A 56,453-nucleotide genomic window follows, 5' to 3' on the forward strand; every position below is an offset into this window, starting at 1 on the left:
GGCTGGAGCCCGACGCACTGTCGGCATGCGGCAGGCCGACGGTCGTCACCGTGCATTGGGACGCGAACAAATTCGAGGGCGTGAAGGCCGTGGACATCGTCGCCATCAATCCTGAAGGCAAGGAGTCGGTGTTCGTTGCCGCCGGCCGCAGCGGCAGCCGGGAAACGGGCGCATGGGTCCGTGCCGGCAGCAAGATGAGCCTGCGCAACAAGGCGGATGCAACCGAGTTGGCCAGCGCTACCGTCGCCGCCGTGCCTTGCCAGTAATGCGACCGACTGCCCGTGGCTGCGGCCAGGGGGCAGCGCCGCGGATAGGACATCCCCCGCGCTGCAGACTAAACTGCGGCGCATGGGCAACGTTTCGCACGCTCTGGATCTGACGGCTTGACGACCATCGCACGCAACAACGGCTCCGCCTTCGCCAAGGCATTGCAGGACTGGAGACAGGCGATCCGGATGTGGCGGCTGTGGGCCGCGCTCGGTATGGAGGATCTCTCCGACCGTTACCGGAGGACGCTGTTCGGCATCTCCTGGGTCGTCACGTCCTTCGCCATTTTCGTCTTCGTCAAGATCCTGGTGTTCGGGCAGATGGCCGCGGTCCCGCTGGGCGAGTTCGCCATGTTCGTGACCATCGGCTTCGGCCTTTGGAGCTTCATCAACAGCATGGTGCTGGACTCCTGCGTCGCCTATACCGCATCGAGCGGCTGGCTGCTCGGCGCGGCGATTCCGTATCCCGTCTTCTTCCTGCAGAGCATCTTCCGCAACTGGCTCGTCTTCGCCTTGACCCTGGTGGTAATGGGCCTGGCCTTGGTCTGGAAGAAGGAGGCGTGGTCGCCGGTGATGCTGGCCGCGTTACCAGGCCTGCTGGTGTACGTGGTCACGCCGGTGTGGCTCGCAGCCATCCTCGCGCCTCTGTGTGCGCGGTACCGGGACGTGATGCACGCCATCCAGACGGTGATGCGGCTGCTGTTCTTCGTCACGCCGATCATCTGGGTGCCCACGCAGAGTCCATGGCTGGCGAAGATGGCGCAGTACAACGTCATCACGCACTTCATCGAGATCGTCCGGCAACCGCTCATCTACGACGCCATTCCCTACGACAGCTGGGCCATCGTCCTGGCCGTCAACATCGTCGGTCTGTTCGTCGGCTTCGCCAGCTATGCGCTGACTCGCCACCGGATCGCCTACTGGCTCTGAACATGTATTTGCGTGCCTCGAACATCTCCATCCGCTTCCCCGTGCACGGCAAGGCCGCCGGGATGGCCGATTACGCACCCGTAGCCGGCAAGCTTGGCGGCGCCGTCGAAACGCACGATGGTCACCGCTACGTGCACGCGCTGGAAGATGTGTCCATCGACCTGCGGCAGGGCGACCGTCTTGCGATCATCGGCCACAACGGCTCCGGCAAGTCGACCTTGCTGCGCGTGCTGGCCGGTATCTACATCCCGCACAGCGGCAGCGTCGAGTGCGACCGCCCGGTGTCCGGCTTGTTCAACATTTCGCTGGGTTTCCGCCTGGAGGCCACCGGCTACCGGAACATCGTCCTGAAGGGGCTGATCGCCGGCAAGTCGCGCGCCGAAATCGAGCGGGCCCTCCCGGAAATCGTGGCCTTCACCGAGCTCGGCCCGTACCTGCACATGCCGTTGCGCGCCTATTCGCAAGGCATGGCGATGCGCCTGGCGTTCGCGATCGCAACGGCTTTCTCGAGCGAGATCCTCCTGCTCGACGAGTGGATCGGCGCCGGCGATGCGCAGTTCCGCGAGAAGGTCGTTGCGCGCATGAACAGCTTCGTCGAGTCGGCGCACATCGTCGTCATCGCCTCGCACAGCGCGCAATTGTTGCGCCGAGTCGCGAACAAGGCGATCTGGCTCGAAAGCGGGCGCATCCGCGAAGCGGGCCCGGCGGCGGACCTGATCGATCGCTACGAAGCGGAGGCGAAACAGAAGGCACGCGAACAGGCGGCATTGCTCCGCGGGCCGATCCGCAAGGAAAACATTGTTTTCAGCGTGACCCAATCGCCGACCCCGGCCAGCAACGTGCGCTACGCGGGCGAGGTTTCCTGGGATGTCACCGGCAGTGGTGCGGAAGCGGTCGACGTGCTCCTGGTGCGTCCCGACGGAAGCCAGGCGATGTTCGCGCACGGCGAACAGGTCGGTAGTGCCAAGACCGGCGCCTGGTTGCGCCCCGGACTCGAGTTCCGGCTGTTGTTGCGGGACAGCGACGAGGTGCTCGCCTCGGTCGTGGTCGCCGGGCACGACGCCATGGCTGGCAAGGAGGCCGTTTGAGCATGCAGGTCGCACCGCAGCCCCCGCATGACGCCGCAGTGCCGGTGTCGGCACGCGAAGACGAGCCGCGCCTGGTGGAAGCGATCGCGCGCGCGCCGGAAGAAGTCGCGAGTGATCCATCAGCGGGTGGGGCGGGACAGATGCGTTTCGTTGTGTGCGGCATGCCGAGGGGCGGCACCACGTTCTTCGGGCAGTTGTTCAACGTCCACGAGGATGTCTACTGCTATTTCATGGAAACCAGCCTGTTCCGGCAGCTGTTTACGTTCGGACGCGACCGGCCTTTCCCCGCGGAAAACCTGCCCTTGCTGGAGCAATGGTTGCGCACCGAGTTCTGGGGATCGCTGGTCGAGGGTACCGAGCAGGCCCGGGTCAGGAAATTCAGACGCCTGGTGAAGTACGAGGATTTGCTCGCCCGCCATGGTCTGGCCGAACCCGGTGGGCCGGGCATCCGGGTGTGGAACCAGGAAAGCTTCGAGCCGTTCCTGCAGGAGCTCCTCGACCTGTTCCGGAACGGGGCATACGGCAAGGACCTGTTCCAGCAGGGCTTGCAGTTGCTCGCCAGGCATTTCGGCAACGTCACCGCCCGTCGCATCCTGGGCGAGAAAACCCCAGACAACCTGTTCTTCCTCGATGCCTTGCATGAGGCCGATCCGGCGCTGAAGGCGTTCTGCATCCTGCGCGAACCGTATTCCACGCTGGAATCGATGAAGCGCCGCGCGCTCCGGAACGAGCCGTTCTTCGATTCCGCGTTCTCCAAGGAAGTGCTTGGCGGCATCGTCGACTATTACCGGTTCATGCGCGCCGCGTACGTGTATTCGCTGCGTGCCGTCCCCGGTTCCTTCCATGTGTGCCGGTTCGAGGACCTCGTACACGATCCGCGCGCGGTCATGGAGCAGGTGTATTCGGCGATGGGCCTGGGAATGACCGACGCGGCAAGGGAGATCCTGCCGCAGCTGAGCATCCCGACCGACAAGAAGCACATCCAGGCCCTCGACCTGAGCGCCACCGAGCACCGGTTGATCGAGATGATCCTGGGTCCGATGCTCAGGCATTTCGGCTACGCCCACGAGCCAGGGGACGGGAACGGGTCCGCGGTCGACTTCAGCGAAGGCGTGATTGCGCTGGCCGGCCTGCACATGGGCAGTGAACTGAGCAACCAGGTCAACGACAAGTGGATGGCGGGGCAGGCGGAGCTGTTCCTCCTCTACGGCAGCGACCGCAGCAAGCTGGTGCTCAACCTGGGATGCGCTTTCCCCGCGGCCCTCGGGCTGCAGGATGTCGTGCTGACGATCAGCGCAGGCGATCGGGAGCTACTTGCCCTGAAGCTGCCTCCGGCGCTGCCGGATTTCAGCATCGAGATCCCGCTCGATGGCCTCGATGCGATGGCGGCAAGCGACACCGTCTCGGCGGTCGTGCTGACGATCGCATCGTCGGCGTCATATACCCCGATTACCGTGGCTGGGCTTGGCGCGGACATCCGCGAGTTCTCGTTCCTGATCAAGTCCTGCAGGTACGAATGATGCTGGGGGCGGCCATGCCAGGACGCACGGATGCGCGCAGTCGATCGCGCAATTGATGGCGGCAACATTGCCCACTTCGAAGAGGCGACGAGATGACGATTGAAGCGCGTGTCCTGCAGGATTTCTCCGCCCAGATCGGAGAGATGGCCCAGCATCACCTGTTGAGCGATCCGTCGATCCACGAGAACGGCGACTGGTACTACAAGCTGCTGACGGAACTGATCCAGCGGCACCCCCACGTGCTCGAGAAGCCGTCGCCGCGCTACCTCGAAATCGCGTGTTACCAGCACGTCATCGGATACAGGCTTTCCCAGGACCACGGCTTCGAGTCCACCCAGTTCGACATCTGCGATCGTGACCTCGAGGTCGGCCGCCAGTCGGCGTTGCGGATGGGCATCAACGGCAGCTCCGACCGCGTGGTCGGGGATTTCCATGACTTGCCGTTCGCCGACGGCTACTTCGATGTGGCGATGATTTCCGCGTCGATCCACCACACGCGCAAGCCGCACGTCATTATCGACGAGATGATGCGGGTGCTCGCCCATGGCGGCCTGTTCTACTGCCAGCGGGAACCGTGCGAACGGCTGTTCTGCTTCTACGAGTTCAATGCCAACCGCGCGGCGCAATACACCCCGTTCGAGAGCCACCTGCACCAGCGCGATGTGATGCGGTTGATTTCCTCACCGTTCCCCGGGGCAAGGAACGCGGAGTTGTTCGGCAGGGTGGAGAACGACAGGATCCCGCTGGAGATGTACTACGAGACCTTCGCCCGGCATGGCATCGTGAAGGAAGAGATCCTCTACCACGAGGGTCTGCTCACGCAGATGGACAAGCGCGTCCTCGAGCACGACTGGCTCAAGGAGGAAGCGCTCGCGAGCTACATCGCCTGGTCGATGCTGGCCGAGCTCGAACTGGCGGAACCCCTGATGTCCACCCAGGATCGCCTGCTCGGGTATTCACTTCCCACCGAAGAGCAGGTGTGGGAGCTGGCGAGGAAAGTCGCCGCGGCATTGAAGGCGCGGCCGGGCAACACCAAGACGCTGGCGTGGCGGAAGGCGATGGCGAAGATCTTCGGCGGCACGCTGCGGTTCGTCGTCGAACGCCAGCGCGACGACAAGTGCCGCGCCGCCGGCAAGTTCAGGCGCGACTGCCGAGAGATCGACCATGTCAGGTACGACGACATCGTCCACCAGAAGTCCGGACTGCTCCTGTGGACCAAGCTCCTGCCGGAAATGCAGACGGCCGGCGAGGATGAACTCCGTGCCGCCTCGTTCCCGGTGGACGACTGGCGCTACGACGTGGGCAAGGGCGACATCAGGCAGATGATCGCGACGGCCGCCATTCCGGTTGCGCACGCGAGGGTGCCGGAGAATGCGCTGTTCGCGATGCGCTATCGGGTGGTCGTGGACGACGAGGTCCCGGCCGCGAAACTTCGAGTGACCTACGGCGACCAGGAAGTGGCTTCGGAGCTCATCGCGCAGACCGAGGACCGCATGCTGCGGTTCGCGGTCGAGCCTGGCGAGTCCGCCATCACGTTCACGCTGACCGACCTGGATGGAAACCCGATCTCGGCGAAATCCCGGATCAGGATCAGCATTTTCCAGTGCATCCCGATCGCTACTGAAGAAGCCGCAATACCGGATGCCGCTGCACCCGCGCGGGGCGCGGTCACGCACCTGCGGGACTGGATCGCAGGCCGGCACTGAACCAATTCGAAGGGGCGGCCACATGTTGCAGAAGACGCACGACGAACGGATCAAGGAACAGATCCGGCAATACGCCAACACCGAGAACATGCACGGCCAGCTCGCGGACATCTTCCGCTACTGGCAGGAAAAGTATTTCAAGCCGCGGTTTGCGGATGTGTGCCGGGTCAACAACCATCTCGAGTTCTACGCCATGCCGATGGTCGAACGTATCCGGCGTACCGGCGTGCGTGATGTCATTAGCTTCGGTTGCGGGGATGCCCAGGTGGAAGTTGGGGTCGCCAACGTGCTCAAGCGCGAAGGCGTTACGGATTTCCGCTTCCATTGCGTGGAGCTATCGCCGTTGCAGATCGACCGCGCCCGCGCATTCGTCGAAACCGCCGGGTTCTCCAGCAACTTCAGCTTCGTCGAAGCCGATTTCAATACCTGGCGGCCGGGTGGCCAGGTGTTCGCTGGCGCCATGTGCCACCACGCGCTGCATCACGTCCTCGATCTGGAACACCTGATCGGGGCCATTCATGAGGCCCTGCATCCGGACGGCGTGTTCGTGTCGATCGACGTGGTCGGCCGCAATGGCCACATGCGCTGGCCGGAAGCCCTTGAAGTGGTCGACAAGATCTGGCGGTTCCTCCCCGACAGCAAGAAATACCACCACATCCTCAAGACGATCGACAGCGAGTATCAGAACCGGGACTGTTCCAACCAGGGGTTCGAGGGCATCCGGTCGCAGGACATCCTTCCCATCCTGACGCAGCACTTCGGTTTCGAGGCATTCCTTGGCTTCGGCAACCTGATCGACGTATTCACCAGTCGCGGTTTTGGGGCCAACTTCGACGCCGAAGACGACCACGACCGTGCATTCATCGACTTCGTCGAGTTCCTGAACGAAATGCTGATCGACCTGGGGCACATCAAGCCCACGCGCATGTGCGCGGTGATGGTGAAGCACGAGGCCGTGGAACCTCGTGTCTACAAACACTGGACGCCGGCGTTCTGCGTGCGTCCGCCCGGCGCTCTCGCTGCACGCCCCGGTTAAACTCGCCTGCCCAGGAATTCCAGTCACGGCACAGAAGTGAGTGCCCCGTCACTCACGGCCCGTCGGCGTGGCCCGGTCTGGCCTGTACGCTATCGGTATCCCGTTCTCCTCAAATGTAGTCGTAAGTGGTGAATGTCATGCGCACGCTGCTCGGTATCGCTTTGTTTGCCCTTCTGTTCGGCTGTTCCGCGGACCGAGACCCACTTCAGGAGCGCCAGCTTGGCCGGGCTCAGGTCGAGGGCGTGGATGCGCACCCGCTGAAATCGCGTCGGGCTTCAGCCAGCTTCGCGTCGCTTCCCGACAGGGGCGATTTGCTGGACTACGACCGCGTCCGCCTGGCCAGGCAGGTCGGGCCCAATACATGGCACCCGGTCGAGCTGAGCGAAACGCACGCATTGCGTGCCATCGTCGATGGCGAAATGACCGTGACTGCGCCCAACGGCACACCAGTGCGACTGCGCTACGAGCGTCACGTCGAGCATCCGGACGGCAACTGGACCTGGATCGGTCACGACGCCAACGGGCACGACGCCGTCATCACGTTTGGCGAAAAGGCCGTCTTTGGCAGCTTGCCGTATGGCCCGGGACGCGAGCTGCGCCTGGCGACCACGGGCAGCAATGCGTGGATGGTCGAAAACAACCTCTCCCTGCCGCAGTACAAGGACGGGCTGATTCGTCCCTCGGGAGAGCCCGATTACCTCGTGCCGCCCAAGCTCGCCGCCGCGTTTACCGCCGGCAAGCGCATGAGCGCCGCCGCGTCCATGCCGGCCGCATCCGACACTCCCGTTGTAGCCGCCACGATCGATGTCGCGCTTGGCTATTCAACCGGGTTCACCACGGAGATGGGCGGGCAGTCGCAGGCGGTGACCCGGCTGAACAATCTCGTCGATAAGACGAACCAGGCCTATGCCCGCAGCCTGATCGTTTCGCGCATTCGCCTGGTCAACACGATCCAGGTCAGCTATGCGGACAACACCACGAACGAATCCGCGCTGGAACAGTTGACCGGCGACGACGGCACTGGTCAATTCAACGTGCCCGTGCCAGCCAGCCTGAACCAGTTGCGTATCCTTGGCGAACAATCCGGGGCCGACCTGGTATCGCTGGTGCGCAACTTTCAGGCGCCAGAAAACGAGGGCTGCGGCATCGCCTGGCTGCTTGGTGGTGGTGGATTGCCAATCGAACCGACCGATGCGCCTTATGCGTATTCGATCGTCAGCGCCCACCAGGTCGGCGGCAGCGATTACGACGAAACGGATGGCAATAGCTACTTCTGCCGCGAAGAGACGCTGGCGCACGAACTGGGCCATAACGCCGGGCAAGCGCACAACAGCGATGACAGCAATGGACCAGGAACGCACCCGTATTCCTACGGATATCGTGAGGCTTCGGCCACGGGCTTCTACACGATCATGGCGTATGGCAGTGGCGGCAGTCAGTTCTCGATTCCGTATTTCGCGAACCCGAATGTCAGCTACGACCCGGACGGTGCCGGTGGCATGCCGCCGAGACCGACTGGTGTCGTCAACGCGTCGGACAATACCCGCAGCCTGAACCAGGTCATGTCGATCATTGCGGCATTCCGGACCGCGGTACGGGCCCGCAACGACGTGGACGGTGACGGCAAATCCGACCTGCTGTGGTTCCACCCGACCAACAGCGTGCTGGCGTACTGGGTGATGAACGGTGCAACCAGGGTGCGGTCCTCGAGCCAGGTGGTGGCCAGCGGTTATTCCCCATTGACCAGCGGCGACTACAACGGCGACGGCCGTGTTGACCTGGTCATGCGCAATGGGACGACGATGCAGATGTGGCTCGGCAATGGCAACGCGTTCGGCGTGCAGGCGTTCCGTGCCTATCCGGGCGGCTGGAACTTGGTCGCCAGCGCCGACATCGATGCAGACAAGCGCTCGGACCTGCTCTGGTTCAACCCCACCACCAGCCAACTGGCGTACTGGGTGCTCAATGGCACTACGCTGGTGCGCTCCTCGGCCCTGGCTGTTGCCAGCGGCTATTCGCCGCTCACCACCGGTGACTACAACGGCGACGGCCGGATCGACATCCTGTGGCGTCACACGAGCGGCGCCCTGCAACTCTGGACCGGCAACGGCAACAGCTTCACTACCGCAGCCGCTGGCACTTTCCCGGCGGGCTGGACGTCGATCGGCAGTGGTGATGTCAACGGCGATGGCAAGTCCGACCTGCTCTGGTACCACTCCACGCAGCAGAAGTTCGCGTACTGGCTGCGCAATGGCGCCACCACGACCGCCTCCGCGGCGCAAGTCGTACCTGCCGGCTACACGCCGTTGGCGAACGGCGATTTCAATGGTGACCGCCAGATCGACCTCGACTGGAAGCCTGCCAGCGGAGCGATGCTATTCTGGCTGCGCAGTGGCAGTACTTATGTCGCGCAGACGGGGCTGAGCTATCCCGCGGGCTGGTCGATCATCAACGGGGCGCAATAGCGATTCGGATCGCAACTTAGCGACTGGCACGAATACCGGCTGCTCCATGCAGCCGGCTTCGTTTTGTCTGGTTCAAAGGAATGGGGATCGAATGCGTTTTCTGCCAAGCGGACTGATCCTGTGCGGCCTGCTGGCCGCCTGCGCCCCGAACCGGGATGAAACGCAGCTGCATGTTGAACCTTCCCTGGCGGATTCTGGTAACGCCCGAACGGCGTCCAAGGCCGGCGCGACAGGCGGTGTCCAGGGGCGCCTGGCATCGTTGCCCGACCGGGGTGAATTGCTGGCATACGATCGCTCGCGCAGCGTGCGTAACGATGGCGCCTATGCCTGGCATCCGGTCGACCTGAGCGAAGAACACGCCTTGCGTGCGATCGCGAATGGCGAACTGGTCGTCAGGAATCCGCGCGGACAATCGCTCCGATTCCGGTATCAGCGGCATATCGAGCATGCCGACGGCAACTGGACGTGGGTGGGCAGGATCGCGGGCGAGGGTGGCGGGCGCGATGCCATCCTGACATTCGGAGAGCACGCCGTTTTCGGCATCATTCCCGATGGCGACCGGCTGCCGCTGCGGTTGACGATGTCGGGCGGCCGTACCTGGCTGGTCGCGACGGACCGAAGCAAGATCGCGGACATCGACAGTCCGATCACACGTCCGACGCGCCCCGACTATCTGGTTCCGCCACGCGCAGGACGCTTAGGCGCGGCAGCGGCGCAAATGCTGCAGGCACCGGTTACGGCTGCTGCTGCCACAGCTTCAGGTATGACGTACGTCGACCTGGTCATGGGTTACACCAGCGGATTCAAGAATCAGTGGGGCACGGGTTGTAACCTCGACCCTGCGGAATGCGAGCGGCGTCGGCAATCCATTGCCCGCTTGAGCCTGATCAGCAAAGTCGACATGGCGAACCAGAGCCTGATCGACAGTCAGGTTCCCGTGACCATACGGCTGGTCAAATCCGTCGAAGTCGGCTACCCCGACAAGACCAGCAATGACAGTGCATTGCGCGAACTGACGGGATCGGGCACCACCCCGGTGCCCGCTGCATTGCTTCCCTTGCGTAACGCTCGCGACCAGTACGGCGCCGACCTGGTTTCGCTGGTGCGCAAGTTCGAGACGCCCCAGAACGAGGGTTGCGGCATTGCATGGCTGCTGGGTGCAGGCGGACAGACGATCGATGCGGGCGATGCGCCCTATGGGTTCTCGGTGGTCAGCGATGGCAGCGACCTGGACGAAACCGACAACAAGTCCTACTTCTGCCGCGACACGACCCTCGCCCACGAACTCGGCCACAACCTGGGTTCGGCGCACGACCGCGCGACAGCCACCTACATCGACGAGGACAGCAACGGCGCCTGCGGCAACACGACTACGCCTTGCCTGCACTACGGACGTTACCCGTATTCCTTCGGCCAGAAGACCGACGTGTATGGCGGCAATTTCTTCACCATCATGGCCTACGGCGACAGCGGGCAGAACGAGACTCGCCTGTTCTCCAACCCGCGGATCTCGATTTGCGAGAATCTGCCATGCGGCGTGGAAAACCAGGCCGACAATGCCCGCAGCCTGACCCAGACAGCCCCTGTCATCGCCAGGTTCCGTTCGATGATAGTGCCGCTGCAGACGCGCAACGACGTCGATGGCAACGGCAAGTCCGATCTCCTATGGATCGACACAGCCAGGAATGAGCTGGCCCATTGGAATATGGATGGCGCGCAGGTCGTTGCATCTTCATCCTGGCCGCTCGACGCTCCAGTCGACTACGGGAACATGCAACTGCTTGCCGTGGGCGGGATGACGGGTTCCCCGATGGTCGATCTCGTCTGGTCGGCCGGTGGCGCGTTGCACATGTGGAAGAACGGCGGGACGTACTGGATCGTCGGTTATCCGACCCCGATTGTGATCCGGGCCTATCCCAATGGCTGGAATTACGCAGGGACTGGCGATATCGACGGCGATGGCAAGTTCGACCTGCTGTGGCGAGACCAGGCCAACACCCGGTTCGTCTACTGGATCATGGATGGCAAGACGCTGGTCCGGTCGTGGGCCGGCAGCATCGGTCCGACATGGCGGCTGGCCGCGAGTGGCGACTTCAATGGCGACGGCAAGCTCGATCTCGTCTGGGCCAGCAGTGCCAGCCTGGTGCTCTGGACCGGTACGGGAACCTCGTTCGTTGCTTCGACGATCCGTGCCTATCCGGCAGGCTGGACCCTGCAGGGCGCAGCCGACATCAATGCCGACGGCAAGTCAGACCTGCTGTGGCGGGACTCGGCGAAGACGAAACTGACCTGCTGGATCATGGATGGCCCAAGCCTGGTCCTGACCAGGACGTTCGCCGTGGGCAATACCTGGAACATCGGCACCTGGGGCGATTACAACGCCGATCTCAAGGCCGACATCGTGTGGAGCAACGGCGCGAAACTGGTGCTGTGGACCGGCAGTGGCATCGGGTTCGCGAGCACGGTGATCGCCGACATTCCCCCCGGCTGGAACCTGATCCGCTGAGCAAGGAGCGAGCGGTGCCAGCGCTCGCTCGCGTCAGGTCGAAATCCCTCAGAGCGCCTGTTCCAGCTCCGGCAGCAGCTTGAACAAATCGCCGACCAGGCCGATGTCGGCGATCTCGAAGATCGGCGCTTCGCCGTCCTTGTTGATGGCCACAATCGTGCCGGCATCCTTGATTCCGGTCAGGTGCTGGATCGCGCCACTGATGCCGATGGCGACGTACAGCTCCGGGGCGATGATCTTGCCGGTCTGGCCGACCTGCATCTCGTTGGGGCAATAACCGGCGTCGACCGCGGCGCGCGAGGCGCCGACGGCGGCACCGAGCTTGTCGGCGAAGTCGTAGATGATCTTGAAGTTCTCCGCAGAGCCGACACCACGGCCGCCGGACACCACGCGACGCGCGCTCTGCAGATCGGGACGATCCGACTTGCCGGCAGCGAGGCCGACGTAACGCGTGTGGGTCGGCAGTGCAGCGTCCACGCTGGCGGCTTCAATCGCCGCACTGCCGCCACGCGCCGCTTCCGGCCACGAGGCGGTACGCACGGTCGCGACCACGGCGTGGTCGGTCGGCGCTTCGACGGTGATGATGGCGTTGCCGGCGTAGATCGGGCGCTTGAAGGTGTGGCTGCCTTCGACGGCCATCACGTCGGAAACCTGCGCTACGCCCAGCAGCGCGGCGATGCAGGGCATCAGGTCTTTGCCGAAAGTGGTGCTGGGCCCGAACACATGCGTGTAGCCGGCGGCGAGCTTGGCGATTTGTGGCGCCAACACCTGCGCGATCGCATTCGCGTTGGCGGCGTTGGCCACGGTCAGCACTTTGGCGACGCCGGCGATCTGCGCGGCTTCGCTGGCGATCGCGGCCGGGTCGGCCGCGAGCACGACGATGTCGATCGAATCAGGTTTCAACGCCTGCGCGGCGGACACGCACTTGGCGGTGGCCGCATTGAGCTTGCCGTCGAGATGTTCGGCAACGATAAGGACCTTGCTCATGAATGGTTCCCACGTAGGGTGGGCTTCAGCCCACCATGATCGAATTTGAAAAGCGGTGGGCTGAAGCCCACCCTACAACAGGCCTTTTCGCTTCAACGCAGCGACCAGTTCGGCCGCATCCTTCACCATCACGCCCTTGCTGCGCTTCGGCGGCGGCGCGTAAAGCGTGGTCTTGAGCGTGTCGCCGGTATCGACGCCGAGGTCGGCGAACGCGATCGTCTCCATCGGCTTGCTCTTGGCCTTCATGATGTCCGGCAGCTTGATGAAGCGCGGCTCGTTGAGGCGCAGGTCGGTAGTGACCACCGCAGGCAGGTCGACTTCCAGCGTTTCCAGGCCGGCGTCGACTTCGCGCGTCACTGTGGCCTTGCCGTCGGCAACCTCAAGCTTGGACGCGAACGTCGCCTGCGGACGACCCCACAGCGTGGCCAGCATCTGCCCGGTCTGGTTGGCGTCGTCGTCGATCGCCTGCTTGCCGAGGATGACCAGGTCCGGCTGTTCCTTCTCGATCAGCTTGAGCAGGGTGCGGGCCGCGGTCAGCGGCTGGATCGGTTGGTCGCTGACGACGTGGATGGCACGGTTGGCGCCCATCGCCAGGCCGTTGCGCAGGTGCGCCTGGGCATCGGCCGGGGCGATCGTGGCGACCACGACTTCGGTGGCGATGCCCTTGTCGCGCAGGCGCAGGGCTTCTTCGAGCGCGATCTCGTCAAACGGGTTGGCCGACAGCTTGACGCCGTCGGTGACCACGCCGGAGCCGTCCGGCTTGACCTGGATGCGGACATTGAAGTCCACCACGCGCTTGTAGCCGACGAGGATCTTCATCGTGCGGGGATTCCTGAGGGGGCGCGGCCGGGGGGTGGCCGAGACCGGCAATTCTAGCGGACGGGGCGGAGGGGTGCAGTCGGGTCAGAGGCCAGAGTGAGGCAGTGGGCTATGCTTTCGAGGCCAGACAGACAAAAGGCGACGGAATGCTTCATCCGGTAGTACTCAGTGGCGGCAGCGGTACGCGACTCTGGCCGTTGTCGCGACAGAACCAGCCCAAACAGTTCCTCTCGTTGATCGGCGATCGCTCGCTGTTCCAGGAGACCATCCTGCGTGCCAGCAAGCTGCCAGGCGTACAGCCGCCGGTGACGGTCTGCAGCGAGGACCACCGCTTCATGGTCGGCGAGCAATTGCAGGACATCGGCGTCGCCAGCGGCGGCATCCTGCTCGAGCCGGTCGCGCGCAACACCGCGCCCGCCATTGCATTGGCGGCCTTGCACCTGGTCGCGCGCGACCCCGACGCGACGATGCTGGTGATGCCGGCGGACCACCTGATCGAGGACGAAGCCGCATTCCGGGAGGCGGTGGCGCAAGCCGCGCACCTGGGCGAAGCCGGCTGGCTGGTCACGTTCGGGATCCGCCCTGACTACGCCGAAACCGGCTATGGCTACATCCTGCGTGGCGAGTCGCTCAGCGACTCGGGGTATCGCGTGCAGCGCTTCGTCGAGAAGCCCGACCAGGCGACCGCCGAGCGTTACGTCGCCGAAGGCACCTATGCCTGGAACTCGGGCATGTTCCTGTTCAAGGCGCAGCGTTATCTCGACGAACTCGCCCAGCACGCGGTGGACATTCTCGCTGCGGCTACGGCGGCCTATGCCACGGCCGGATCCGACCTCGATTTCATCCGTATCGACAAGGACGCGTTCGCCACGAGTCCCAGCGATTCGATCGACTATGCGGTGATGGAAAAAACCAGCCGCGCCGCCGTGGTTCCGGTGAGCTGCGGCTGGAGCGACATCGGCTCGTGGTCGTCGCTGTGGTCGGTCGCAGAACGTGACGCCGACGGCAATCGTCACGAAGGCGACGTGATTTCGGTCGATACGCGCGACAGCCTGGTCCGTGCGTCCGACCGCCGCATGATCGCCACGATCGGCGTTGAGGACCTTGTCGTCATCGACACCGCCGACGCGACGTTGGTCGCGCGCAAGGACCGCGTGCAGGACGTCAAGGCCATCGTCGACAAGCTCAAGGCCGCTGGCCGTACCGAGCACCTGTTCCATCGCAAGGTGTACCGGCCATGGGGCAGCTACGACTCGATCGGCGTCGGCGAACGCTTCCAGGTCAAGCGCATCGTGGTGAAGCCCGGTGCGGCACTCAGCCTGCAGAAGCACCACAAGCGCGCGGAGCACTGGATCGTGGTCTCGGGCGTCGCCGAAGTCACCTGCGACGACAAGGTGTTCGACCTGCACGAGAACGAAAGCACTTACATCCCGCTCGGCAGCGTGCACCGGCTGCGCAATCGTGGCACCGAGCCGGTGGAGTTGATCGAGGTGCAGTCCGGCAGCTACCTGGGCGAAGACGACATCGTCCGGCTCGAGGATGTGTACGGCCGTAACTGAGCGCGTGGTGATGCGGCGTCCTGGTTGGGCGCCGCCCTTGTCCCAACGTCCGATGCCGTGGCCGGGAAGCGCACGCTAAACTGCGCGCATCTGGAAAGGAGTTGTCCCATGGCCGAGGCCATCGCCGCGACGCACGGCGCCGCGAAGAACAAGGTGTTCCCGAATGCCGCCGAGGCACTGCGCGGCATCGTGGCCGACGGCCAAACGCTCGCCGTCGGCGGCTTCGGCCTGTGTGGCATCCCCGAAGCGCTGATCGCCGCGTTGCACGATAGCGGCGTCAAGGGACTGACCGCGATCTCCAACAACGCCGGCGTCGATGGCTTCGGCCTCGGCTTGCTGCTCGAGACGCGGCAGATCAAGAAGATGATTTCGTCCTACGTTGGCGAGAACAAGGAATTCGAACGCCAGTTCCTCTCCGGCGAACTCGAACTCGAATTCAACCCGCAAGGCACGCTGGCCGAACGCCTGCGTGCGGGCGGTGCCGGCATCCCGGCGTTCTTCACCCGCACCGGCTACGGCACCATCGTCGCCGAGGGCAAGGAAACGCGCGAGTTCGACGGTCACCACTACGTGCTGGAAACCGCGCTCAAGGCCGACGTGTCGCTGGTGAAGGCCTGGAAGGCCGACAAGGCCGGCAACCTCGTGTTCCGCAAGACCGCACGCAACTTCAATCCAGCGTGCGCGATGGCCGGCAAGGTCTGCATCGTCGAAGTGGAGCAGATCGTGGAGATCGGTGCGATCGATCCGGACCACGTGCACCTGCCCGGCATCTACGTCGATCGCATCGTGCTCAATGCCTCGCCCGAGAAGCGCATCGAACAGCGCATCACTCGCGCCGCCTGATTACAGGTAATCACAGGAAACTCGTCGACATGCCCTGGACCCGCGACCAAATGGCGCAGCGCGCCGCGCAGGAACTCACTGACGGTGCTTACGTCAATCTCGGCATCGGCCTGCCGACGCTGGTGGCCAACTTCATTCCAGAAGGGATGGACGTGTGGCTGCAATCGGAGAATGGCCTGCTCGGCATCGGCCCGTTCCCGACCGAAGCCGAAGTCGATGCCGACCTGATCAACGCCGGCAAGCAGACCGTCACCGCGCGCGCCGGCGCCAGCTACTTCGGCAGCCACGATTCCTTCGCGATGATCCGCGGCGGCCATATCGACCTGGCCATCCTTGGCGCGATGCAGGTCACCGACAAGGGCGACCTGGCCAACTGGATGGTTCCCGGCAAGATGGTCAAGGGCATGGGCGGTGCGATGGACCTGGTCGCCGGCGTCAAGCGCGTCGTCGTGCTGATGGAACACGCCGCGAAGAATGGGGAGCACAAGATCCTGCCCGAGTGCACGTTGCCGCTCACCGGCGTCGGCGTGGTCAATCGCATCATCACCGAACTGGCGGTGTTCGATGTCACCGATCGTGGATTGGTGCTGACGGAGACTGCGCCCGGTGTGACGGAAGAAGAATTGCGCGAAAGGACCGGCGTGCCGTTCACGCGGTGATTGGTCCGTCAGGTACAAGAAGCCGCCTTCCGGCGGCTTTTTTGTTTACAGGTTCTGGTAGTTCGGTCCCGCGCCACCTTCAGGCGTGACCCAGTTGATGATCTCATACGGATCCTTGATGTCGCAGGTCTTGCAGTGCACGCAGTTGGCTGCGTTGATCTGCAGGCGTTTGCCGGCGTCGTCATTGACGATCTCATAGACGGCGGCGGGGCAGAAGCGGGTACAGGGATTGCCGTATTCCTCGGTGCAGCGGGTGACGCAGATGTTGGTGTCGAGCACCTGCAAATGCACGGGCTGGTCTTCGTCGTGTTCGGTGGCGGCGTAGTAGACGCCGGCCAGGCGATCGCGCGGTGCGAGCGTGCGGTCGAGGTAATCGCGCTTCGGTGATTCCTGCTCACCGAGCTTGTCGAGCGATGACCAGTCGGCTTTGTTCTTCAGCGTCCACGGCGAGAGACCGCCAGTGATCGTTTCCCATGCGGCATTCAGCATGCCGAACCACAGGCCGCGCTTGAAGCCGGGTTTGATGTTGCGAACCTTCTTCAACTCGGTCATCGCGTCGGACGCGCGCAGCTTGGCGTCGAAACCTTCCGGCGCGAGCTGGCTGGCGACGAGATGCTCGGCAGCCAGCATGCCGGAGCGGATGGCCTGGTGCGTGCCTTTCACTTTCGGCACGTTCAACAAGCCCGCGGTATCGCCGATCAGCAGCGCCCCCGGCATTTCCACTTTCGGCAACGATTGATAACCACCGGTGACGATCGCGCGCGCACCCGCGGAAACGATGCTACCGCCTTCGAGCAGCGGCTTGACCATCGGGTGGTTCTTCCATTGCTGGAAGGCCTCCCACGGCTTGTATTCCGGATCCTGATAATCGAGTCCGCTGACGTAGCCGAGTGCGATGCGGCCCTTGTCGAGGTGATACAGGAAGCTGCCGCCATACGTCTTGTTGTCGGCAGGCCAACCGAAGCTGTGCACGATCTTGCCGGGCGTGACGCGCTCTTCCGGCACCTGCCACAGTTCCTTGATGCCGATCGAATACCCCTGTGGATCGCTCTCCGTATCGAGCTTGAATTGCTTGATGAGCCGCTTGGTGAGATGGCCGCGTGCGCCTTCGGCGAGCACGGTGACCTTCGCACGGATATCGATGCCCGGCGTGTAACCGGGTTTGTGCGCCCCGTCTTTCGCGACACCCATGTCGCCGATGCGCACGCCAAGCACTTTGCCATCGTCGTCGTGCAGCGTTTCGGCCGCGGCGAAGCCCGGGTAGATTTCGACGCCCAAAGCCTCGGCTTGCGGTGCCAACCACGCGCACATCGCACCCAGGCTGACGATCACATTGCCGTGGTTCTTCATGCCCGGGGGCACCGGCAGTTTGCGTCCGCCGGTCTTGCTGAGCAGCCAGAACTCGTCCTCGCCGGCCGGCACGCAGATCGGCGGCGGATTGTCGCGCCAGTTCGGCAACAGGGCGTCAAGCGGACCGGTTTCGATCACCGCGCCGGAGAGGATGTGCGCACCGATCGTCGACGCCTTCTCGATCACGCAGACGCTGATTTCCGGATTGAGCTGCTTGAGCCGGATCGCGAACGCCAAGCCGGACGGCCCGGCGCCGACGGTGACGACGTCGTACTCCATCACATCGCGTTCGGTCTCGGTCATGCGGTGCTCCTGGGCAATTCAACGATTTTCCGGCTTTACACCGGGCCCGGCAAATCGCCGTGCTAGCGTCCATGCATGTCCTTGAAAGCGCTGCCTTTGCCGGACGCTGAACTGGCGTTTGACCCGCACTGGCTGGCGCCGGCCGCGGCGGATGCGTTGTTTCTGGCCTTGCGCGAGAGGGTGGCGTGGGAGCGCCACCGCATCCGTTTGTTCGGCCGTGAGCATGACTCGCCGCGGTTGAGCTGCTGGATCGGCGATCCCGAAGCTTCTTATCGCTACTCGGGAACGCACTTCGAACCGCGGCCATGGCCGGACTCGCTACTGCCGGTGCGCGCGCGCCTGCGCGATGAGTTGTGCATCGATTTCAATAGCGTGCTGGCCAACCTGTATCGCGATGGCCGCGATGCGATGGGCTTGCACAGCGACAACGAAGTAGAACTCGGTACGCGGCCGGTGATCGCGTCGTTGAGCCTTGGGGCGACACGACGTTTCGTGCTCAAGCATCGTGGCGATCCGGACCGCAAGCTGGCGCTCGACCTGCCGCACGGCAGCTTGCTGGTGATGTCGGGCGAAACGCAGCGGAACTACCGCCATGCGTTGCCGCGCACGGCGAAGCAGGTGGGTGCGCGGATCAATCTGACGTTCCGACGGATCTACGCAGCGAATCGGTAGTGCGCAGGCGCTTACGATGCGACGTGCGCGCTACAGCGCGCCGCGTTGCTACTTGGCCCGTGCAACAGGTTCGTAGCTGTTGCCTGTCGTCAGCGTCCACCCTGCAAGGTCGCGCGAGATGGTCGCGAGCGCCTGCTCGAAAGCGTTGACAACTTCCGGTACGGCGGTGCCCGCCGCAGGTTGCGCCTGCAGGAACGTGCGCGAGGCCACCACCTGCTGCGATTTCACGTGCAGCAGCTTGGCGGAGACTTCGATGGTCGCCGCGGGCGTGGCATTGCCGGCGTAATCCGATTCGAAGCGGCGCAGGTCGAGCAGCAGGCGGTAATCGGCACCGATGCCGCTGCCCTGGCGGCCCACTGCGGGGATGCGACCCGAGTCCTCGAGCGCGCGCAGCAACGCATCCTCGAGCATCTCGCCCGGCGGCTTGGCCCATTGCGCGCCCTTGTAGACCTGCAGTTCGTTCGGTGTCGGTCGCACGGCGATGCGCTGGCTATCGATGTTGCGGGCGCCTTGTGGCCGACCCAGTGCCAATTGCCAGCGCACGGTCGGCCAGCTTGCCTCGGCCTGCACGCGCGGATCGGGTGCGTAGACCGTCGCCGCGTCCTTGGGCTTGGGGCCGAGGATCGAGCAACCTGCCAGCAGCAGCATGCCGAGGCATGTGGCGAAGCGGGACGCGGTTGCGCGGGCGTTCGATGTGGTCATGGATGTCGGCACGGGGTTCATTCGGGGTCGAACTCCTTGGGTGCGTCGCGACCGAGCAGGTAAGCCGCCGGTCCTCCGTCGAGCCGATCGCTGATGCGGCGCAGGTCGCGCACCAGGGCGCGCAGCTCGACCATGGTGGGGCCGATCTGCGCCAGGCCATCATTGGCGAAGCTGCTGATGGCGGAGCGGTTGTCGTTGACGATGCTGTCGGCGCCCTTTGCGGCCGCATCGAGTCGGCCGAGCGTGCTGTCGAGCTTGGTGATCAGCGCGGGCAGCTTCTGCACCAGCTCGCGATCGAGTCCGCGCACTGCCGAATCGGTGGTGGCCAGCGTCTTCTCCAACTGCTCGCTGGATTTGCGCGCGTTGATGACCAGTGCGCGCAGGTCGTCCTTCTGGTCGCCGATCGCGCCGGTCATCGCCTCGATGCTGTCGAGCGAATTGGTGATGCGGGCGACGTTCTCGTCGCTCAGCACCTGGTCGAGCCGTGCGACCAGGCGATTGGCGGTGTCGGCGATGTTCTGCAGCGCCGAAGGTTCGGTCTGGATCACCGGGATATCGTCGTCGCTCTTCGCGACCAGCGCCGGTGCGCCCGGACTGCCGCCGCTGAGCTGGACGAAGGTCGGGCCGGTCAGGCCGTCCTGCGAGATCTTGGCCTTGGTGTCGGTCTTGATCGGCGTGTCGGCGCCGATGCGCACCTGTGCCAGCACGCGGCGCGGGTCGTCCGGCGCCAGGCTCAGCTGCTGCACGGTGCCGACGCTGATGCCGTTGTAACGCACAGTGCTGCCTTCATCCAGGCCGGTGACGGCCTCGTTGAAGATGATCCGATAGGTGCGCCATTCCTTCTCCGACGACCAGTTCGCCGCCCACAACGCGAACAGCAGACCGGCGATGGCGACGACGATCGTGAAGACGCCGATCAGGACATAGTTGGCTTTGGTTTCCATGTTCGTCTCCTGCGTCTGCGCTACCGCATCATGCCGGCAACGGCCGTGCATCGCGCGCGGCGCGGGCACGCGGGCCGTGGAAATATTCCTGCACCCACGGGTGATCGTAGCGTTCGACTTCGGCGAGCGGCGCGTTGATCACCAGTTTGCGGTCGGCCAGCACGGCGATGCGGTCGCAGATCGAGTACAGGGTGTCGAGGTCGTGGGTGATCAGGAACACTGTCAGCCCAAGCGCGCGCTGCAGTGTGCGGATCAGTTCGTCGAACGCGGCCGCGCCGATCGGGTCAAGGCCGGCGGTCGGTTCGTCGAGGAACAATAACGGTGGATCCAGCGCGAGCGCGCGTGCGAGGCCTGCACGTTTGCGCATGCCGCCGGACAACTGCGAGGGCAGCTTGTTGATCGAGTCCGCAGGCAACCCGGCCAGTTTGACCTTCAGCAGCGCCAGTTCGTAACGCAGCGTATCCGGCAGGTCCGGATGCTGTTCCTTCAACGGCACCTGCACGTTCTCGCCGACGGTGAGCGACGAGAACAGCGCGCCATCCTGGAACAGCACTCCGGTGTTGCGCTGGATCTGCATGCGCACGTCGGTGTCGTCCGAGCGCGCGTCGACGCCCAGCACTTCGATCCGTCCCGCATCCGGCGTGTGCAGGCCGATGATCGAGCGCATCAGCACCGACTTGCCGCTGCCGGATCCGCCGACGACGCCAAGGATCTCGCCGCGACGGACATCGAGGTCGAGATCCTCGTGCACGATCTGTTCGCCGAAACGGTTGGCCAGGCCGCGCACGCGGATGATTGGGTTGTCGGCGTCACCGGCCATCAGAATTCCATCCGCATGAACCACAGCGCCATGATGGCGTCGAGCACGATCACCAGCGAGATCGCCTGCACCACGCTGGACGTGGTGCGTTCGCCGACCGACTGCGCGCTGCCTTCCACCTGCAGTCCTTCGAGGCAACCGACCAGCGAAATGATCAGCGCGAACAACGGCGCCTTGCTGATGCCGACCCAGAAGTGCCGCACTTCCATGGTCGCGTCCATCCGCGCGTAATACGCCTGCGGCGGGATGTCCAGGTTGAACGCGCCGACCACCATGCCGCCGGCCAGGCCGGCCAGCATCGCGATGAAAGTCAGCAGCGGCAGCATCACCATGAGCGCGATGATCCGCGGCAACACCAGCAGGTCGATCGGGTCGAGCCCGAGGGTGCGGATCGCGTCGACTTCCTCGCGGGCCTTCATCGCACCGATCTGCGCAGTGAACGCGCTGGCAGTGCGACCGGCGAGGATGATCGCGGTGAGCAACACGCCGAACTCGCGCAAGAACGCGATGCTGACCAGTTCGACGACGTAGATCTCGGCGCCGAAGTCCTTGAGGATGTTCGCGCCGAGGAAGGCGATCACGGCGCCGACCAGGAACGACAGCAGCGCCACCAGCGGGACGGCGTCCAGGCCAACCTGTTCCATGTGGTGCACGGTCGAGGTGATGCGGAAACGCCGTGGCGCGAGCAGCATGCGGCCGAGCTTCACCAGGTTTTCGCCGAGGAAGCCGACCAGGGCCAGGGCCTCGTGCCAGTTGTCCTGCACCGCGAAGCCGAGGCGGGCGAGGGCATCGGCCACGCCGTATTGGCGTTTCTTCTTCGGCCGATCGTCGATCACGTCCTCGATCGCCTCGACCAGTGCACGGTGGTCGTCGCGGAAGTTGAACTCGGCGAAATCGAGCCCGCGGCGGCGTGCGAAGCGCAACAGCTGCAGCACGCCAGCCGAATCGAGGCGGTCGACCTCGCTCGCATCGACCGCGCTGACGTCCTGCGGTGCCGTGCGCAGGCGTTCGCCGATCGTGGTCGCGTAGGCCAGCGTCCATGCCCCGACCAGCCGCAGCCGCGCGGGGTCGCGCTCATCGGCGGCGAAACTGGGCGGGCTGCTGGCATCGCGCATGCGCCGGAGGATACAGGGGGATCGTGGGAATGGCGTAGAGGCCTAGGGACCTTGTTGTCGTGCTGACAACACGCGGCATCCGCATGCGATCCTTCTTCCATGCAAACCCCCATCGACACCGTCGCCACCGGCTTCGCCGAGCGTGTTGCCTTCGTCATCGCACTGGCGCAGCGGTTGCATGCCTACGGCACGACCGCGCAACGCCTCGAAGGCGCGGTGGTTGCGGTAACGCAGCGGCTCAGGCTCGAGTGCGAACCGTGGTCGAACCCGACCGGGATGATCCTCTCGTTCAGCGACCCGACCCGGCCCGCGGGGACGTCCGAAACGACCCGCGTGATCCGCCTCGCCCCGGGCGACACGAACCTGTACAAGTTGTGCGAGGCCGACCGCATCGCCGAGGAAGTGATGGCGGGCCACATCGGCATCGCGCAGGGACAGGCCGACCTGCGCGCCCTCGACGGCGGGCTGGGCTGGCGCGGGCGCGCCCAGCAGGTGTTCGGCTTCGGCCTGGCGTCCGCGGCCGTGGCTGGGTTGTTGCGGTTGCCGTGGCTGGACCTCGCGACCGCTGGTTTGATCGGCCTGCTGATCGGCGTGCTGGAACAGCAGGGAAGAGGTCGGCCGCGATTGCAGGAAGCCAGCGACGCGATCGCCGGCATGGTCGCGGGCTTCGTCGCGATCGCAGTCGCCAGCCTGGTCGCACCACTCAATCTCAACACCGTCACTATCGCCGCGCTGATCGTGTTGTTACCCGGTATGGCGCTGACCAACGCCATCAATGAACTCACCAGCCGCCACCTGGTGTCTGGCACGGCGCGCTTTGCCGGCGCGTTGACCACCGTCCTCAAGCTCACCGTCGGCACCGCCATCGCACTGACCGTTGCCGAGCTCGCCGGCCTGGAGCCGGAAGTGCGCGCATGGCGACCGCAGCCGGACTGGGTCGCCTGGGTCGCGCTCGTCGCCGGCGCGTATGCGTTCGCGGTGCTGTTCCGCGCCAATCGCCGCGACTATCCGCTGGTGATGGCGTCGGCGATGGCCGGTTATCTGATCTCGCGGTTCGGCGACGAGGCCTTCGGCAGCCCCGCCGGCGTGTTCCTCGCCGCGTTGGTCACCACCGCTGCGGGTAACGCCTATGCGCGCTGGATCAAGCGTCCCGGCGCGCTGATCCGCGTGCCGGGCATCATCATGCTGGTGCCCGGCAGCTTGGCGCTGCGCGGGGTGATCTCGTCGGTGCAGCAGCAGGATCTCAGCGCGGGGCAGAGTGCGGCGATCGCGGCGCTGAACATCCTGATGGCGCTGATCGCCGGACTGCTGTTCGGCAACCTGCTGGTGTCCGCGCGCAGGAACCTCTGAGCCATAAAAAACGCCGGCTTGGGCCGGCGTTCTGTACACGGATCCCGATCTTTACTTGATCAGGAATTCCTCCAGCTTGCGGCCGTTATCGGTATAGGCAGCGAGCCAATGCGGCTGCTTGCCACGGCCGGCCCAGGTCTCTTTCGGGTTCGCCGGGTTGCGGTACTTCGGCGCGACCTTGCCGAGCTTGTAGCCCTTGGTGCTCTTGCGCGTCGCACCGGGGGCCTTGTCCGCCTTCGGCGCGGCGCCGCCGAACAGTTCGGCGACGGTATAACCCTCGGCTTTGATGAGTGCCGTCAGCTTCTTGCGGACCACGGCGATCGGTTTGCGCTTGCTGAGCGTGTTCTTGCGCTTCTTCGCCTGGTTGATCAGCGCATCGAGTTCTTTTGCGGACAGTGCGTTGAGATCGATCGACATTGGGGTTCCCCGAAATGGACGACTTCAGTTGGCCATTGCATGGCCGCAAACTGAATTCTTGTTTGGCGCGCGAAGGATAACGCCGTCCGCTGCGGACGGGGAATTCGATGCATGTGGGATCAAGTGGAAACGCCGAGCCGGCCCAGCAATGCAATCCGGTCCAGGTTTTCCGATTCGGTGGCAGCGCGGGCACGGTATTCGAAGGTGCCGGCGGCCAGCCCGCGTTCGGAGACCACCACCCGGTGCGGGATGCCGATCAGTTCGATGTCGGCGAACATCGCGCCTGGGCGCAGGCCGCGGTCATCGAGCACGGCGTCGATGCCGGCGGCATTCAATTCGCGATACAGCGCTTCGGCGGCTTCGGTCACCGCGGCATCGTTCTTCGGATTGATCATGCACACCGCCACCTGCCAGGGTGCCATCGCCGCTGGCCAGAGGATGCCGGCGTCGTCGTGGTTCTGTTCGATCGCCGCCGCCACGATCCGCGACACGCCGATGCCGTAGCACCCCATCGCCGGCACCACCGCCTTGCCGTTGGCGTCGAGCACGGTGCATTGCATGGCTTCGGAATACTTGCGACCGAGCGCGAACACATGGCCGACCTCGATGCCGCGGGCGAGGCCCAGCGTGCCCTTGCCGTCAGGCGACAGATCGCCGGCGACGACGTTGCGGATGTCGGCGACGAGATCGGGTTCCGGCAGGTCGCGGCCCCAGTTCACACCGGCCAGGTGGTAACCCGCTTCGTTCGCGCCGACGACGAAATCAGCCATGGCGGCGACACTGCGATCGGCGATCACGCGGATTTGCCTGGCCGGTTTCACCGGGCCTAGGAAGCCCGGCTCACTGCCGAGGTGTTCGCTGATTTCCGCTTCGGTGGCGAGGCGGTAATCGGCGAGACCTGGCAACTTGGCGAGCTTGATCTCGTTGACGACGTGGTCGCCACGCACCAGCGCCAGCACGAAGCCAGGCTGACCATCGGGAAGCTCGCCCATGACCGCGACCGACTTCACCGTGCGTGCCAGCGGCACGCCCATCAGCGCGGCGACGTCCTCACAGGTCTTCTGCGTCGGCGTATCGATTTTGCGCAGGGCTTCCACAGCGGCGGGACATGCGCCCGGCGATACGGCTTCTGCGAGTTCGACGTTCGCTGCGTAATCGGAGCCATCGGAGAAAGCGATCGCGTCTTCGCCCGAGTCGGCGAGCACATGGAATTCGTGCGAGGCGCTGCCACCAATCGCCCCGGTGTCGGCGAACACGGCGCGGAACTTCAACCCAAGCCGGGTGAAAATGCGACCGTAGGTGTCGTACATGTTCTGGTATTCGGCGGCGAGCGAGGCGTCGTCGAGGTGGAACGAATACGCGTCCTTCATCAGGAATTCGCGCGCGCGCATCACACCGAAGCGCGGGCGGATCTCATCGCGGAACTTGGTCTGGATGTTGTAGAAGTTGACCGGCAGTTGCTTGTAGCTGGCGATCTCGTTGCGGGCGAAGTCGGTGATCACTTCCTCGGCGGTCGGGCCGTAGCAGTACTCGGCCTCCTTGCGGTCCTTGATCTTCAGCAGTTGGCCGCCGAACTTCTGCCAGCGCCCGGTTTCCTCCCACAACTCCTTTGGCTGCACCGTCGGCATCAGCAACTCGATCGCGCCGGCCGCGTTCATCTCCTCGCGCACGGCGGCTTCGACTTTGCGCAGCACGCGCAGGCCCAGCGGCGACCAGGTGTAGAGCCCGGCGGCGAGCTTGCGCAGCATGCCGGCCTTGAGCATCAGCTTGTGGCTGATGATTTCGGCGTCGGCGGGGGTTTCCTTGCTGGTGCGAAGGTGGAACTGCGACAGGCGCATCGGCGGCTTCAGTAGGCGGAAAGGCCGCCATTTTGCCATGCGGTTGCGCCGGGGCCGGTCCGGCAGGTGCAGACAGGCCTATTCCCGATCGCCGCGCACCTCGATCGTTGGCGGCGCATCCACGTCGATCCGCTCGTACTTGCGCCCCTTGGGCGGCTGTTCGGTGATCTGCAGCACGCCATTGGCGTCGCGCCAGCGATACAGGGACGGACGCGCTGCCTCGGCCGACTGTGCGGCCGCGCGTTCGGCGCGTTCCTGTTTGGCGCGGCTGCGCTCCGGCGTTTCGCGCGCAGCCCACCATGCCAGGGCGCCGACCGCGGCGAGGCCGAGGACGATCCAGCCCGCACGCACCTCCATCGTCAACCGCCGCTGGGGCAGTTGGTCTTGATCGCTTCGCGCGCAAGGCCGAGGTATTTGGCCCGATCTGCGGCACCGAGCTCGGCATCGGCTTTGCCGTCACTGTCGGCGTCGAGGCCGACTGGGGCATTGCTCTGCAATTGCTCCAGATTGAGGCGCGCTTGTGCGCATTGCGCGGCATCGGCGACCGGTGCCGGTGGTGTGGCGGGCGCTTCCTTGGGGGTGGGGGCCTGAGCAAGCGCAGCCTTCGGTTGCGGCGTGGCGGGCGTCCCCTCGGTGGTCTGCACCTCACGACGCGTGGCGCCCTTCGGTGGCGGTGAATCGGAATAGTGGGTGACGCCCTTGGCGTCTTTCCATTGATAGACGGTCTGGGCCGCGAGGGGCGAGATCACCAGGGCGAGGCCGAGGGCGAGGAGTGAACAGCTGAGCAGACGGGACATGATGGCAGCTCCGGTAGGCGTCGCCCCGATTGCAGCACCGCGTCCTGGGCAGTGCAAGCGGTAAACTCACGAAATGGATCAGATCGAAGTGCCGCAACCGCGCCCACGCGCCATTTACCTGCTGCCGAACCTGTTTACCACCGGCGGCTTGTTCGGCGGCTTCTTCGCCATCATCGCTGCTTCGCAAGGGCGGTTCGAGGCGGCATGCGTGGCGATCTTCATCGCCGCCATCCTCGACGGCATCGATGGCCGCGTCGCGCGCATGACCAATACCCAGAGCGAATTCGGCGTGCAGTACGACTCGCTTGCCGACCTGGTCAGCTTCGGCATGGCGCCGGCGCTGGTGATGTACCACTGGGCACTGGTGTCGATGAAGCTCGACGGCGCCACCTTCGGCAAGATCGGTTGGCTGGTCGCATTCCTGTACGCGGCCTGCGCGGCGTTGCGGCTGGCACGCTTCAACAGCCAGGTCGGACAGGTCGACAAACGCTGGTTCATCGGCCTGGCCAGTCCGGCCGCGGCGGGATTGGTCGCGAGTTTCGTCTGGACCTTCCACGACCTCGGCTGGAGCGGCGGCGAGCTGCGCTACGCCGCCGCGGTGGTGACCGTCGTCGCGGGCCTGCTGATGGTCAGCCGCCTTCGTTACAGCAGCTTCAAGGGCAGCGGCAGCGGACCGAAGGCGGAGCGGGTGCCATTCGCCACGATAGTGATTGCTGTCGCCGTGCTCATCGCCTTATGGATCGATCCGCCGCGCGTGCTATTCGCAGCCGCGGTGCTGTATGCGCTGTCGGGTCCGGTGCTGTGGTTGCGGCGGCGTCATGCGCCGGTGGCGGGTGGCTGACGATGTGGGATGCCTTCCAGCGCGAAGTACTGACCGTGCTCGGGCACACCGTGTTCGTGCCGGCGGCAGCGGCGGTCGACAACATTCCTGTCGGAAGCCTGTCCGCGCCGATGGCCGGCACAACGGACGCACCGTCGGTGCTGTTGCGCGCACTCGCACGCGCGGCCGACGTTGATGCCGGACGGCTCGGCGATCTGCCACCGCTCGACCAACTGCGCAACGCCACCGCCAAGCGCGCGCTGTGGCCGCGCCTGCGCGCCATGCGGGGCGCGACGCAGTCGTGAATGCCCTGGCGGTCGATGCGAATGCCGCGCCGGCCAGCCTGCGGCCGATGCGCGAAGTCGATCTCGACGCGGTGCTGGCGATCGAGCAACGCGCCTACTCTTTCCCCTGGACCCGCGGCATCTTCCGCGACTGCCTGCTGGCCGATTACCCGGCCTGGGTGCTGCAGCAGGAGGACCGCATCATCGGCTATGGCGTGCTGAGCCTCGCCGCCGATGAGGCGCACGTGCTCAACGTCTGCACCGCACCGGATGCACAGGGACGCGGCCACGGTCGCCGTCTGTTGCGCGCATTGCTGCAGATCGCCCGCGGTCGGGGGGCCCAGCGCGTTTTCCTCGAAGTGCGGCCGTCGAACGTGAACGCGATTGCGCTGTACCACGACGAAGGCTTCAACGAGATCGGCCGGCGCCCGCGTTACTACCCGGCGAAGGACGGGCGCGAGGATGCGCTGGTGATGGCGATGGAGTTGTTGGCGCCGGAATGACGGCCAACCGTAGGAGCGGCTTATAGCCGCGAGCACCTGCGGACGAAAAAAAGCTCGCGGCTATAAGCCGCTCCTACGGAATCAAAGGCGGGCGCGTTGCGCAGCGAGCGCTTCGCGTTGTGCCGTCCAGTCGGCGAGGCGCTGACGTTCCTGCTCGACCACGGCGGCCGGTGCGTTCTGCACGAACGTTTCGCTGGCGAGTTTGTTCTCCGATTTCGCTCTTTCGCCTTCGACCCGCTTGAGCTCCTTGTCCAGGCGCGCGCGTTCGGCGTCGAGGTCGACGAGGCCGGCCAGCGGCACGAACAGCTTGAGATCGCCGACGATACCGGCCGCCGCGGGTGGCGGCTCGGTGGCGATCGCCTCGATGGTGTCGAGGCGGTTGAGGAACTTCAGCTGCGCGGCATAGCGCTCGATGCGTGCGGCATCGTTGGCGGAGCCGCCCTGCAACAGCAGCGTGACAGTCTTCATTGGCGACACGCCGAGTTCGCTGCGGATACGGCGCAGCGCGGACACCATCGCCTTCAGCCATTCGATATCGGCTTCGGCCGTCGCGAAATCCTGGCCGGCGAAATCGCCCGCCTGCGGATACGGGCGCAGAGAAATCGTCGCCTCGACGATGCCGAGCTTCGGTGCGACGCTGCGCCACAGTTCCTCGGTGACGAACGGAATCAGCGGGTGCAGCAGGCGCAGCAGTGTTTCCAGCACATGCAGGAGGGTATGGCGAGTGCTGTCCGCTGCGGCTCTGTCCGCGCCATTCAGCGCGGGCTTGGCGAGTTCGACGAACCAGTCGCAGAACTCGTTCCAGGCGAACTCGTACAGCGACTGCGCCAGCAGATCGAACCGATAGCTGGCGAAATGCGTTTCGGCTTCGGCGGCGACTTTCGCCAGGCGTGACAGGATCCAGCGCTCGGCATCGGTCTGCGGCTGTGGCGCGCCGTTGAAGTTCGCGCCTTCGGTGTTCATCAACACGAAGCGGCTGGCGTTCCACAACTTGTTGCAGAAATTCTTGTAGCCCTCGGCACGGCCGAGATCGAACTTGATGTCGCGGCCGTGGCCGGCGAGCGCGCTGATGGTGAAGCGCAGCGCGTCGGCACCGAAGGCGGGGATGCCCTCCGGGAATTCCTTGCGCGTGGCCTTCTCGATCTTCGGCGCGTCCTGCGGCTTCATCAGGCCGGTGGTGCGCTTGGCGACGAGGTCCTCGAGGCTGATGCCGTCGATGATGTCGATCGGATCGAGCACGTTGCCCTTCGACTTCGACATTTTCTGGCCGTGCGCGTCGCGGATCAGGCCGGTGATGTAGACGTCCTTGAACGGCACGCGGCCGGTGAAGTGGTCGGTCGTCATGATCATGCGCGCGACCCAGAAGAAGATGATGTCGAAGCCGGTGACCAGCACCGACGACGGCACGTACTTGTCGAAGCCGCGCTGCTGCATCAGCTCCGCATTCGGCCAGCCCAGGGTGCTGAAGGGCCACAGCGCGGAGGAGAACCAGGTCTCGAGGACGTCGTTGTCCTGGCGTAGGGTGGGCTTCAGCTCACCGTTTTTCGCCGCGGCCTGCGCAAGCGCATCGACTTCATTGCGCGCGACGTAGATGTTGCCCACCTCGTCGTACCACGCCGGAATGCGATGGCCCCACCAGAGCTGGCGGCTGATGCACCAGTCCTGGATGTTTTCCATCCAGTGACGATAGGTGTTGATCCAGTTTGGTGGAACGAACTTCACCTCGCCGCTTTCCACCAGTTCAAGCCCGCGCTTGGCGAAGCCGTCCATCTGCACGAACCACTGGTCGGTCAGGTAGGGCTCGATCACCTGGTTGGTGCGGTCGCCGCGCGGCACCTGCAGCTTGTGCGGCTTGGTCTCGACCAGCAGGCCCGCGGCCTCGAGGTCGGCCAGCACCGCCTTTCGTGCGACATAGCGATCCAGGCCGCGATATTGCTCCGGCACGTTGTCGTTGGTGACCGCATCCGGCGTGAAGATGTTGATCATCGGCAGCTTGTGGCGCTGGCCGACCTGGTAGTCGTTGAAGTCGTGCGCGGGCGTGACCTTGACCACGCCGGTGCCGAATTCGCGATCGACGTAGGCGTCGGCGATGACCGGGATCTCGCGATCGGTCAGCGGCAGTTTCACGGTCTTGCCGATCAGGTGCGCGTAACGCTCGTCGTCCGGATGCACCATCACCGCCGTGTCGCCGAGCATGGTTTCCGGGCGCGTGGTGGCGACGACCAGCGATTCGCTGCCGTCGGCGAGTGGGTAGGAGATCGACCAAAGGTGTCCGTCTTCTTCCTCGTTGACGACTTCAAGGTCGGAGATCGCGGTCTTCAGTACCGGATCCCAGTTCACCAGCCGCTGTCCGCGATAGATCAGGCCCTGTTCGTGCAGCTTCACGAACGCTTCGAGCACCGCATCGGCGGCCATCGGGTCCATGGTGAACACGCTGCGCGTCCAGTCGCCGGAGGTGCCGAGGCGGCGCATCTGCCGCTCGATGATGTTGCCGGACTGCTGCTTCCATTCCCAGACTTTCTCGATGAAGCCTTCGCGGCCCAACCCATCGCGGGTCAGACCCTGCTGGCCGAGATTTCGCGCCACCACCATCTCGGTGGCGATGCCGGCGTGGTCGGTACCCATCTGCCATAGCGTGTCGTAGCCGCGCATGCGGTGGTAGCGGACCAGCGAGTCCATCAGCGTGTGCTGGAACGCGTGGCCCATGTGCAGCGTGCCGGTGACGTTCGGCGGCGGCAGCAGGATGACGTAGGGCTCGCCCTCACCACGCGGCTGGAACACGCCGCTGTTTTCCCACTCCTGGTAGAGGCGGGATTCGAAGGTGGTCGGGTCGTAGCTGGAGGCCAGGGCGTTGCTCATGGTGTTTGCTTTCGCTTTTGCTCGTCATTCCTGCGAAAGCAGGAATCCAGTGACTTGGGTTGTTGCTGTTCTGCTCTTTCGTCATTCCCGCTTTAGCGGAAGGCGAATCCAGTAACTTCTTTCGAATACCGCTTCTACAAGTAGAGCCAGGCGCTGGATTCCTGCTTTCGCAGGAATGACGAGCAATGTTTACGCGGTCGGCCTGAGTCCGCCGTACAGCGTCCAGGCCCCAATCAGCAGGAACCCCGCGCCAGCGACGATCTTGAGGAGTTGCGGACTAACCAGTTTCGCTACCAGCTGGCCCGCGACGACGCCGATGGCGCAAGCCAGCAGCAGGGCGGCGGCGGACGCGACGAAGACCTGCCACGGACCGACCTTGCCTTCGGCCGAAAACAGCAGTGTCGCCAGCTGTGTCTTGTCGCCGATCTCGGCGAGGAACACGGTGCCGAAGATCACGGCAAGCACTTTCCATTCGGTCATGGCGATCTCACATGTCGTACTTGTTCAGCGTCAGCCCACGCGCCTGGTACTGCTTCCAGCGCTCGCGCAGCGGCCCGCGCGACGATTCGTCGGCCGGCACGACTTCCAGCACGCGCTCGAAGCTGCCGTCGACAGCGCCATCGCGCAGGTTGATCACCAGCGGGCGCAACGGCACGTCGGTGTCGGGCGTCGCGATCAACACCGGCGTCAGTTCGTCTTCCTCGTCGCCGGCGATCTGGTGCGGGATGTAGGCGTCGTCGCCCATGTCCCACAACATCTCGTCGAGCTGCTCCGCCTGGTCCGCATCGCGCACCAGCACCAGCGTCCACAGGTTGGCGTCGTAGGCTTTGCGCGCCAACTCGCAGACCAGCCGCAGCGGTTCCTCGCGGAAACGCTCCTTGGCGATTAGGTAGAAGTCGGCGCGAGGCACGTCAAACCGCGCGATCGATCAGCCACTGCGACAGCAGTCCGACCGGACGACCCGTCGCCATGCCCAGCTTGCCGTCGCCATTGGCCACGCCGGCGATGTCCAGATGCGCCCAGCGCTGGTTCTCGGTGAAGCGGGCGAGGAAGCAGCCGGCGGTGATCGCACCGGCCCAGCGGCCACCGATGTTGTAGACGTCCGCGAAGCTCGAATCGAGCAGGCTCTGGTATTCGTCCCACAGCGGCAGGCGCCAGGCACGGTCGAAAGTAGTTTCGCCCGCGGCGAGCAATTCGCTCGCCAGGTCGTCGTGTTTGCTCATCAGGCCGGTGGCGTATTTGCCGAGCGCGACCACGCACGCGCCGGTCAGCGTCGCGACGTCGAGCAGCGCCTGCGGTTCGAATTTCTGTGCGTAGGTCAGCGCGTCGCACAGGATCAGGCGGCCTTCGGCGTCGGTGTTGCCGACTTCGATGGTCTTGCCGGACATGCTGGTGAGCACGTCGGACGGGCGATAGCTGTCGGCGTCGGGCATGTTCTCGACCGCCGGCACGACGACGACGAGGTTGATCGGCAGCTGCATGCCGACCGCCGACACGAACGTGCCCATGACGTTGGCGGCGCCGCACATGTCGTACTTCATCTCCTCGATCCCGCCCTGGGTCTTGAGATTGATGCCGCCGGTGTCGAAGGTGATGCCCTTGCCGACGAGGACGTAAGGCTTGGCGTCGCCACCGTTGTTCCACTTCAGCACGATGAGCTTCGGCGGGTTGGCCGAACCGCGGGAGACCGCGAGCAGCGAGCCCATGCCGAGTTCCTGCATCTGCGCGCGGTCGAGCACTTCGCACGAGGCGTTGTCGAAACGCGCGGCGAATTCCTGCGCCTGTTGCGCGAGGTACGCCGGGTTGCAGATGTTCGGCGGCAGGTTGCCGAGTTCGCGCGCGAAGGCGACGCCGGCGGCGATGGCCTGGCCCTGGGCGAGCGCTTGCGCATCGTCGCCATGGATGGCGAACGACTTCAGGCCGGTTTCTTCGCGCTTCTTGTTCTTGGCGCCGAGGGTGGCCGTGTAGCGGTAGCAGGCGTGGTCGGCGGCGATCGCGGCCTGGCGGACGTTCCAGGCGGCATCGCGATCCTTGACCGCGATTTCGCTGAGGGTGAACACGGCGCTCGCGACCGGGCCGGTCTTGAGCGCGCGCGCGGCGTCGCCGACGGCCTTGATGTATTGCGCGGTGCCGAACTTGTCCTTGTCGCCGAGCCCGATCACCAGCACCCGCGGTGCGGTGACGCCTGGCAGGTCATGCAGCAGCGCAGTCTTGCCGGTCTTGCCGCTGAGATCGCCGCGTTCGATCAACGCCGCGAGCTTGCCGCCGCTGGCGGTATCGATGGCCTGCGCGGCGGGGGTGAGGCTGTTGTCGGCAAAAGCGCCTACCACGATGCAATCGCTGGCGACGGACGCCGGTGCGTCGTGGTTCAGGGTGAATTCGAGGGCCATCGAACAGATTCCAGACAGGGGGGAAGAAGAGTTTCCGTACAATCACGTGGCGATCGGTGTGCTCGGTGCGAGCATGCCGAATGCGGGCTGGGCCGCGCGGTGCGGCGGCCGGAAGCCGGACGAACGAATCTCGAAGTTTAAATCACGGAAGGCCGATGCCGAAGCTTGACCGCTACCTGTCGCGCGAATTCGCCCAGTCAGTCTTCGCCGCGTTGGTGGTGCTGGGCCTCGTCAGCATGGGCGGGCTGTTCGCCGACCTGCTCAGCGAGATCGCCCGCGGCAAGGTGCCGGTGGCGCTGCTGCTGTCGCAGCTCGGGCTGCGGCTGGTGAATTTCCTGCCGATCCTGCTGCCGTTGGCGCTGATGCTGGGGCTGCTGCTGTCGATCGGCCGGATGTACCGCGATTCGGAGATGCCGGTGCTGGCCTCGGTCGGGGTCGGCCCCCGGCGCCTGCTCAGACCGCTGCTACTGGTCTCGCTGCCGATGCTGGCGGTCGTGGCGCTGTGCTCGCTCTGGCTGGGGCCATGGGCGAACCGGCTGTCGCAGCAGATGATCGTGCAGGCCAACCGCAACCTGCTGATTTCCGGGCTCGAAGCCGGCCGTTTCACCGAGCTGCCCGGCGGCGGCGGGGTGGTCTATGCCGGGACGATGTCCACCGATGGCACCCGGTTCGCGCGCATGTTCGTGTACCGGCAGCAAGGCGACCGCGTCGATATCACCACGGCGGAAGGCGCCAGCATGTTCTTCGAAGGCGAGCGCACGCGTTACCTACGGCTGGAGGACGGTTTCCGCGTCGAAGGCCCGGCCGCGGGCGGGCGCGACTTCCGCCTGGTGCGCTACGCCCGCAACGACCTGCGCCTGCCTGATCGCGAGGAAGCGCGTCTCAAGGATGACCCGGAGCTGCAGCCGACCCTGGCCCTGTTCGGCGATCGTCGCCGCGAGGCGCAGGCGCAGTTGCATTGGCGGATCGCACCGACGCTGCTCGGACTGGCGTTCGTGCTGCTGGCGGTGCCGATGGCGCGCAGCTCGCCGCGGCAGGCGCGCTACGGCCGCATCCTGATGGCTTTCTTCGCCTACCTGTTCGGCATGAACCTGATGATCCTCGGGACCCAGTGGCTGACGGAAGGCAAACTGCCTGCCGCCGTGGGGCTGTGGTGGCTGCTGCTGCCGGCGCTGGCGCTGGCGTCGTGGCTGTACCTGCGCGACGGGCGCATGCGCCGCCCGCGCAAGCAAAGGGCATCGGCGGCATGAGGCCTTTCCCAAAGCTCCACGATCTCTATATCGGCCGCGTGGTCGTCGCCACCGTGTTGTTGACCTGGGCGGTGCTGCTCGGGCTGGACCTGGTGACGGCGATCACCGGCGAGCTGAGCGATATCGGCACCGGCGACTATGGTTTTGTCCAGGCACTGACCCACATCGCCTACACCGTGCCGCGGCGGGCTTACACCCTGTTCCCGACTTCGGCGGTGATCGGCGCGCTGATGGGGCTGGGCCAGCTCGCGGCGAGTTCCGAGCTGACCGCGCTGCGCGCCCTCGGCCTGTCGCGACGGCGCCTGAGCTGGGCGGTGGCGCTGTCGCTTGCGGCGCTGACGTTGCTGATGGTGGTCAACGGCGAAACACTGGCGCCCTGGGGCCAGCGCCGTGCCGATGCGATCAAGGCCAGCGCCAAGTCCAAGGACATGATCGTCGCCCAGTACTCCGGGTTGTGGGCGCGCGAAGGCGACATGTTCCTCAATGCGCAGTCCGGCCAGGAGCGCGCCATCGGCACTGATCGCTGGCTGGAGTTGCGCGACGTGCGCATGTACCAGTTCGACGAGGAAGGCCGCCTGCAGTCGATCGCCCAAGCCAGCGTCGCCGAACATCGGCCCAGCGGTTGGCGCCTGCGCGACGTGCAGCGCACCCGGTTCGCCGCCAAGTCGGTCACCCAGGAGCGCATCGCCGAAGAACGCTGGGATACGCGCCTGGACGAGACCGCGCTGGCCGCCAGCGTGACCAAGCCGCGCTACCTGCCTTCGTCCGAACTGCGCGACAGCATCAACTACTTCAAGCGCAATGCGCTGGATTCCGGCGAGTTTGAGGAAATCTACTGGGGCCGCTGGTTCTATCCGCTCAACGTGCTGGCGCTGTGCCTGGCGGCAGTGCCGTTTGCATTCGGCCTGTTGCGCAGCGGCGGCTTGGGCAAGCGGCTGTTCCTCGGCATCCTGTTCGCGCTCGGGTTCTGGATGCTGCAAACGTTGTTCGCCAACCTTGCCGGCGTGTTCCAGCTCGACTATCGCGTTGCTTACGCCCTGCCACCGATCGTGATGCTGGCGACGTCGATGGTGCTGTTCAGGCGCAGGTCCGGCTAAGGCTTCGGCTCGCGCAGCAGGCGCGTGCCGCTGTAGCGGTCGTGCCAGGTCAGGCGTTCGCGGTCGAACCACGCCCACCAGAATCCCAGGCCGGCGAGCAGCAGCGACAGCGTGCCGAGCACGTAGCGCAACCACAGGCTGGACCAGCGCGGTTGCCCGCCACCGGGAGCCACCACCCGCAGCCGCCACGGCCGCATCCCTAGGGTCTGCCCGCCGCGATACCAGCTGACGGTGGCGTAGGCGCCGGTGATCGCCCACAACGCCACGAATTCGAGCAGTCCGAGTGCGCCCCCGAGCACCGCGTCGCCGCGGATCGCGACGAAGAGGGCCGCGACCAGGAACCACAGCCCGAACACAGGGAAGAAGTCGTAAAGCAGCGCCAGCAGGCGCCAGCCGATCAGGGCGGAAGGTTTCGTTTGCGCGTCGGTCATCGCGCCAGCATAACGGCGACGGCTGCAGTCGATAAGCGTGCAGTCGATAAGCATGCAGTCGATAAGCATGCAGTCGATAAGCCGGCGTCGATAAGTTCGCCGCGCGTCGCTAAGCTCGGTGCATGTCGTCGACCACGCCCGCCGAACGCCGCACCCGCGCCACGCAGCAACCACCGTTGCCGGACGCGGATGCCGCTGCGATCGAATCCTTCCTCGACGCGCTGTGGGCGGAGGCTGGCGTGGCCCAGGCAACGCTGGCGAGTTACCGCCGCGACCTCCAGGGCTTCGCGCGCTGGCGCAACGGTCGCGGCGGCGGCCTGGCCCGTGCGGATCGCGCCGCGCTGTTCGACTACTTCGCCCTGCGCACCCGCGAAGGGTATTCGCCGCGCAGCAATGCGCGCTTGCTGTCGGCGTTGCGCGCGTTCTTTGCGCACCGCTTGCGACGTGGCGACCGCAAAGACGATCCGACCGCATTGCTCGAACCGCCCAAACTGCCGCGCTCACTGCCAAAAGCCCTGGCCGAAAGCGAGATCGATGCACTGCTGGCCGCGCCCGACATGGCCACGCCGCTGGGTCTGCGCGATCGCGCCATGTTCGAGCTGATGTACGCCGCCGGCTTGCGCGTCAGCGAACTAGTGACCCTCCCGGCGACCGCGCTCAACCTCCGCCAGGGTGTGTTGCGCGTCGTCGGCAAAGGCGGCAAGGAGCGGCTCGTGCCGCTGGGTGAGGAAGCGCAGCACTGGCTCGAGCGCTACCTTGCCGAAGCGCGCCCGCAACTCGCCGGCAAGCGCCCGCTGGCACTGCTATTCCTCGGTAGTGGAGGGACGGCACCCAGTCGGCAGCAATTCTGGCAACTGGTCAAACGCTACGCCGGTGCTGCCGGCATCGAACCCAAACGGATCAGCCCACACGGCCTGCGCCACAGCTTCGCCACGCATCTGCTGAACCGCGGAGCCGACCTGCGCGCATTGCAATTACTACTCGGCCACAGCTCGTTGTCGACCACGCAGATCTATACGCTGGTGGCGCGTGAGCATCTGCAGAAGTTGCATGCGAAGCATCACCCCAGGGGGTGAGTGGCCCGCTTGTGTCGAAGCACAGCACGGAACAGCCATTCAGCCCACCACTTGAATCCTGAATCCGACCGTCCATCCCGGCCCATGCCACAATCGGGAACCTCCTGTTCGCCGGGCGCTCCAATGCCCGTCTATTCCACGCAAGGACCTCGATCCATGAAGCGCACCCTCTTCGCCGTCCTCGGCGCCATCAGTCTTTCTGCCTGTGCCCAGGCGCCGTCCCCGGCGGCTACTGCGGCCAAGCCGGGCGCGCAGAGCACGCCGACTGCACCCGGCAAGGCCGAGGCGACCGTCGTTGCCGGCACGCCCGAAGCCCGCGCCCGCGAGGCGCTGCGCAAGCTGAATCCGCAGATCAAGGTCGACCAGATCGGCGCCGCGCCGATCGCGGGGTTCCGCGAAGTGATCGTCGGCGGCCAGGTGGTGTATGTCTCCGACGACGGCAAGTACTTGTTGCAGGGCTCGCTCTACGACATCGAGAACAAGAAGAACCTCGGCGAAGCCAGCCTGGCGAAGGTCCGTACCGAGCTGCTGAAGAGCATCCCGGCCAGCGACCGCATCGTGTTCGCGCCGCCGAACCCGAAGCACACCGTGACCGTCTTCACCGATATCGAATGCGGTTACTGCCGCAAGCTGCACAACGAGATCGCCGAGTACAACCGCCAGGGGATCGCGGTCGAATATCTTGCTTTCCCACGCGCAGGCCTGGGCAGCGCGGACTTCAAGCACATGGTCTCGGTGTGGTGCGCGACCGACAAGAAGAAGGCGCTGACCGACGCCAAGAACGACAAGCCGGTGCCGGCCAAGGACTGCAAGAACCCGGTGACGATGCAGTACGACCTCGGCCAGCGCATGGGCCTGACCGGCACGCCGATGATCCTGGCGCGCGATGGCACCCAGCTCGGCGGTTACCTGCCGCCGGCGCAGTTGCGCGCGGCCCTGGACAAGCTCGCCGGCGGCGGCAAGCCGGCGGCGAAGTCGGAAGCGGCTGACCCGGTGGCGGCGACGGGCACCGGTGCCTGAGCCTTCGCCTCTTTTGTCGTGACCACGAAGCCGGCCTAGCGCCGGCTTCGCTACAATAGCGGGCCCGTTCTACACGGTTCCCCCGGACATGATCGTCCTCGAGGGCCAATCGGCCCTGTCGCCGTTCCGCCGCGAGCGGCTCGAAACCCGCTTGCGGGCTGTTTCTCCCGAGTTGCGCATCACTGGCGCCTGGTTCACCTACTGGGTGGAGCCGGAGCCGGGTGCGCGTCCCGATGGCACGACGTTGCAGCGCATCCTGCAGGCGTCCGACGCCGCGCAGCCGCTCGCCGCGAGCGCAGTTTCGCGCTACGTGCTGCCGCGGCTGGGCACGATCTCGCCCTGGGCCAGCAAGGCCACCGAGCTGCTGCATGGCGCCGGCTTGCCGGTAAAGCGCGTCGAGCGCGGCACCCGCATCGACCTGGCGGGTTGGCCGCAGGACCCGGCAACGCAGACCGCGGTCGCGAAGCTGCTGCACGACCCGATGACCCAATCGCTGTTGGCAGCCCGCGACGGCGCCGCCGCGCTGTTCACCACGCCGGCGCGCGGTGTCCTCGAACGCATTCCGCTGCCGCAGCTGGAAGCCGCCAACGCGCGCCTCGGCCTCGCCCTGGCCGATGACGAGATCGAGTACCTGCGCGACCGCTACACCGAACTCGGTCGCGATCCGCACGACGTCGAATTGATGATGTTCGCGCAGGCGAATTCCGAACACTGCCGGCACAAGATCTTCAACGCGTCGTGGACCATCGACGGGCGCGAGCAGTCGACGTCGCTGTTCAAGATGATCAAGCACACCCACGCGCAGACGCCGGAACACACGCTGTCGGCCTATAGCGACAATGCTGCGGTGGTGGAAGGCTATGCAGCACGTCGCTTCCGTCCGGATGCGGTCACGCACGAATACCGTGCCGAAGCCGAGACGCCGAGTGCGTTCTGCATCAAGGTCGAGACCCATAACCACCCGACCGCGATCGCGCCGTTCCCGGGCGCATCCACCGGTGCCGGCGGCGAGATCCGCGACGAAGGCGCGACCGGCCGCGGCGGCCGTCCGAAAGCCGGGCTGTGCGGCTTCAGCGTCTCGCACCTGCGCATTCCGACGCTGCCACAGCCGTGGGAAAGACAGCGCGCGCTGAATCCCCGCATGGCGCCGGCGCTGGAAATCATGCTCGACGGTCCGCTCGGCGCGGCGGCGTTCAACAACGAATTCGGTCGTCCCAACCTCAACGGTTATTTCCGCAGCTTCGAACTCAATGAAGGCGACGCACTCGCGCGCGCCTACGACAAGCCGATCATGCTCGCCGGCGGCCTCGGCGCCGTCGATCGACCGCTGGTCGAGAAGAAGCTGCTCTCCGCGGGCGATGCGGTGATCGTGCTCGGTGGCCCGGCGATGCTGATCGGCCTCGGCGGCGGTGCGGCCAGCTCGGTCGCTTCCGGCGACAGCGCGGAAGACCTCGATTTCGCTTCCGTGCAGCGCGACAACCCGGAAATGGAGCGGCGTGCGCAGGAAGTGATCGACCGCTGCGTCGCGCTGGCCGAACGCAATCCGATTTTGTCGGTGCACGACGTCGGCGCCGGCGGCTTGTCGAATGCGATTCCCGAGTTGCTGCACGACTCCGGCGTCGGCGGCGTGATCGATCTCGACCGGGTCCCCAGCGACGATCCTTCGTTGTCGCCGATGCAGCTGTGGTGCAACGAATCGCAGGAACGCTACGTGCTCGGTCTGCCGCAGGACCGCGTCGGTGAATTCGCCGCGATCTGTTTACGCGAACGTTGTCCGTTCGCGGTGGTGGGCACGGCGACGGCGGAAGAGCGCCTGGTCGTCGGCTATGGCGCGACGATGGAAAGCGTCTACGGCGGCGACGCTGCTCTTTCCCTTCTCCCCCCGGGAGAAGGTGCCCGTAGGGCGGATGAGGGCACGCAGCACCTCAATGTCACCGCTTCGCCGAACCCTCACCCCAACCCGCACCCCGGCCCAAGTGCTCAGCACTTGGGCGTTCACGAGCGCGCGGATCAGTGGTCCGCAAGCGCGCTCGCTCACCCCGCGGGGAGAGGGGCTCAAAGCTTCGCCATCGATTTGCCGATGGACGTGCTGTTCGGCAAGCCGCCGAAAATGCACCGCGACACCTCGCATCCGCCGGCACCGCGCTGGCCGGAACTCGCCACCGCCGCGCTCGATCTGCGCCAGGCCGGCCTGCGCGTGCTCGCGCATCCAACCGTGGCGGCGAAATCCTTCCTCATCACCATCGGCGATCGCACCGTCGGTGGTTTGACCGCTCGCGACCAGATGGTCGGCCCCTGGCAGCTCCCCGTTGCCGATTGCGCGATCACGCTGTCCGACTTCAACGGCTACGTCGGCGAAGCGATGGCGATCGGCGAACGCACGCCGCTCGCACTGCTCGACGCCGCCGCCGCCGCGCGCATGGCAGTAGGCGAGGCGATCACCAACCTCTGCGCCGCACCGGTCGAGACCCTGCACCGGATCAAGCTGTCGGCGAACTGGATGGCCGCCGCCGGCCACGCCGGCGAAGACGCACGCCTGTTCGATGCGGTGAAAGCTGTGGGCATGGAACTGTGCCCGGAACTCGACCTCAGCATCCCGGTCGGCAAGGACTCGTTGTCGATGCAGGCGCAATGGTCGACGGACGGCGTGGCGCAGAAATCGGTGTCGCCGGTGTCGCTCATCGTCACCGCCTTCGCACCGGTGGTCGACACGCGCGCGCAACTGACGCCGCTGCTGGCGCGCGACACCGATAGCGAGCTGTGGCTAATCGGCCTGGGTGCCGGCAAGCAGCGTCTCGGCGGCTCGATCCTGGCGCAATGCCATCCCGAAGCGGCTGGCAACAGCGCGCTACCCGCATTCGCTGGCGACGTGCCCGACCTCGACGATCCGCAACGTCTGCGCGCGTTCTTCGAACTGATCCGCGACGCCCGCGAAGCCGGTTTGTTGCGCGCCTACCACGACCGTTCCGACGGCGGCGCGTTTGCAGCGATGTGCGAGATGGCCTTCGCTTCGCACCTCGGTCTCGACATCAGCCTCGATGGCTGGGGCGAGGATCGCAGTGACGACGTGTATCGCACCCTGTTCAACGAAGAGCTCGGCGCGGTAGTGCAGATCACCGCCGAGGATCGCGCCGAATTCGCCGACCTGGTCGCGAGCCACGGCCTGATCGATTGCGCGCAACGCATCGCCAGGCCGACCACGGCGCCGACGATTCGCGTGCTCGACGGTGGCGACACCCTGGTCGAGTGGCGTTGGGAAGAGCTGTTCGATGCGTGGTGGTCGGTGACCCATGCAATGCAGAAGCTGCGCGACAACCCCGAAGGCGCTGATGAGGAGCGTGCCGCGGCGCGCGACTTCAACGCTCCCGGACTGAAGCCGAAGCTCACGTTCGACGCCAACGATGATATTGCCGCGCCGTACATCAACACCGGCGTGCGTCCGAAGGTGGCGATCCTGCGCGAGCAGGGCGTCAACAGCCAGGTCGAAACCGCGTTCGCGTTCGACCGCGCCGGCTTCGATGCTTTCGACGTGCACATGAGCGACCTGATCAGCGGTCGCTTCACCCTCGACCAGTTCAAGGGCATCGTCGCCTGCGGTGGCTTCAGTTACGGCGACGTGCTCGGTGCCGGCCGCGGCTGGGCGACTTCCATCCTCGAACGCAGCGCGTTGCGCGATGCCTTCGCCACGTTCTTCAACCGCGACGACAGCTTCGCGCTCGGTGTCTGCAACGGCTGCCAGATGATGTCGCAGCTCAAGACGCTGATTCCCGGGGCCGAGCACTGGCCGCAGTTCCTGCGCAACCGCAGCGAGCAGTACGAAGGGCGCCTGGCGCTACTGGAAGTCTTCGAATCGCCGTCGCTGTTCCTGCAAGGCATGGCCGGCTCGCGCATCCCGGTCGCCGTCGCGCACGGCGAAGGCCGCGCCTCTTTCGATGATGCTGATGACCAGGCCAGGGCCACCATCGCCCTGCGCTACATCAACGGCGATGGCAGCCTCGCGAGCAGTTACCCGGCCAACCCGAACGGCTCCACCGCCGCCATCGCAGGACTTACCTCACGCGACGGTCGCACCACCATCCTGATGCCGCACCCGGAGCGCACGCTCCGCGCCGCCAACTTCAGCTGGTCGCCACGCGAGTGGCAGGGCCCGCTGTCATCGGGCGATTCGCCGTGGCAGCGCATGTTCCGCAATGCCCGGGCGTGGGTGGGGTAATGGCGTCGTTGGACTGACGATTTCAAGGAAGGAATTCATCTTGCTACGCCATATCCTCATCACCACCTGCCTTTTTGTGGGCATGTCCACCGCATGGTCGAGCGAGCCAGGTCATGCGCTTTACGACCACGAGGATCCGGCGGCTTTCTATTTGCAGGCCCCACCAGGCGGCAAGGCTGGTCTTCGCAAAGCAATCAATGCGTCGTTGCAGCGTGATCCCAGGAATGTCGCTGCCCTGGTGCAGCGTGCATACGACTTCAAGGACAGGGGCGACTTGCCGCGCGCGGTGCGCGATTTCGACGCTGCATTGACGGCGGCCGAGCCAGGCAGCGCCAATGAGCGGCATGTGTTGTGGTCGCGTGGCTGGGTGCATTACGACCTTGGTGATGCGGCCGCAGCGCTACGTGATTGGCAACGTGCAGCGGAATTGCACAAGGGGCGGCCGCGCTGGGTGACATATAGCTATGCCCTGGCGTACGGAACGATGGGCCAGATGGGACAGGCCATCGGCTGGTACGACGCGGCCGTCGCCGCCATGCCCGAATGGGGAAGCGAAGCCGGGTTCGCTGAGCGCACCAAGCATTGGCGGGATGCGCAACGTTCTGAATTACGCGTGGTTTTCGAGGCTTGGCAGGTAAATGTCGCGGCCGGTACATCGTCGGTTCCAGCGCAGGCGGCCGACTGAACCCAGCGTATGTTCAGGAATGCACCGCTTCGTGAACTGAGGCCCCTCCGCGCAGCCGATCACGTTATCTGACCTGATAAAGTCGGACTCCCAGCCACGGAGGGCCGGCCTTGCCCTCCGACAGGCTCAGGTATGAGCGGAGTCAGATCAGCCGTGAACGCAGTCGTCAACGACATTGCCGGTAGCAGCGATGGCATCGAGGCCAGTGCCGACGAGCGCATCGTCGCCGCGCTACTGGAAAAAGGTCGGTTGAAGGATGCCGACCTTGCCCGCGCGCGCCGCTTGCAGGAGGAAACTGGCGGCAGTCTGCTGACGCTGCTGGCCCGACTCGGCCTGGTCTCCGAACGCGACCATGCCGAAACCGCCGCCACCGTGCTCGGCCTGCCGCTGGTCAGTGCCAAGGACGCGCCGGAATTGCCGCCGGAATCGGTGGCGCTGGCACCCAAGTTCATGAAGCAGTTCCACGTCGTCCCGGTCGGCGAGTCCGCGACCCACCTCGACGTGCTGATCGCCGATCCGCAGGACGTGTATGCACTCGACGCGGTGCGGTTGGCGACTGGTCGTGAAGTGCGGCCGCAGATTGCGCTGCGTTCGGAGATCGACGACCTGATCGAACGCTGGCACGGTCAGGGCCGCAGCGCGATGGGCGCGATCGTCGAGACTGCCGAAGGCGAGAGCGGCGACATGGATGATGTCGAGCATCTGCGCGACCTCGCCTCGGAAGCGCCGGTCATCCGCCTGGTGAACCTGATCATCCAGCGCGCGGTCGAGCTGCGCGCCTCCGACATCCACATCGAGCCCTTCGAGAACCGGCTCAAGGTGCGCTACCGCATCGATGGCGTGCTCGAGGAAGGCGAAAGCCCACCACAGAACCTGACTGCGGCGATCATCAGCCGCGTCAAGATCATGGCGAAGTTGAACATCGCCGAACGCCGCCTGCCGCAGGACGGCCGCATCATGTTGCGCGTGCAGGGCAAGGAGTTGGACCTGCGCGTGAGCACGGTACCGACCGCGCACGGCGAGAGCGTGGTGATGCGTCTGCTCGATCGCGAAACCGTGGTGTTCGATTTCGAGCGGCTCGGCTTCACCGATCACTTCCTGCCGCAATTCCAGAAAGTGCTGGAACAGCCGCACGGGATCCTGCTGGTCACCGGTCCCACCGGTTCCGGCAAGACCACCACGCTGTACACCGCGCTGAGCAAGCTCAACACGCCTGACGTCAAGATCATTACGGTCGAGGACCCGGTCGAATACCAGATCGAGGGCATCAACCAGATCCAGGCCAAGCCGCAGATCGGCCTCGATTTCGCCCACGCGCTGCGTTCGATCGTGCGCCAGGATCCGGACATCATCATGATCGGCGAAATGCGCGACCTCGAGACCGCGCGCATCGCCATCCAGTCCGCGCTCACCGGCCACCTGGTGCTCAGCACGCTGCACACCAACAACGCCGCCGGCGGCATCACCCGCATGCTCGACATGGGCGTCGAGGATTATTTGTTGACCTCGACCGTCAACGGCATCCTCGCGCAACGCCTGGTGCGTCGCCTCGAGCCGACGCATGCCGAGAAGTACGCGGCCTCGCCGGAGGAAATCGAGAAATTCGGCTTGCGCCGCTACCAGCCGCACGGCGAGGTCTACCTGTATCGGCCGCGGCCTTCAGCGATCGCGCCTACCGGTTACCTCGGTCGCACCACGATCATGGAATTCCTGGTGATGGACGACGAACTGCGCCGCGGCGTGATGCGCCACGCCGGCATGGGCGAACTCGAACAGCTCGCCCGCGATGCCGGCATGCGCACGATGTACGAAGACGGCCTCGTCAAGGCATTGATGGGCGTAACGACGATCGAAGAAGTGCTGCGCGTCACCGAGGACGCCTGACCCCATGCCGTTGTATCGCTATAAAGCGCTCAACACCCGCGGCGAGTTGCTCGACGGCCAGATGGAGGCTGCGAACGACAGCGAGGTGGTGCTGCGGCTGCAGGAGCAGGGCCACCTGCCGGTCGAAGCGAAACTGGCCAGCGAGGCCGGTGGCGATTCGGCGTGGCGGACGCTGTTCAAGCCCAAGCCGTTCGCCGGCGCGCGACTGGTGCAATTCACCCAGCAACTGGCGACGTTGCTGGGGGCAGGACAACCGCTGGATCGCGCACTGACGATCCTCCTTGAGTTGCCGGAAGACGAAATCGCCAAACGCACCATCGCCGACATCCGCGACTCGGTGCGCAGCGGCACCCCGCTGTCGACCGCGTTGGAGCGCCAGCACGGTACCTTCGGCAAGTTGTACGTGAACATGGTCCGTGCCGGCGAGGCCGGCGGCAGCATGCAGGAAACCCTGCAGCGGCTGGCCGATTACCTCGAACGCAGCCGCGCGCTGAAAGGCCGCGTCATCAACGCGCTGATCTACCCGGCGATCTTGTTGGTGATGGTCGGGTTGTCGCTGTTGTTCCTGTTGGGCTACGTGGTGCCGCAGTTCGCGGCGATGTACGACAGCCTCGACGCCGAATTGCCGTTCTTCTCGCGCATCGTGCTCGGCCTCGGCCTGTTCGTGCGCGACTGGTGGATCGTGTTGATCGTGATTCCAGCGCTGGCGGCCTGGTGGTTCGACCGCAAGCTGCGCGATCCGGAAGTCCGCGCGCGCTTCGATGAATGGCTGCTGCGGCAGAAGTTCGCCGGCCCGCTGGTCGCCAAGCTGGAAACCGCGCGGCTGGCGCGCACCCTCGGCACCCTGCTCAAGAACGGGGTGCCGCTGCTGACTGCGCTCGGCATCGGCAAGAACGTGCTCGGGAACCGAATGCTGGCCGCCGATGTCGAAGCTGCGGGCGACGACGTGAAGAACGGCGTCGGCCTGTCGACCGCGCTGGCCAAGGGCAAACGCTTCCCGCGGCTGGCGTTGCAGATGATCCAGGTCGGCGAGGAGTCCGGCGCGCTCGACACCATGTTGCTGAAGACCGCGGACACGTTCGAGCACGAAACCGGCATGGCACTGGACCGGATGCTGGCCGCGCTGGTGCCGGTGGTCACGATGCTGCTGGCAGGCGTGGTCATGCTCGTGATCCTCGCCGTGCTGACCCCGATTTACGACCTTACCAACGTCATAGGCTGATCGATGAAACTTTCCAATCACAGCATGCGCATTACGCGTTCGCCGGCACGGTCGGCTCAGACCGGTTTCAGCCTCATCGAGATCATCCTGGTCGTGGTGCTGATCGGCGGTATCGTCGCCTTCGCCGCGACGCGCATCCTCGGCGGCGGCGATCGCGCCAAGGCCAACCTCGCCAAGTCGCAGGTGCAGACGCTGGCCGAAAAGGTGCAGCAGTTCGAGATGGATACCGGAACCCTGCCGAACTCGCTCGATGACCTGGTCGACAGCAGTGCCGCAGGCTGGCTCGGCCCGTATGCGAAAGCGGCCGAACTGAAGGACCCCTGGAACCATCCGTTCGAGTACCACATGCCGGGCGACAACCAGGCGTTCGACCTGATCAGCTACGGCAAGGACGGCAAGGCTGGCGGCACCAGCGTCGATGCCGACATCAAGTACGAGTAAACGATGAACGCTGCCGGACGCCGCGGCGCGAGCCGGGCAAGAGCCGGCCGGGCGTCTGGCTTTTCCCTGCTGGAAATACTGCTGGTGATGGCGATCCTCGTCATCGCCAGCCTGCTCGCGGCCGCGGCGATGACCGGCGGCTTCGACGGCATGCGCCTGCGCTCGAGTGCGAAGGAAATCACCGCGCAGCTGCGCTACACCCGCATGCAGGCGATCGCGACCGGTCGCGCGCAACGTTTCACCATCGATCCGCGCGCACACGGCTGGACCGCGCCGAACGACCGCAATGGCGAAATCCCCAAGCAACTCGCGATTGCCTTCATCGGTGCGCGCGAGGTGCAGCCCCGCGAAGGCGAGGGCGCGATCGTGTTCTTCGCCGATGGTGCTTCCACCGGCGGGCGTGTGCAGCTCAGCGTCAAACGCGCTGCGTGGAATGTCGATGTGAAGTGGCTGACCGGCGAGGTGCGCCTCACCCGTGGGGAGGCCGCGCAATGAAACACCAGCGCGGTTACACGCCACCGCGCGGCGAGCGCGGTTACACGCTCATCGAAGTGATCGTCGCGTTCGCCGTGCTCGCGCTGGCGCTGACCTTGCTGCTCGGCATCCTGTCGGGCGCGACCAAGCAAGTGCGCTGGGCCGACGAGGCCGGGCGTGCGGCGTTGCACGCGCAATCACTGCTCGACCAGACCGGTGTCGGCGAAGCCTTGCAACCCGGGCACGAAGAAGGCGAGTTCGAAGAAGGGCGCTATCGCTGGTCGCTCGCAGTCGAACCGTATCGCGATCCTTCCGCGCAACAGGGCCCGCAACCGGTCGATCCCGGCGCGCCACAACTGCTGCGCCTGGAATTGCTGGTGCAGTGGGGCGAGGGCGGCCCACGCCAGCGCCTGCAGCTGCAGTCGTTGCGCCTCGTGCGCCCGGATGCGACGCAAGGGCAGGCGCCGTTATGAGGCGCGCACGCGGCTTTACGCTCATCGAAGTGTTGCTGGCGACGGTACTGCTCGCCACCGCGCTCGCGCTCGCGTTCGCCACCTTGCGTGCGGCGACTGCCACCGCGCAGCGAGGCGAGGCCATCGCGCAACGCAGCGAACGCATGCGCGCGGTCGAATTGTTCCTGCGTCGCAGGCTCGCGGGGGCCCGTCCGATTGCGTTTGAGCTGGACCAGGAGACCGGCACGCCTTCGCGCTTCCTAGGCGAACCCGACCGCGTCCGCTTCGTTGCCGACCTGCCGGATTACCTCGGCCGCGGCGGTCCCTACCTGCACGACATCAGCGTGGTCGACGGCGACGGCGGCAAGCAGTTGGACGTCACTTTCGCGATGGTCCTGGCTGGCGAAACCGTCGAGGAGCAGGACGAACGCCCACCGGAACAGCTAGTCACGCGATTGGAGTCGGCACAGTTCCGCTATCGCAGCTTGGACGCCGACGGCCGTCTCGGCGAATGGCAGGAGGAGTGGACGCAGGGCGATCGCCTGCCGCTGCAGGTCGAGATCACCCTGCGCGACCAGGATGGCCGCGACTGGCCGCCGCTGATCGTCGCGCTGCCGCTGGCCGGCAGTTACAGCGGCATGGTCGGAGAGTTGCCATGAGCACGTCTGTCATGAGCGTGTCTGCCATGGGCGCGCCTGCCATGAGCCGGCGCCACGCGGGGGCGGCGCTGCTGCTGGTGTTGTGGTTGATCGCGCTATTGACCGCGCTGATCGGTGCATTCGCGTTGATCGCCAAGGTTGAAGGCTTGCAGGGACGCGTGCTGCATCGCGGCGTGATCGCGGAGCAGGCCGCACGCGCGGGCATGGAGTACGCGATCACCCGCGCCAGCGAAAGCGATCCGCGCAGACAATGGCTGCCGGACGGACGCCCGTATGCCTGGCGATTCGCAGACGCGACGCTCGAACTCAAACTGATCGATGAAAACGGCAAAGTCGATCTCAACCAGGGCGACATGACCTTGCTGACGGCGCTGATCGAAGCGGTCGGCAGCGAACGCCGCGCGGCCGAACAGGTCGCCGCCGCGATCCTGGACTGGCGCGATCCCGATTCGCTCACGCAGCCCGTCGGTGGCGCCGAGGATTCTGATTACGCCTCTGCAGAGCGCGCCTATGGGGCCAAGGACATGGCGTTCGAAAGCGTGGCCGAACTCGAACAAGTACTCGGCATGACGCCCGAGTTGTATGCGAAGCTCGAACCGCACCTGACGGTATTCAGCGGCCGGACCCAGCCGGATCCCGCGTTTGCTTCAGCCGAAGTGCTGCGTGCGATGGGCCTGGATGCCGAACAGGTGTTGGCGCAGCGACGGGCCTGGGATCCGGCTTCCGGTGCACCCGCACCGACGCTGCCGGGCGGGCCGCCGCTCGTGGGCAGCAACAGCGGCACGTATAGTATCGACAGCCGCGCACGCCTTCGCGATGGACGCGAAGCAGTGCTGCGAGTGGTGGTGCGTGCCGGTGGGAACGGCGTGCCGGGATCGGCGTATACGCCGCTGCGTTGGGAGGAAGGAGCATCGCCACGATGACCGCGTTGAGCGACCGCGTAGGACGCTTTACCGCCCGCATGCAACCGGGCGCGGGCGGCTTGCTGGCATGGTGGGGACGTTCGTTGGCCGCCTGGCTGCCGGCGCGCTGGCGCGCCGCGCTCGGCTTCGGCCGCGATCGACTGCTGCTGGGCGAAGACGACGATGCGCTGCAGCTGCGCCTGGAAAGCGGCGACGGCGTGCGTGACCTCGGTCGCCTGCCGTTACTGGGCGGCCTCGGTTTCGAGAACGATCCGCTCACGTCCGTCTTGCATTCGACCATTGCCGATCTGCCGCGTTGGCTGGTCCTGCCAGCCGCGGCCGGCCTGCGTCGGCGCCTGACCTTGCCTGCCGCTGCCGCCGAACGTCTCCGCGACGTGGTGTCGTTCGAGATCGATCGGCAGACCCCGTTCACTGCCGATGCGGTCGCATTCGACGCTCGCATCCTCGGCCGCCGCGCCAGCGACGGGCAACTCGATGTCGAACTGGTCGCGGTGCCGCGAGCCAGCCTGCAGCCACGGCTGGACGCGCTCGGCCCGCTGGCTGCGACGCTGTCGGGCATCGAGCTCGCCGACAGTGCAGGTACGCCGCTCGGCGTCAACCTGCTGCCATTGGCGCAACGGCGCCAGCGCGCCGATCCATGGCAGCTTTGGAACTGGGCACTGGTGGCGTTCGCGCTGATCGCGCTCGGCATCGGCCTCTGGCAGGTGCTGGCCAACCGCCGCGCTGCCGCCGATGCGTTCAAGGCAAGTGTCGATGCCCGCACCCCGGATGCCCAGCGCGCCGCGGCACAACTGCGCCGACTGGTCGACGCCGTCGAAGGTCAGAACTTCCTCGACCAAAGCCGCAGCGGCCGTCCCAGTGCGATCGAGATCATGGACGAGCTCAGCCACCGACTGCCCGACAGCACTTATCTGGAAAAACTCGCGATCGAGAACGACAAGCTGCTGCTGATCGGATTGAGTAGCGAGGCTTCGTCGCTGGTCGACCGGCTCGATGACTCCAAGCTGTGGCGCGCAGTCGCCCTTACCGGCGCACTGCAGCCCGATCCGCGCACGAACCGCGATCGCTTCACCCTCACGGCCGATCTCGCCATCGCCGCCCCGCCTGCGCCACAGAAGTCTTCATCACCCCAGGAGGCCGCCGATGCCGGCAACGCCGCTGCCCGCTGAGCGCGACCGCTGGCTGGCGCTGGGCCTGCTGCTGGCGGTGCTCGCGCTCGCCTACCTGGTGCTGGTGCATCCGTGGTGGACTGCGCCGATGCAGGAGGTCAACGCCCGCATCGCCGCACTGCAGGACCGCGAGCTGCGCCTGCGCACGCAATTGCAGCAGGCGCCGGAAGTCGAGCGCCGCTTGCAACAGGTACTGGCAGCCCAGCGTGCGCGCCCGGGTTTCCTGCCCGAAGCGACACCGGAATCCGCCACCGCCGGCCTGGTGCAGCGGTTGGAAACCGTGGTCGTGCAGGCCAGCCCGGGCAATCGCAGTTGCGCGATCACCAATCGCTCGCCGCTGACTGAATCGCGACCGGAACGCTTCACCCGCGTCACCGTGCAGGTGCGGTTGCGCTGCGGCGCGCCGGAGCTCGCGGCGGTGTTGCACGCACTCGAAGCCGGTACGCCACGCGTTTTCGTCGACAACCTCAATGTGTTGGCGCAGCGGTATTTCTTCCTGCCGGGACAGAACCGCTCGCAAAGCGGCGGGCTCGATGTCAGCTTCGACTTGTATGGTTACGTCGCACCGAGACCCGGTGCACCGGCGGCGGGGGTGACCCGTGCGCGTTGACACCGCCGGTCCGCGTACCTGGTTGCTGGCCACGTTTGCCGGCTGGGCGTTGCTGTTGTGGCTGCTGGCGCTGCTCGGCATGGGTGGCAACATCGCCCGGCTGGATGACGATCCTGCCCTGCTGCAGCGCTTGCCGACGCCACGCGCGCCGGCACCGGAGCGGATCGGACCGCCGACGCAATATGCCGAGATCGCCGCGCGACCACTGTTCGCGGAAGATCGCCGGCCGCAGCTGTTCTCGCTGCAGCCCGAGGGCGATGCGGCGCAAGCACAGGCCTTCGACTTCGTCCTGACAAGCGTGTTGATCACGCCGTCGCTGAAGATGGCCATCGTGCAACCAGCTGCCGGAGGCGAATCGATCCGGATGAAGTTGGGCGAGGCACCGGCGGAAGCACAGGGTTGGCGGCTGGTGACGTTGAATTCGCGCAGCGCCGTTTTCGAAGGCCCGCAAGGGCAGAAGACGCTCGACCTGCGCGTCTTCGACGGCCAGGGCGGCGAGGCGCCGACGGCAGTAGCCAGGCCGGCGACTGCGACGGCGGTCCAGCGCCCCGACCAGCCTGAGGTCGCCGTGGAGCAGCCCGCCCCCGCTACGCGCCCAGCGACGCCACCGCCAGCACCCGCTACAACCACGCCGCCCAAACAACCCGCTGTCGCCGGCGAAGCGCCGATGACCCCTGAAGCGCAGATGGAAGCGATCCGCAAACGCATCGAAGCGCGCCGTGCGCAGCTGCGTGCGGAAGCCCAACGCGATCAAGCAGCGCCGCCAAAAACAAAATGAGAGTGCGAGCCATGAACCTTCGACCCAATCTCGCAGCACTGTTAGGCGCGGCCCTCGTCACGGTCCTGGCCAGCTGTGCCAGCGCGCCGACACCGACCGTGCAGCGCGGCGGACATATGCCGCCCGCCTCGACATCCGCGGGCACGCAGGTCACGCCCCTGCCCAAGGAAGCGGAGCCAGAAGCGGCCAGTCCGCAAGCGCAGATCCGTCGTGGCACGGGCCAGGTGATCAATCGCGCCGCGGCGAGTGCGCCGCCACCGAACCTGGGCGGCACCTCCGGCGCAGCGACCTTCAACTTCGAAGGCGAATCCGTCCAGGCGGTGGTCAAGGCCATCCTTGGCGACATGCTCGGGCAGAACTACGTCATCGCGCCCGGCGTGCAGGGAACGGTCACCTTGGCGACGCCGCACCCGGTGAGCCCGGCCAAGGCACTGTCGCTGCTGGAGATGGTGCTGGGCTGGAACAACGCGCGCATGGTCTACAGCGATGGGCGCTACAACATCGTCCCGGCCGACACCGCGCTCGCCGGTACCGTCGCACCGCGCACCGGCTCGCCTGCGCTGGCGCGTGGCTACGAGGCGCGGGTGGTGCCGCTGCGCTACATCTCCGCCGAGGAGATGAAGAAAGTACTGACGCCCTACGCACGGCCGAACGCGATCGTCAGTACCGACAACGCCCGCAACGTCATCACCATCGCCGGTACCCGCGCCGAGCTCGAGAACTACCTGCGCACGATCGAGATCTTTGACGTCGACTGGCTCTCGGGCATGTCGGTCGGTGTATTCCCACTGAAGTCGGGCAAGGCCAGCAAGGTCGTCGCCGACCTCGAAAAAGTCTTCGGTGAACAGAGCAAGACTCCGGTTGCCGGCATGTATCGCTTCATGCCGCTCGACGGCGCGAATGCGGTGTTGGTGATCACGCCGCAGCCGAGTTACCTCGACGACATCCAGCAGTGGCTGGAGCGCATCGAAGGCGCCGGTGGCGAGGTGCAGCTGTATTCGTACGAACTGAAGTACGTCAAGGCCAAGGATCTCGCCGACCGCCTCTCCGAAGTCTTTGGCGGCGGCCGCAGCGGCGGCGGCAGCGATGGCGGCAGTGTCCCATCGCTGATGCCGGGGCTGGAGCCGACCGAGATCAAGGACAGCGGTGACGGTAGTTCCAGCAGTGCGCAGGTCGGCGGCGGCCTTGGTGAGGGACAGCTGTCGCTGAGCCCGAACCGTGGCGGCGGCAATGGCAGCGTCACGCTCGAAGTCGAAGGCGACCGTGTCGGCGTGTCCGCAGTGGACGAAACCAACACTCTGCTGGTGCGCGCCAGCCCGAGCGCATGGAAATCGATCCGGGAAGTGATCGATCGCCTCGACGTGATGCCGTTGCAGGTGCATATCGAAGCGCAGGTCGCCGAAGTGAAACTGACCGGTGCGCTTGAATACGGGGTCAACTGGTATTTCGAGAACCTGATCCCGGGCCTGCCCGGCGCCGTTGCTGGGGATGGCCATACCGCAAGCGATCTACGCGGGCGCGCGCGCAGCCGTGGCATCTGGGGCGACACCGGCGGCAGTGCCGGCAGTCCCGATGGCCTGATCTGGAATTTCCTCGGCAAGAATGGCGCAGCCGTGATTCATGCCCTCGATGAGGTCACCGATGTGCAGTTGCTGCAGACCCCGTCGGTGGTGGTGCGCAACAACGTCGAGGCCACGCTCAACGTCGGCAGCCGGATTCCGATCTCGTCGGTCACGTTCAATCCAAATAGCGGCAGCGACGGCAACACCTTCAGCCAGGTGCAATACCTCGACACCGGCGTGATCCTCAAGGTGCGGCCGCGGGTGACGAAGGACGGCATGGTGTTCCTGGACATCGTGCAGGAAGTCAGCTCGCCGGGCGGCGAACCGGACGACAACGGCAACGTCCGCATCGATACGCGGCGGCTGAAGACGGAGGCTGCGATCCAGAGTGGTGAGACGGTCATGCTTGCGGGCCTGATCCAGGATGGCGTCACGCGCGGCTCGTCCGGTGTCCCCGGGCTCAGCCGGATTCCGATTATCGGGAGCCTGTTCGGTACGCAGTCATCGGCGACCGACCGCAGCGAAGTGATCGTGCTGTTGACCCCGACCATCATCCGCAATCCACAGGAAGCACGCGACCTGACCGACGAATACGGCCGTCGCTTCCGCGCGCTTGAACCGCTGAACAGGAAGGGCAAGCCCCTGCCGCCGCAAGCGCAGTGAATGCAGCTGCGCTACCGGTGGTGGTGCTGCCGGTAGGCGTCGACGACGACGCGCTCGATGCCTGCCTCGGCGCACTTGAGGCAGGCACACCACCAGGCACGCGCGTATGGCTCGCCGATGATGCCCAGGCCGGCCCGCGCGGGTTGGCCATCATCGAACGCTGGCTCGAGCGCACCGCGCTGCAGGCGCATTACACCCGTCGCCAGCGCATGTTCGGCGAGGTCGCACACCTGGATGAAGTGCTGCAGGCCTGTGGCAACGCCGATGTCGTCGTGCTCGCGCCGGATGCGATTCCCACGCCGGGCTGGCTGCAGCAACTTGGCGCCTGCTTCGCCCGCGATGCCGCCATCGCCACCGCGACGCCGTGGAGCAACGCCGGCGAAACCGCGTCCTGGCCACGCATCGGCGAGATTGCACCAGCGCCCGATGACGCGGGGCAATTCGCGCGCGCCTGCGCCGCGATGCCACCGTTGCATCCCGAACTTCCCGCCGCCGTCAGCCACGCCGTGGCCTTGCGCGGCTCCGCACGCAAGCGCGCCGGCGGTCTCGACGCCGCCAGCTATGGCTCCTGGTATGCAGCGCTGATCGACCTGTCGTTGCGCATGAGTGGCCTCGGTTGGCGCAATGTGCTTTGCGAAACCGCCTTCGTCGCCCGTGTCGGTGAGGGTGCCCCCTTCGACGGCGACCTCGATGCGCTCGCCGCGCGCTGGCCCGCCTGGCACGCGCGCCTGGCGCAATTCCTGATGGACGACCCGCTGCATGCAATGCGCGCGCAACTGGTGCAATTGCTGGCCACCGTCGGCCCACCGATGCCGCAACGGGACCTGTTCACATGAACACGCTCGCTGGCATCGCCGCAGTCGTGGTCACTTATCGCAGCATCGAGACGATCGACGACTGCCTGGCACGTCTGCGCGCCGCGGAGGACGTGACCGAGATCCGTGTCGTCGACAATGGTTCCGACGATGGCACCCTGACCAGTGTGCAGCGCCATGCCGCGGCCGATTCGCGGGTACGTTTCATTGCCAATCCCGACAATCCCGGTTTCGCCGTGGCCTGCAACCAGGGCGCAGCCGACAGCCATGCGCCGTGGCTGGCCTTCGTCAATCCCGATTGCCTGGTCGAAACCGATTCGCTTGCGCGGCTGCAGGCACACGCAGCTGTGCTTGGCGATGCATTGCTCGGCGCCGACCTGGTCGATGAAGACGGCGTGCGCGATGCGGCCGCGCGCCGCCACGATCCGCACTTCGCCGCGATGCTGCGCGCGCCGTCGGCGGCGCGGCTTGGCGTGCCGGTCGATGCCTCGCGGATCGTGCAGCCTGTACAGGCGATTTCCGGCGCGCTGATGCTGTTGCCGCGTGCGTTGTTCGAACGCATCAGCGGTTTCGACACGGGCTATCGCCTGCATGCGGAAGATCTCGACCTGTGCCGGCGTGTGCGTGAAGCCGGTGCCGCGGTCGCCGTCGCCAACGACGTGCGCGTGATGCACGTGCGCGGCGTTTCGTCACGCTCGAAGCCATTGTTCGTCGAATGGCACAAGCATCGCGGCCTGTGGCGTTATTTCCGCAAGTTCGAAGCATCGCAGCGCGGCCTGCTCACGCGCTGCGCGGTGTTCGCCTTGATCTGGGGCCGCTACCCGTTCGCCACGCTGCGCGCGTTGCTGCGTTCATCGCAGGGTGGGCTTTAGCCCACCATCGCGGAATCCACGGTGGAAAACGGTGGGCTAAAGCCCACCCTACGCTCAACGATAGCGATTGATCTCGTCGCGCAGCGCCTTCGCGGCATCGCGCGCGGCGTCGGCGAAACCGTCGCCGGATGAGGCATACAGGATCGCGCGCGAGGAGCTGACGATCAGTCCGGTGCCATCGGCGGTCTTCGCATTCGTCACCACCGCCTCGACATCGCCGCCCTGCGCGCCGACGCCCGGCACCAGGAACGGCACGTCGCCGACGATCGCACGCACTTCGCGCAACTGCTCGGGCCAGGTTGCACCGACCACCAGCGCACAATTGCCGTTGCCGTTCCACTCGCGCGCGACTTTTTCGGCGACGTGCTGGTATAGCGGTCTAGAAGCCGGCGGGCGGCCATCGCGGCCGTGATCCGACACACAGAGGTCCTGCAGGTCGCCAGCGCCTGGGTTCGACGTGCGGCACAGGATCACTACGCCGCGTTCGGCGCGATCGAGGAAGGGCTGCACGGAGTCGCGGCCGAGATAGGGGTTCGCCGTCACCGCATCGGCGCCGTAACGATCGAAGGCTTCGGTGGCGTAGTGCTGGGCCGTGCTGCCGATGTCGCC

General features: G+C 65.7%; 52 protein-coding genes (2 of these 52 running past the window's edge). 35 read left to right on the forward strand and 17 right to left on the reverse strand.

Annotated features, from left to right (window positions below):
• The 8 genes from MO486_RS06770 to MO486_RS06805 form a co-directional block, all read left to right on the forward strand.
• Window positions 1-266, forward strand: the 3' portion of a protein-coding gene (locus MO486_RS06770) for a hypothetical protein (RefSeq protein WP_242905514.1). Its footprint begins 184 nt before the window's first position; 266 of the gene's 450 nt are visible here — the last part of the coding sequence; its start codon lies beyond the left edge, outside the window; its stop codon occupies window positions 264-266.
• 117 nt (window positions 267-383) lie between these two features.
• A complete protein-coding gene (locus MO486_RS06775) occupies window positions 384-1,196 on the forward strand; it encodes an ABC transporter permease (RefSeq protein ID WP_242905516.1) in 813 nt (270 codons plus the stop codon).
• Window positions 1,197-1,198: 2 nt separating this feature from the next.
• Complete coding sequence (locus tag MO486_RS06780; RefSeq protein ID WP_242905517.1) at window positions 1,199-2,284, forward strand: ABC transporter ATP-binding protein; 1,086 nt, start codon at window positions 1,199-1,201, stop codon at window positions 2,282-2,284.
• A 2-nt stretch (window positions 2,285-2,286) separates the two neighbouring features.
• Entirely contained in the window at window positions 2,287-3,804 is a 1,518-nt protein-coding gene (locus tag MO486_RS06785) for a sulfotransferase (RefSeq protein ID WP_242905518.1), read from the forward strand.
• A 92-nt stretch (window positions 3,805-3,896) separates the two neighbouring features.
• Window positions 3,897-5,510, forward strand: a complete 1,614-nt coding sequence (locus tag MO486_RS06790; RefSeq protein WP_242905519.1) for a class I SAM-dependent methyltransferase — start codon at window positions 3,897-3,899, stop codon at window positions 5,508-5,510.
• 22 nt (window positions 5,511-5,532) lie between these two features.
• Window positions 5,533-6,546: a class I SAM-dependent methyltransferase gene (locus MO486_RS06795; RefSeq protein ID WP_242905520.1), complete on the forward strand. Its 1,014-nt coding sequence runs from the start codon at window positions 5,533-5,535 to the stop codon at window positions 6,544-6,546.
• 137 nt (window positions 6,547-6,683) lie between these two features.
• Window positions 6,684-9,011, forward strand: coding sequence for an FG-GAP-like repeat-containing protein (locus tag MO486_RS06800; RefSeq protein ID WP_242905521.1), 2,328 nt, complete (start codon window positions 6,684-6,686; stop codon window positions 9,009-9,011).
• A 91-nt stretch (window positions 9,012-9,102) separates the two neighbouring features.
• A complete protein-coding gene (locus tag MO486_RS06805; protein ID WP_242905522.1) occupies window positions 9,103-11,517 on the forward strand; it encodes an FG-GAP-like repeat-containing protein in 2,415 nt (804 codons plus the stop codon).
• A gap of 48 nt (window positions 11,518-11,565) precedes the next feature.
• On the opposite strand, the gene MO486_RS06810 is transcribed toward MO486_RS06805, so the two are convergent.
• Together MO486_RS06810 and MO486_RS06815 are read right to left on the reverse strand one after the other, a co-directional pair.
• Complete coding sequence (locus MO486_RS06810) at window positions 11,566-12,504, reverse strand: electron transfer flavoprotein subunit alpha/FixB family protein (protein WP_242905523.1); 939 nt, start codon at window positions 12,502-12,504, stop codon at window positions 11,566-11,568.
• A gap of 72 nt (window positions 12,505-12,576) precedes the next feature.
• Window positions 12,577-13,323, reverse strand: coding sequence for an electron transfer flavoprotein subunit beta/FixA family protein (locus MO486_RS06815; RefSeq protein WP_242905525.1), 747 nt, complete (start codon window positions 13,321-13,323; stop codon window positions 12,577-12,579).
• A 146-nt stretch (window positions 13,324-13,469) separates the two neighbouring features.
• Here MO486_RS06815 and MO486_RS06820 point away from each other — a divergent pair, with 146 nt between their 5' ends.
• The 3 genes from MO486_RS06820 (at window position 13,470) to MO486_RS06830 (ending at window position 16,384) form a co-directional block, all read left to right on the forward strand.
• Complete coding sequence (locus MO486_RS06820) at window positions 13,470-14,882, forward strand: mannose-1-phosphate guanylyltransferase/mannose-6-phosphate isomerase (RefSeq protein ID WP_242905527.1); 1,413 nt, start codon at window positions 13,470-13,472, stop codon at window positions 14,880-14,882.
• A gap of 108 nt (window positions 14,883-14,990) precedes the next feature.
• A complete protein-coding gene (locus tag MO486_RS06825; RefSeq protein WP_242905529.1) occupies window positions 14,991-15,725 on the forward strand; it encodes a CoA transferase subunit A in 735 nt (244 codons plus the stop codon).
• Window positions 15,726-15,754: 29 nt separating this feature from the next.
• The gene (locus tag MO486_RS06830; RefSeq protein WP_242905531.1) at window positions 15,755-16,384 is read left to right on the forward strand and encodes a CoA transferase subunit B; all 630 of its coding nucleotides are present in this window, start codon (window positions 15,755-15,757) and stop codon (window positions 16,382-16,384) included.
• 45 nt (window positions 16,385-16,429) lie between these two features.
• On the opposite strand, the gene MO486_RS06835 is transcribed toward MO486_RS06830, so the two are convergent.
• Window positions 16,430-18,037, reverse strand: a complete 1,608-nt coding sequence (locus tag MO486_RS06835; protein WP_242905532.1) for an electron transfer flavoprotein-ubiquinone oxidoreductase — start codon at window positions 18,035-18,037, stop codon at window positions 16,430-16,432.
• Between the two features lie 75 nt (window positions 18,038-18,112).
• Between MO486_RS06835 and MO486_RS06840 the strand changes: the two genes are divergently transcribed.
• Window positions 18,113-18,709, forward strand: coding sequence for an alpha-ketoglutarate-dependent dioxygenase AlkB (locus MO486_RS06840; protein WP_242905533.1), 597 nt, complete (start codon window positions 18,113-18,115; stop codon window positions 18,707-18,709).
• Window positions 18,710-18,757: 48 nt separating this feature from the next.
• On the opposite strand, the gene MO486_RS06845 is transcribed toward MO486_RS06840, so the two are convergent.
• The 4 genes from MO486_RS06845 to MO486_RS06860 are packed head-to-tail and all read right to left on the reverse strand — an operon-like array spanning window position 18,758 to window position 22,290.
• A complete protein-coding gene (locus tag MO486_RS06845) occupies window positions 18,758-19,411 on the reverse strand; it encodes an ABC-type transport auxiliary lipoprotein family protein (protein ID WP_242905966.1) in 654 nt (217 codons plus the stop codon).
• 17 nt (window positions 19,412-19,428) lie between these two features.
• A complete protein-coding gene (locus MO486_RS06850; protein ID WP_242905534.1) occupies window positions 19,429-20,355 on the reverse strand; it encodes an MlaD family protein in 927 nt (308 codons plus the stop codon).
• 28 nt (window positions 20,356-20,383) lie between these two features.
• Window positions 20,384-21,175: an ATP-binding cassette domain-containing protein gene (locus MO486_RS06855; protein ID WP_242905535.1), complete on the reverse strand. Its 792-nt coding sequence runs from the start codon at window positions 21,173-21,175 to the stop codon at window positions 20,384-20,386.
• Window positions 21,175-22,290, reverse strand: coding sequence for an ABC transporter permease (locus MO486_RS06860; protein WP_242905538.1), 1,116 nt, complete (start codon window positions 22,288-22,290; stop codon window positions 21,175-21,177). The genes MO486_RS06855 and MO486_RS06860 overlap by 1 nt, the downstream gene beginning before the upstream one ends.
• 99 nt (window positions 22,291-22,389) lie before the next feature.
• On the opposite strand from MO486_RS06860, the gene MO486_RS06865 reads away from it, so the two are divergent.
• Window positions 22,390-23,640, forward strand: coding sequence for a threonine/serine exporter family protein (locus MO486_RS06865; protein WP_242905540.1), 1,251 nt, complete (start codon window positions 22,390-22,392; stop codon window positions 23,638-23,640).
• A 51-nt stretch (window positions 23,641-23,691) separates the two neighbouring features.
• Here MO486_RS06865 and MO486_RS06870 read toward each other — a convergent pair whose 3' ends face one another.
• The 4 genes from MO486_RS06870 to MO486_RS06885 all read right to left on the reverse strand — a co-directional run bounded on the left by MO486_RS06870 (window position 23,692) and on the right by MO486_RS06885 (window position 26,692).
• Window positions 23,692-24,057, reverse strand: coding sequence for an H-NS histone family protein (locus MO486_RS06870; RefSeq protein WP_242905542.1), 366 nt, complete (start codon window positions 24,055-24,057; stop codon window positions 23,692-23,694).
• A 119-nt stretch (window positions 24,058-24,176) separates the two neighbouring features.
• Window positions 24,177-25,895, reverse strand: a complete 1,719-nt coding sequence (locus MO486_RS06875; protein WP_242905544.1) for a proline--tRNA ligase — start codon at window positions 25,893-25,895, stop codon at window positions 24,177-24,179.
• A gap of 78 nt (window positions 25,896-25,973) precedes the next feature.
• Entirely contained in the window at window positions 25,974-26,252 is a 279-nt protein-coding gene (locus MO486_RS06880; RefSeq protein WP_242905546.1) for a DUF4124 domain-containing protein, read from the reverse strand.
• A gap of 2 nt (window positions 26,253-26,254) precedes the next feature.
• Window positions 26,255-26,692 (reverse strand): DUF4124 domain-containing protein, encoded by a 438-nt coding sequence (locus MO486_RS06885; RefSeq protein WP_242905548.1) that lies wholly within the window; start codon window positions 26,690-26,692, stop codon window positions 26,255-26,257.
• A 73-nt stretch (window positions 26,693-26,765) separates the two neighbouring features.
• On the opposite strand from MO486_RS06885, the gene pssA reads away from it, so the two are divergent.
• Genes pssA through rimI form a run of 3 tightly spaced genes read left to right on the forward strand, consistent with a single transcriptional unit; the run spans window position 26,766 to window position 28,299 of the window.
• A complete protein-coding gene (gene pssA, locus MO486_RS06890) occupies window positions 26,766-27,533 on the forward strand; it encodes a CDP-diacylglycerol--serine O-phosphatidyltransferase (RefSeq protein WP_242905549.1) in 768 nt (255 codons plus the stop codon).
• 2 nt (window positions 27,534-27,535) lie between these two features.
• Complete coding sequence (locus tag MO486_RS06895; protein ID WP_242905550.1) at window positions 27,536-27,817, forward strand: hypothetical protein; 282 nt, start codon at window positions 27,536-27,538, stop codon at window positions 27,815-27,817.
• 47 nt (window positions 27,818-27,864) lie between these two features.
• A complete protein-coding gene (gene rimI, locus MO486_RS06900) occupies window positions 27,865-28,299 on the forward strand; it encodes a ribosomal protein S18-alanine N-acetyltransferase (protein WP_242905975.1) in 435 nt (144 codons plus the stop codon).
• Window positions 28,300-28,380: 81 nt separating this feature from the next.
• Here rimI and MO486_RS06905 read toward each other — a convergent pair whose 3' ends face one another.
• The 4 genes from MO486_RS06905 to MO486_RS06920 form a co-directional block, all read right to left on the reverse strand.
• Window positions 28,381-31,158, reverse strand: a complete 2,778-nt coding sequence (locus MO486_RS06905; RefSeq protein WP_242905551.1) for a valine--tRNA ligase — start codon at window positions 31,156-31,158, stop codon at window positions 28,381-28,383.
• A 189-nt stretch (window positions 31,159-31,347) separates the two neighbouring features.
• Window positions 31,348-31,638 carry a TMEM165/GDT1 family protein gene (locus tag MO486_RS06910; RefSeq protein WP_242905552.1) on the reverse strand — a complete coding sequence of 97 codons (291 nt, stop codon included), beginning with the start codon at window positions 31,636-31,638 and terminating at the stop codon, window positions 31,348-31,350.
• A gap of 7 nt (window positions 31,639-31,645) precedes the next feature.
• Complete coding sequence (locus tag MO486_RS06915; protein WP_242905553.1) at window positions 31,646-32,068, reverse strand: DNA polymerase III subunit chi; 423 nt, start codon at window positions 32,066-32,068, stop codon at window positions 31,646-31,648.
• A 1-nt stretch (window position 32,069) separates the two neighbouring features.
• On the reverse strand, window positions 32,070-33,548 hold the full coding sequence (locus tag MO486_RS06920) for a leucyl aminopeptidase (RefSeq protein WP_242905554.1): 1,479 nt from the start codon (window positions 33,546-33,548) through the stop codon (window positions 32,070-32,072).
• 155 nt (window positions 33,549-33,703) lie between these two features.
• On the opposite strand from MO486_RS06920, the gene lptF reads away from it, so the two are divergent.
• On the forward strand, window positions 33,704-34,798 hold the full coding sequence (gene lptF, locus MO486_RS06925) for an LPS export ABC transporter permease LptF (protein WP_242905555.1): 1,095 nt from the start codon (window positions 33,704-33,706) through the stop codon (window positions 34,796-34,798).
• Window positions 34,795-35,895, forward strand: coding sequence for an LPS export ABC transporter permease LptG (lptG, locus tag MO486_RS06930; RefSeq protein ID WP_242905556.1), 1,101 nt, complete (start codon window positions 34,795-34,797; stop codon window positions 35,893-35,895). Before lptF ends, lptG begins: the two co-directional genes overlap by 4 nt.
• Here the strand turns inward: lptG and MO486_RS06935 are convergent.
• Window positions 35,892-36,326: an RDD family protein gene (locus tag MO486_RS06935; protein WP_242905557.1), complete on the reverse strand. Its 435-nt coding sequence runs from the start codon at window positions 36,324-36,326 to the stop codon at window positions 35,892-35,894. The genes lptG and MO486_RS06935 overlap by 4 nt on opposite strands.
• 122 nt (window positions 36,327-36,448) lie before the next feature.
• Between MO486_RS06935 and xerD the strand changes: the two genes are divergently transcribed.
• The 17 genes from xerD (at window position 36,449) to MO486_RS07020 (ending at window position 55,844) form a co-directional block, all read left to right on the forward strand.
• Window positions 36,449-37,402, forward strand: a complete 954-nt coding sequence (xerD, locus tag MO486_RS06940; protein WP_242905558.1) for a site-specific tyrosine recombinase XerD — start codon at window positions 36,449-36,451, stop codon at window positions 37,400-37,402.
• A gap of 156 nt (window positions 37,403-37,558) precedes the next feature.
• Window positions 37,559-38,422: a DsbC family protein gene (locus MO486_RS06945; protein WP_242905559.1), complete on the forward strand. Its 864-nt coding sequence runs from the start codon at window positions 37,559-37,561 to the stop codon at window positions 38,420-38,422.
• Between the two features lie 88 nt (window positions 38,423-38,510).
• The gene (purL, locus tag MO486_RS06950; protein WP_242905561.1) at window positions 38,511-42,635 is read left to right on the forward strand and encodes a phosphoribosylformylglycinamidine synthase; all 4,125 of its coding nucleotides are present in this window, start codon (window positions 38,511-38,513) and stop codon (window positions 42,633-42,635) included.
• Window positions 42,613-43,320, forward strand: a complete 708-nt coding sequence (locus MO486_RS06955; protein WP_242905563.1) for a tetratricopeptide repeat protein — start codon at window positions 42,613-42,615, stop codon at window positions 43,318-43,320. The genes purL and MO486_RS06955 overlap by 23 nt, the downstream gene beginning before the upstream one ends.
• Before the next feature lie 132 nt (window positions 43,321-43,452).
• Window positions 43,453-45,204, forward strand: a complete 1,752-nt coding sequence (gene gspE / locus MO486_RS06960) for a type II secretion system ATPase GspE (RefSeq protein ID WP_242905564.1) — start codon at window positions 43,453-43,455, stop codon at window positions 45,202-45,204.
• Between the two features lie 4 nt (window positions 45,205-45,208).
• Window positions 45,209-46,426: a type II secretion system F family protein gene (locus MO486_RS06965; RefSeq protein ID WP_242905565.1), complete on the forward strand. Its 1,218-nt coding sequence runs from the start codon at window positions 45,209-45,211 to the stop codon at window positions 46,424-46,426.
• A gap of 3 nt (window positions 46,427-46,429) precedes the next feature.
• Window positions 46,430-46,867, forward strand: a complete 438-nt coding sequence (locus tag MO486_RS06970) for a type II secretion system protein GspG (protein ID WP_242905568.1) — start codon at window positions 46,430-46,432, stop codon at window positions 46,865-46,867.
• Between the two features lie 3 nt (window positions 46,868-46,870).
• Complete coding sequence (locus MO486_RS06975) at window positions 46,871-47,362, forward strand: GspH/FimT family pseudopilin (protein ID WP_242905571.1); 492 nt, start codon at window positions 46,871-46,873, stop codon at window positions 47,360-47,362.
• On the forward strand, window positions 47,359-47,814 hold the full coding sequence (locus MO486_RS06980) for a prepilin-type N-terminal cleavage/methylation domain-containing protein (RefSeq protein WP_242905573.1): 456 nt from the start codon (window positions 47,359-47,361) through the stop codon (window positions 47,812-47,814). The genes MO486_RS06975 and MO486_RS06980 overlap by 4 nt, the downstream gene beginning before the upstream one ends.
• A complete protein-coding gene (locus MO486_RS06985) occupies window positions 47,811-48,452 on the forward strand; it encodes a prepilin-type N-terminal cleavage/methylation domain-containing protein (protein WP_242905575.1) in 642 nt (213 codons plus the stop codon). Before MO486_RS06980 ends, MO486_RS06985 begins: the two co-directional genes overlap by 4 nt.
• 41 nt (window positions 48,453-48,493) lie before the next feature.
• On the forward strand, window positions 48,494-49,375 hold the full coding sequence (locus tag MO486_RS06990) for a general secretion pathway protein GspK (RefSeq protein ID WP_242905983.1): 882 nt from the start codon (window positions 48,494-48,496) through the stop codon (window positions 49,373-49,375).
• Window positions 49,372-50,544, forward strand: coding sequence for a PilN domain-containing protein (locus MO486_RS06995; RefSeq protein WP_242905577.1), 1,173 nt, complete (start codon window positions 49,372-49,374; stop codon window positions 50,542-50,544). Before MO486_RS06990 ends, MO486_RS06995 begins: the two co-directional genes overlap by 4 nt.
• Window positions 50,519-51,154, forward strand: coding sequence for a type II secretion system protein GspM (gene gspM / locus MO486_RS07000; RefSeq protein ID WP_242905578.1), 636 nt, complete (start codon window positions 50,519-50,521; stop codon window positions 51,152-51,154). Before MO486_RS06995 ends, gspM begins: the two co-directional genes overlap by 26 nt.
• The gene (locus tag MO486_RS07005) at window positions 51,144-51,932 is read left to right on the forward strand and encodes a general secretion pathway protein GspN (RefSeq protein ID WP_242905579.1); all 789 of its coding nucleotides are present in this window, start codon (window positions 51,144-51,146) and stop codon (window positions 51,930-51,932) included. Before gspM ends, MO486_RS07005 begins: the two co-directional genes overlap by 11 nt.
• Window positions 51,933-51,943: 11 nt before the next feature.
• A complete protein-coding gene (gene gspD / locus MO486_RS07010) occupies window positions 51,944-54,157 on the forward strand; it encodes a type II secretion system secretin GspD (protein WP_242905580.1) in 2,214 nt (737 codons plus the stop codon).
• Window positions 54,154-54,993, forward strand: coding sequence for a glycosyltransferase (locus MO486_RS07015; RefSeq protein ID WP_242905581.1), 840 nt, complete (start codon window positions 54,154-54,156; stop codon window positions 54,991-54,993). Before gspD ends, MO486_RS07015 begins: the two co-directional genes overlap by 4 nt.
• Window positions 54,990-55,844, forward strand: coding sequence for a glycosyltransferase family 2 protein (locus MO486_RS07020; RefSeq protein WP_242905582.1), 855 nt, complete (start codon window positions 54,990-54,992; stop codon window positions 55,842-55,844). The genes MO486_RS07015 and MO486_RS07020 overlap by 4 nt, the downstream gene beginning before the upstream one ends.
• A gap of 54 nt (window positions 55,845-55,898) precedes the next feature.
• On the opposite strand, the gene pyrF is transcribed toward MO486_RS07020, so the two are convergent.
• On the reverse strand, window positions 55,899-56,453 hold the 3' portion of the coding sequence (pyrF, locus tag MO486_RS07025; protein WP_242905986.1) for an orotidine-5'-phosphate decarboxylase. Its footprint extends 288 nt past the window's final position; the window shows 555 of its 843 coding nt (coding positions 289-843); its start codon lies beyond the right edge, outside the window; its stop codon occupies window positions 55,899-55,901.

Source organism: Lysobacter sp. CFH 32150, from assembly GCF_022758295.1.
Taxonomy (GTDB): Bacteria; Pseudomonadota; Gammaproteobacteria; order Xanthomonadales; family Xanthomonadaceae; genus CFH-32150.

What these genes read in the sequence shown, in the direction of transcription:
- MO486_RS06870 (WP_242905542.1), bottom strand. Translation starts at nt 24,057, where the DNA reads ATGTCGATCGATCTCAACGCACTGTCCGCAAAAGAACTCGATGCGCTG.
- MO486_RS06795 (WP_242905520.1), top strand. Translation starts at nt 5,533, where the DNA reads ATGTTGCAGAAGACGCACGACGAACGGATCAAGGAACAGATCCGGCAA.
- MO486_RS06805 (WP_242905522.1), top strand. Translation starts at nt 9,103, where the DNA reads ATGCGTTTTCTGCCAAGCGGACTGATCCTGTGCGGCCTGCTGGCCGCC.
- MO486_RS06835 (WP_242905532.1), bottom strand. Translation starts at nt 18,037, where the DNA reads ATGACCGAGACCGAACGCGATGTGATGGAGTACGACGTCGTCACCGTC.
- MO486_RS06865 (WP_242905540.1), top strand. Translation starts at nt 22,390, where the DNA reads ATGCAAACCCCCATCGACACCGTCGCCACCGGCTTCGCCGAGCGTGTT.
- MO486_RS06840 (WP_242905533.1), top strand. Translation starts at nt 18,113, where the DNA reads ATGTCCTTGAAAGCGCTGCCTTTGCCGGACGCTGAACTGGCGTTTGAC.
- MO486_RS06810 (WP_242905523.1), bottom strand. Translation starts at nt 12,504, where the DNA reads ATGAGCAAGGTCCTTATCGTTGCCGAACATCTCGACGGCAAGCTCAAT.
- MO486_RS06845 (WP_242905966.1), bottom strand. Translation starts at nt 19,411, where the DNA reads ATGACCACATCGAACGCCCGCGCAACCGCGTCCCGCTTCGCCACATGC.
- MO486_RS06895 (WP_242905550.1), top strand. Translation starts at nt 27,536, where the DNA reads ATGTGGGATGCCTTCCAGCGCGAAGTACTGACCGTGCTCGGGCACACC.
- MO486_RS06780 (WP_242905517.1), top strand. Translation starts at nt 1,199, where the DNA reads ATGTATTTGCGTGCCTCGAACATCTCCATCCGCTTCCCCGTGCACGGC.
- MO486_RS06995 (WP_242905577.1), top strand. Translation starts at nt 49,372, where the DNA reads ATGACCGCGTTGAGCGACCGCGTAGGACGCTTTACCGCCCGCATGCAA.
- xerD (WP_242905558.1), top strand. Translation starts at nt 36,449, where the DNA reads ATGTCGTCGACCACGCCCGCCGAACGCCGCACCCGCGCCACGCAGCAA.
- MO486_RS06820 (WP_242905527.1), top strand. Translation starts at nt 13,470, where the DNA reads ATGCTTCATCCGGTAGTACTCAGTGGCGGCAGCGGTACGCGACTCTGG.
- lptF (WP_242905555.1), top strand. Translation starts at nt 33,704, where the DNA reads ATGCCGAAGCTTGACCGCTACCTGTCGCGCGAATTCGCCCAGTCAGTC.
- MO486_RS06935 (WP_242905557.1), bottom strand. Translation starts at nt 36,326, where the DNA reads ATGACCGACGCGCAAACGAAACCTTCCGCCCTGATCGGCTGGCGCCTG.
- MO486_RS06815 (WP_242905525.1), bottom strand. Translation starts at nt 13,323, where the DNA reads ATGAAGATCCTCGTCGGCTACAAGCGCGTGGTGGACTTCAATGTCCGC.
- MO486_RS06880 (WP_242905546.1), bottom strand. Translation starts at nt 26,252, where the DNA reads ATGGAGGTGCGTGCGGGCTGGATCGTCCTCGGCCTCGCCGCGGTCGGC.
- MO486_RS06800 (WP_242905521.1), top strand. Translation starts at nt 6,684, where the DNA reads ATGCGCACGCTGCTCGGTATCGCTTTGTTTGCCCTTCTGTTCGGCTGT.
- MO486_RS06970 (WP_242905568.1), top strand. Translation starts at nt 46,430, where the DNA reads ATGAAACTTTCCAATCACAGCATGCGCATTACGCGTTCGCCGGCACGG.
- MO486_RS06860 (WP_242905538.1), bottom strand. Translation starts at nt 22,290, where the DNA reads ATGCGCGATGCCAGCAGCCCGCCCAGTTTCGCCGCCGATGAGCGCGAC.
- MO486_RS06990 (WP_242905983.1), top strand. Translation starts at nt 48,494, where the DNA reads ATGAGCCGGCGCCACGCGGGGGCGGCGCTGCTGCTGGTGTTGTGGTTG.
- MO486_RS06945 (WP_242905559.1), top strand. Translation starts at nt 37,559, where the DNA reads ATGAAGCGCACCCTCTTCGCCGTCCTCGGCGCCATCAGTCTTTCTGCC.
- MO486_RS06830 (WP_242905531.1), top strand. Translation starts at nt 15,755, where the DNA reads ATGCCCTGGACCCGCGACCAAATGGCGCAGCGCGCCGCGCAGGAACTC.
- MO486_RS06965 (WP_242905565.1), top strand. Translation starts at nt 45,209, where the DNA reads ATGCCGTTGTATCGCTATAAAGCGCTCAACACCCGCGGCGAGTTGCTC.
- gspM (WP_242905578.1), top strand. Translation starts at nt 50,519, where the DNA reads ATGCCGGCAACGCCGCTGCCCGCTGAGCGCGACCGCTGGCTGGCGCTG.
- MO486_RS06905 (WP_242905551.1), bottom strand. Translation starts at nt 31,158, where the DNA reads ATGAGCAACGCCCTGGCCTCCAGCTACGACCCGACCACCTTCGAATCC.
- MO486_RS06855 (WP_242905535.1), bottom strand. Translation starts at nt 21,175, where the DNA reads ATGGCCGGTGACGCCGACAACCCAATCATCCGCGTGCGCGGCCTGGCC.
- MO486_RS06985 (WP_242905575.1), top strand. Translation starts at nt 47,811, where the DNA reads ATGAGGCGCGCACGCGGCTTTACGCTCATCGAAGTGTTGCTGGCGACG.
- MO486_RS06790 (WP_242905519.1), top strand. Translation starts at nt 3,897, where the DNA reads ATGACGATTGAAGCGCGTGTCCTGCAGGATTTCTCCGCCCAGATCGGA.
- purL (WP_242905561.1), top strand. Translation starts at nt 38,511, where the DNA reads ATGATCGTCCTCGAGGGCCAATCGGCCCTGTCGCCGTTCCGCCGCGAG.
- MO486_RS06850 (WP_242905534.1), bottom strand. Translation starts at nt 20,355, where the DNA reads ATGGAAACCAAAGCCAACTATGTCCTGATCGGCGTCTTCACGATCGTC.
- MO486_RS06980 (WP_242905573.1), top strand. Translation starts at nt 47,359, where the DNA reads ATGAAACACCAGCGCGGTTACACGCCACCGCGCGGCGAGCGCGGTTAC.
- MO486_RS06785 (WP_242905518.1), top strand. Translation starts at nt 2,287, where the DNA reads ATGCAGGTCGCACCGCAGCCCCCGCATGACGCCGCAGTGCCGGTGTCG.
- rimI (WP_242905975.1), top strand. Translation starts at nt 27,865, where the DNA reads ATGCGCGAAGTCGATCTCGACGCGGTGCTGGCGATCGAGCAACGCGCC.
- MO486_RS06910 (WP_242905552.1), bottom strand. Translation starts at nt 31,638, where the DNA reads ATGACCGAATGGAAAGTGCTTGCCGTGATCTTCGGCACCGTGTTCCTC.
- MO486_RS06975 (WP_242905571.1), top strand. Translation starts at nt 46,871, where the DNA reads ATGAACGCTGCCGGACGCCGCGGCGCGAGCCGGGCAAGAGCCGGCCGG.
- gspD (WP_242905580.1), top strand. Translation starts at nt 51,944, where the DNA reads ATGAACCTTCGACCCAATCTCGCAGCACTGTTAGGCGCGGCCCTCGTC.
- pssA (WP_242905549.1), top strand. Translation starts at nt 26,766, where the DNA reads ATGGATCAGATCGAAGTGCCGCAACCGCGCCCACGCGCCATTTACCTG.
- MO486_RS06885 (WP_242905548.1), bottom strand. Translation starts at nt 26,692, where the DNA reads ATGTCCCGTCTGCTCAGCTGTTCACTCCTCGCCCTCGGCCTCGCCCTG.
- gspE (WP_242905564.1), top strand. Translation starts at nt 43,453, where the DNA reads ATGAGCGGAGTCAGATCAGCCGTGAACGCAGTCGTCAACGACATTGCC.
- MO486_RS06955 (WP_242905563.1), top strand. Translation starts at nt 42,613, where the DNA reads ATGCCCGGGCGTGGGTGGGGTAATGGCGTCGTTGGACTGACGATTTCA.
- MO486_RS06825 (WP_242905529.1), top strand. Translation starts at nt 14,991, where the DNA reads ATGGCCGAGGCCATCGCCGCGACGCACGGCGCCGCGAAGAACAAGGTG.
- lptG (WP_242905556.1), top strand. Translation starts at nt 34,795, where the DNA reads ATGAGGCCTTTCCCAAAGCTCCACGATCTCTATATCGGCCGCGTGGTC.
- MO486_RS07020 (WP_242905582.1), top strand. Translation starts at nt 54,990, where the DNA reads ATGAACACGCTCGCTGGCATCGCCGCAGTCGTGGTCACTTATCGCAGC.
- MO486_RS06875 (WP_242905544.1), bottom strand. Translation starts at nt 25,895, where the DNA reads ATGCGCCTGTCGCAGTTCCACCTTCGCACCAGCAAGGAAACCCCCGCC.
- MO486_RS06920 (WP_242905554.1), bottom strand. Translation starts at nt 33,548, where the DNA reads ATGGCCCTCGAATTCACCCTGAACCACGACGCACCGGCGTCCGTCGCC.